Genomic DNA, 57671 nt, shown 5'->3' with positions numbered 1-57671 from the left:
TGATAAAGATGGTAATAATCTTGAAAAAGGTATCTATATTCTAGGTGGTATGGGTTCAGATGATGACAGTGGATTCTATTATGCTAATGCTACAGATGCAGATCAAGGCATTACATGTCATGAAAAAATAACACCTACGCATGATAAAGAAGGAACAGTATGGAGAAACTGGAAAGTTGCAAATGCTTTGCTTAACAGACAGGCAAAATTAACCATGTCAGATAAGCCTACTGGAGGAAAAACAGCCCAACTTGAAGGAGATTCCGCAGATGGTTCCATTTATCGTTTGGATACTTCATCCTTACAAATTAAGACACAAAATGGATCATCTGAAACATTCACAATCAAAGAAGAAGGGCAATTAACATCAACAGATGATGTTAATACCACGTTAGGTCTGTCTATCAGCACTGGACAAAATGGTTGGTTGGAACAGCGAAAAGCTGGTTATATTGTCGGAAGTAGTAATGGGACTGGAAAACAGATTGTTGTGGATGAAGTCAATCAAGGGGAAATGCGTTCTATTAATGGAGGAACGGCAAATCCAATCATACAGGTGGATCTTTCTAATCTTGATGGTATCAGCACAACAGATTCATCAGCACCCCTGCAGGTAACATTTACTATAGATATGATCAAACTACAGCCAGATGGTTCAGAAATTGAAACAGGTAAAATGAATGTGACTTTGGATATCATAAGAGAACAACATCAAGAATATACAGATGTTGCGTTACAATCAGGCAAGAAATATGATCGAGCCGGACAAACATATACCTATAATTCAGCAAGCCCTCAAGTAGGTATCACAATATCAAAAGAGAGTTCTGTAACTTTACAATATGCACGGCAGGGGCAATTAAAAGATATACCTGCTGATCATACATTATCTTTCTCAACAACACTTCCGGAAGGAACAACGATTCTGATGGTAGATAAAAAAGGAACACATGATGAATATTATGAATACACAGTTCCTACTGGCGGTAAATCACAGATCAATCTTAGTAATTTCATCAAAAATGAAACAGCGAATACGCAGTATCAACCTGTAAGAGAGAAAGGACAAAAGGAAAACTTCATCTTTGTCATAGACTTCGCACAAGCAACTACATTTACAGCAGATTCCATCACTGTAACACTCGATGCTGTAAGTAGTTCTGGTAGTTCTGTATACAATGCAACAATGTCAACCGTATTTGCGGTTCATGGTGATAAGAAAGAATATTCATTAAGCAGTGAGAAAGCTTCTGGGACAGTTACTTTAACACCGGATTACCCAATGAATACGACGTTTCAAATAGACTTAAAAACTGCTGTTCAAAATGCAAATGCAGGAATCGATACCACTGGTGATGGGCGACAGATGGGCGTGAAAGTGAAATTGTTTAACAAGGATTTGAACCGTTATATTGATATACCACAGACGTGGAAAATTATTAGTAATGGTGTTCGTTATAGTACATCAGGGGATAGTTTAACAGTCGTACTTGCAGATCAAATGACAGAGGCTACATCAAATATTTATGTATCCATGGATAATCTAAGTAATGTGCCATCTGGCAACTATCGTTTTGATATTGAACTTGTCAGTGGAGCATTGGCAAACTATCCAGGTGATACCTCGGCGAAAACAGTATCGAATGTGCAATATAACTTTAAATTAAAGGATTATCGCTATTCCATTGCTGTAGAAATGCTTACACCTGATGAGCCTATATTCAAAATAGATGAGACAGATAGAACTATCAATGCGTTGATTACTAAGGTGGCTCAAGGTGGTGCGGATACAAGTGAAGTGACTGTAAAACAGGTTGTTTCTAAAAAGAATCCTAATACAAAGGAATACGAGGATTTAAATTTATCTGATGTATTTAATGGAACCTTACAAGAAGAGTTAAGCTGGAAAACGAATAAACAGACATATCAATTAAAAGACGATTTAGAGACAGGAACTTATCGTATCACTTATACGATCAAAACAAAAGTAGAAATCAATGGAACGATAGTTGAAAAAAATGCAGGAACGGAAACAATGAATTTCATTGTAACAAAAGATTAATATAAACAGAGGAAGATGCAGGATGGTAGGCTTATATCATCCTCTGTTTTTTACTAACTTCACTGAGATTTGTTGTTTATAGGAAGAAATTAATAAATTACAAACGATATGTTATATTACATAGGTATAGAGGTGAATATAGTTTCATTATTAGACCATTTGGGATACTTTGGATATGATGGTGAGAGGGAAGAAGTCTATATAAAGAAGTAGAAGATCCATTTATTTAGTCAAATAGGAATCGTCATTAGGATGATGTGAGTAAAACTATGATCAATTTTAAAAGCATTATGGAAGAAAGATAAGGATAAGGTTGAACAGTAAATCATTTGTTTATCCTTAAAGGTACTATAAATTTTTAAAGTATTTTTTGTGATGAATAGAACAATAAAGTAGAACAATTAATATATCCGTATTTTGCTAGATTAGGTTTCTTGTTATGTGATAGTTGAAGTAGATAAATATGAAAAACTCCCTTATAAGTGTGAGGGAGCTTTTGTTTATTCATATAAAACTGTCTAAAAGATATAAAAAAAAGCCTTTTTACAAGGCTGATTTTACAAAATGGTGCGGGCGACAGGACTTGAACCTGCACGCGCAAGGCACTAGATCCTAAGTCTAGCGTGTCTGCCAATTTCACCACGCCCGCATTTGCTTTGATATTATAACATCATATTTTTGACATTGCAACAGTTTTTTTCAAAAAGATGTATTATTGCGATAAAAATTGATACAGAAAATGATAAGATAAAATATCTAATTAGAAAAGCATATCGTTTTAAATAAAATAGGTTATAATTATTTTAGGTGATGGTCATGAAAATATTAATATTAAGTGATACTCATGGAGAACTAGATGCTACAAGAGAAGTAATTCATGAGCATAGCGATGCGGATCTAATGATTGATCTAGGTGATATTGGGTTTGATTTAAAAGAACTGGATGGTTTTGTTATAGTGAAAGGAAATCATGATAAGGCAACAAAGCTTCCAAGAGAAAAAGTCATTGAAGTAATGGGGCATCGCATACTTTGTACGCATGGAGATATGTTTGAAGCTGAGACGATAGAAGAGGTTTTCGCAATGAAAACAGATAAAGACTGTGATATCATGCAACTATGCATGGAAACCTTGTATCGTCATATTGTACGCTATGCGAAAAAGAAGCAATGTGATATCGTATGTTTTGGACATACGCATATACGAATACATGAGATAAGAGATGGTGTCACTCTTGTAAATCCGGGATCTTTATTGTTTGGAATGGATGGGAATGATAAAAGCTATGCCATTATGAAGCTGGAACGATCCTCTATTGAAGTGGAATTTTATGATAGGAAAGGAAAATAAGAAGAATGAATATTGTTTGTGTGAATATAGGAAAAATTAATTATGATGGAAAGTTGGATATCCATTGTATACCAGGTAACGTAACGTGCTATGATGACAGCACTCCCAAGCAACTATTAGAAAGAATTCAGGATGCGGATATTGTTGTAACAAAGGAATATTTGATAACGAAAGAGATGATCGATCAGTTTCCATCAAACGTTAAAATGATTTGTGAAGCAGGAACAGGCTATAATAATATTGATCTATCTGCTTGTAAGGAAAAAGGAATCATGGTTTGCAATACACCTGCGTATTCTACCAAAAGAGTAGCTCATACGGTTATTTTATTGATGTTGATGTTGGCTAGCTCTATGACCAAACAACAAAGAATGCTGTTTGAAAAGGATCATCGTAACTTTGTGGAACATATGATGGTAGATCATATTGAATTGAATGATAAAACGATTGGAATCATAGGAGAGGGAAATATCGGTAAAGAGGTTATTAAGATAGCACAAGTATTGGATATGAAGGTGTTGGTGTATACAAGAACACCAAAAGATAGTCAAGGGGTCACTTATGTTTCTTTAGAAGACTTGTTGAAACAAAGTGATGTCGTGTCTCTCCATTGTCCTTTGACGACAGAAACAAAGCATTTGATAAATACAAATACGCTACGATTGATGAAGCCTACGGCTTTTTTGATCAATACATCAAGAGGTGCATTAGTTGATGAGGAAGCATTGATCATGGCTTTAGAAGCAGATGTAATCGCAGGTGCTGGATTAGATGTGCAAGAAATAGAACCTCCAAGAGAGGATCATCCTTTTTACAACATGGATCGTGTTGTATTGACACCACATATGGGATGGCGTGGTCTAGAAACAAGACAGCGATTATTGCGACTTGTGGGAGAAACCATTCAAGCATTTATGGAAGGAAAAGCCATCCATGTTGTTTCAAAATGATTGAAAAAAAATACATAAGAATTGTGAAAAGATGGTAAAGAAGATAGGAATGGTATGAAAAACTTGATATAATAAAATCAAGAGAAAAGAGAGGGTTTCCTTATGTTATTGAAGATGCTGAAAAAAATGGGTTTTACCAAGGAAGAAGCTAGCTGGATTTTATATGATGTTGGAAATAGTGCTCAGGTATTAACGACCTGTACTGTGATCTTCCCCTTGTTGATTGCGAAAATTACACCAGGAGATAGTAGTGTTTATGTAGGGTGGGCAAATGCAGTTTATGCAATCATTCTTGCGCTGATATCACCTGTATTGGGAACCATGGCAGACTATAAAGATACCAAAATGAAAATGTTTAAGTTTTTCTTGTTTATTGGAATCGCTGGTGGTTTTGGTTTGGCACTTCCATTCATTGATTATAAGATGGCAATCGTTATATTTGTGATCGCAATGTTAGGATATAATGGATCGATCATTTTCTATGATGCGTTTATTGTTGATGTTTGTGACGATGATCGTGTTGATAAAGTATCTGCTGCCGGATATGCATGGGGTTATATTGGTAGTGTATTACCATTCTTGATTTTCATTATTCCTTTTGCAGCGGTAACCTTGTTTGGAGATGCCAATGGGGATTTAGCTCTAGGTAGTTTTACATTAACCTATCGTATGGCATGTGGTATTACCATGGGATTGGCGGTAATATGGTGGTTGATCTATTCAAGACCAATGTTGAAAAATGTAAAACAGACACATTATCATGAACCGGTACCACATGTTGTTAGGGAATCTTTCTCTCATTTATACCATACCTTTCGAGATGTAAAGAAGAATAAAAATATCTTTTTATTCTGTATTTCCTATTTCTTTTATATCGATTGTGTGAATACAGTTATCAAAATGGCAGTATCTTTGGCAACAGAAATGGGAATTGGCGATGTCATGAGTTTGGTGGTTGTTATTTTTATCAATATCATTGCTTGTCCTGCCTCTATTTATTTTGGTAGATTGGTAGGTCGATTCGGATCTAAAAAAATGATTTACTCAGGTATTTTTGGTTATGTTGGTGTTGTTTTAGCGGGAGCTATGATTCAAACATATCCTAGTTTTATCTGGGTGGTTGCGGTATTGGTTGGTTTGTTTCAAGGTGGAATTCAATCAGTATCCAGAAGTTATTTTGCTAAATTAATTCCGGATAAAGCAGATAGCAATGAATTTTTTGGTTTCTTCTCTGTATTCTCTAAATTCTCAGCTATCTTAGGTCCTATTGCAGTATCTGTTATTATCATGATTACAGGGGAAACACGTTATGGAATTCTTGGTTTGATTCCAATGATGTTACTAGGTGCAATCTTCTTGGCTTTTGTAAAAGATCCGGAAAGCGAACAGAAATTCCATAGAAAAAAGAAATAAGTATTGAGATAAAAAAACAAAGACTGGCGTAACTTGCCGGTCTTTTATGCAGTTGTGGGATCTTGTACATATCCGATGAAAAGAGGAATACCATCCTTTGAAGTGATGCTGTATATAAAGGGATGATCAACATTCATGAGAATTGGTTCGGTTGTTTGTGCAATACCGGTCGTATAAAACAATACTTCATAAGATGAAGCTTCTACACCGAATTCATTGATTCAGGAAGCGGTTATCTTAATCAAAAAGATCTTCTAACGTAGGATGTTCAAGATCGTAATGATCATGGATATATCGATAAGGAAGATGATAGGTTTGACATCCTTCTAGATAATATCGATTATCTTCGATAAGCGTTTGCATAGATAGCTCATCGGTGAAACGTTGCTCTATGATGTTGGCATGGGATTGGATGATCTGAAATTGCTGTTTGATATATGCTTCACTCATGACCAATGCAATATAACGGATATCAGTTTGGTAATTTTGGTCAAAATCTTGTTTCCATGTAAATGGAATATAACAACCTTCTATGATGAGATCTTGTTTGTTTTCAATTGCTGTTTTGATGATTTCTTTTATGATTGGCCATAAATAATCAACAAGTAAAGCATCATCTTGTGGTGTTAAGGAAGTTTGTTTACTACGTATCAATCCCATCTTTAAATGATCAAGGGATAAATAGGGGATATGATAGGTTTCCAATAAGGTTTGAGCAAGCTTGGTTTTTCCGGTATGTGTAGCACCGGTAATGATGTATATCATATAATCACCTCTAGTGTCATTGTAACATATAAATGAAAAGATGAAAGCTATGTACGTATGTACGCCTTCATCTTTTTAAGCTTATTGATTTTGTCGAATCAAATTTAAGGTTCCACCAGCCTTGATGGTATCGATATCAAGTTGTGTTAAGTTATGTTCAACTTCAAAGGTAGTGCCTTTGGTAACATTCGTTACAACAATTGGTGTGTTTTCTTTTAAATCATGAAGACCTGTTAGCTTCAATTCATCCATCTCATCGATCGTGTCATAATCGGCTTCGTTAACAAAGGTGAATGGAATGATGCCGAAGTTGACTAAATTGGCACGATGGATTCTGGCAAAGCTTTTTGCGATAACAGCTTTGATACCTAAATACATAGGTGCAAGTGCTGCATGTTCACGTGAACTTCCTTGACCATAATTGCTTCCGGCAATGATGAATCCTCCACCATTAGCAAGACAATCATCATGGAAACTGGCTTTTACATTCATGAAGATAAATTCAGATATTTTCTCAATATTAGAACGATAAGGAAGAACCTTAGCTCCAGCAGGAGCGATATGATCGGTCGTAATATTATCATCGACTTTGATCATGACCTTTTTGTCAATCGTATCATCTAGTGGTGTATTGATTGGTAATGGTTTGATGTTAGGTCCACGTATTACTTCTGTTTCTGCTGCGATTTTTGCATCAGGTTCAATGATCATACTATCATCAATCGTGAAGAATTCAGGATCAGAAGGCACTTCAAAATCAATGGTTCTAGGATCAACAATATATCCGGCTATAGCACTGGCAGCTGCTGTCTCAGGCGATACCAAGCAAACCTTAGCACTTAACGTACCGCTTCTTCCATAAAAGTTACGATTAAAGGTACGTAATGATAATGCGTTGGTAATTGGAGATTGTCCCATACCGATACAAGGTCCACAAGTTGTTTCCAATATTCTAGCACCTGCTGAAATCATGGTAGATAAACCGCCATTGCTGGCAATCATATTCAATACCTGACGAGAACCTGGTGAGATAACCAAAGATACATCAGGATCAACTGTGTTTCCTTTTAAGATATTCGCAACACTCATCATGTCACGATAGCTAGAATTGGTACAGCTTCCGATAGCGACCTGATCGACCTTTAAATTTAAGACTTCACTAATAGGTAATACATTATCAGGCATATGAGGCATTGCAATCATAGGTTCTAATGTATCTAGATCGATTTCAATGGTTTCGTCATAAACCGCATCCTCATCAGCTTTTAATTCTACATAATCTTCTTCTCTATGTTGTTTCTTTAAAAACTCATAGGTTAATTCATCACTAGGGAATACAGAAGTGGTTGCTCCTAACTCTGCCCCCATATTAGTGATCGTAGCACGTTGTGGTATGGTTAGATTTTTTACTCCATCTCCACTATATTCAATGACTTTTCCAACGCCGCCTTTGACACTCATGAGTTGTAATACCTTTAAGATGATATCTTTAGAACTAACTCCTTTTTGTAAGGCACCATGTAGTACGACATTGACAATTTTTGGCATATTCAAATGGAAAGCTCTTCCGGCCATAGCACAGGCAACATCCAAACCACCTGCCCCAATGGCAAGGGATCCGATACCACCTGCAGTAGGTGTATGGGAATCACTTCCTAATAATGTTTTTCCGGGTTTCGCAAAACGTTCAAGATGTACTTGATGACAAATACCATTTCCCGGTTTTGAAAAACGGACACCATGTTTCATGGCGACTGTTTGTAGATATTTATGGTCATCAGCATTTTCAAATCCACTTTGCAATGTATTGTGATCAACGTAGCTGATAGACAACTCCGTTTTCACTTGATCGACACCCATTGCTTCTAATTGCAGATATGCCATGGTTCCAGTTGCATCCTGTGTTAAGGTTTGATCGATGTGAATGGCGATTGCCTCTCCACGCTTCATTTCACCTTCTACAAGGTGTGCTTTGATAATTTTTTCAGTAATCGTTGGCATAAATTCTCTTCCTTTCCTCTATATTACAATATACGCTTTTTATTATAACATGAAAATCTGAAAATATTTCATTGACTTTATGAAAATTATGATATAATATTGAAAGAACACTGAAAGAAGGAGGTACATGCATGAATAAACAGCTGATTTCGTTGTTAAAAAAATCGCAGGAATATACGGATATTCCAAATGATTTATTTCGTAAATATGATGTAAAAAAAGGTCTTCGTAATGAGGATGGCACCGGTGTCCGTGTTGGACTTACTAAAATTGCCGATGTTGTAGGTTATCAATATGTAGAAGAAGTAAAACGGGATGCACAGGGTCAACTGTTCTATCGAGGCATTGAGCTTCGTGATATCATACATGGACGTAACTGGAACCGCCCCTATGGTTATGAGGAGGTTTGTTTTTTAATTTTATTTGGATATCTTCCTAATTTGGATGAACTAAAACAATTTACCACTTTTTTAAAGGATCATTATGAATTACCTGAAGATTTTCTTGAGACAAAATTCCTACGTATGCCAGGAAAAAATCTGATGAACCGTTTACAACAAGCGGTACTTGCTCTATATGATTATGATGTAGCTGCTGATGATATCAGTCCGGAAAATACGTTAGAGCAGGGATTGAATATACTGGCAAAACTACCAAGTATCATTTGTTATGCTTATCAAAGTAAACAACATCATTATTATAAGGAATCCTTAGTCATTCACCAATGTCAAAAAGATATGTCCATTGCAGAGAATATATTATATATGTTAAGAAATGATCATTCTTTTACACATCAGGAGGCATTGGTCTTGGATATGATGTTAATTGTTCATGCCGATCATGGTGGTGGAAATAACTCTACCTTTACCAATGTGGTTATTTCTTCTACAGGAACCGATATCTATTCCAGCATTGTCGGTGCGATCGGATCAATGAAAGGACCAAGACATGGTGGTGCCAATTTAAAGGTTGCGGGTATGATGAAGGCGGTCATTGATGAAATCGGATATTGTGAAAATGATATTGAAATCAAAGCTTTGATTTATCGTATCATGCATAAGCAATTTTATGACTATAGTGGTTTGGTTTACGGAATGGGACATGCCATTTATACCTTATCTGATCCACGTAGTGAGGTTTTACAAGAACATATTGCGAAACTTGCCCAAGAGAAAGGCAAGGTAAAAGAATATGCATTCTATAAACGATTTGAACAATGTGCAAAAGAAGTAATTTTGGATGTAAAGGGAATCAATGTTTCTAGCAATGTTGATTTTTATAGTGGTTTCGTATATCAGATTCTTGGGATTCCTGAGGATATGTATACACCATTGTTTGTTCTTGCCAGAACGGTTGGATGGTTGGCGCATAATATCGAAAACAAACTATATGATGGAAGGATCATGCGTCCTGCGACAAAATACGTCGGAACGAAAAAAGACTATAAAAAAATGGAGGAGAGATAGAAATGAAAACAATTACTGTATTTAAGGGAGATGGCATTGGACCAGAAATCTGTGATGCAACTTTAAAAATATTAGAAGCTGCGAAAGCACCACTTGAATTTGAATGTTTTGAAGTTGGAGAAGCAGAATATGAAAGAAATGGAAAATTAATTCCTGATGAAGCCTATGCTTCTTTTGAAAAAAATAAGATTTTATTGAAAGCACCAATTACCACACCAATTGGGAAAGGATTTAAATCTTTGAATGTTACACTTAGAAATAAATATGATCTTTATGCGAATATTCGTCCAGCAAAAAGCAATACAGCAGTAAAAACGCCATTTCACGATGTCGACATTGTTACTTTTAGAGAAAATACCGAGGATTTGTATGTCGGTGTTGAAGAAATGATAGATGAAAATACTGTCCATGCGACAAAAATCATTACTAGAAAAGCAAGTGAACGCATTATACGTGATGCTTTCCAGTATGCAGTGGACCATGATCGTAAAAAAGTTACCTGTGTACATAAAGCCAATATTTTAAAGATGAGCGATGGTCTTTTCTTGAACATCTTCCATGATATCGCAAAAGAATTTCCTATGATTGAAGCAGATGATAAGATCGTTGATAATGTTTGTATGCAACTTGTTATGCGACCTGAAACTTTCGATGTCATGGTAATGCCTAATTTATACGGTGATATCGTATCAGATCTGACTAGTGGATTGATTGGTGGATTAGGTTTACTTCCTAGCTGTAATCTTGGTGATGAATATGCTATGTTTGAAGCAGTTCATGGAAGTGCACCTGATATAGCCGGCAAACATGTCGCTAATCCTACCGCAATTCTATGGTCTGCATGTATGATGCTAGAATACCTTGGTGAAACAACTTGTGCAAGCAATATTCGTCAGGCAGTTGATGAGGTATTAAAGGAAGCAGAGGTCTTAACACCTGATCTTCATGGTTCATCTACTACAGAAGCTTATTGTGATGCAATCATTGCACATTTAAAATAATCATTATAGTAAAAGCTGTGTCTTCATTTTTTGTAAGACACAGCTTTTTCATTCTCTGATTTGACCATTCCCCAGAATGATATATTTCTTTGTGGTTAAGGCTTTTAATCCCATAGGACCTCTTGCATGTAGCTTTTGAGTGCTAATGCCGATTTCAGCACCAAGACCAAATTCAAATCCATCTGAGAAGCGGGTAGAAGCATTGGCATACACACAAGCACTATCTACTTCTTTTATAAATTGTTTTACAGCGCTGTAATTTTCGGAAACGATGGAATCACTATGATGCGTACTATATGCATTGATATGAGTGATTGCTTCATCTAAACTACTTACCTTTTTGATTGAAATTTCTAAATCAAGATATTCTTTTAAATAATCTTCTTCATTGGCTAAGATACAATCGGTATCTAGTGCACAAATGCTCTCATCAGCATGTATGATGACTTGATGCTTTTTCAGTTCTTGTAGCATCTTCACGATAAACTCATCTGGAATTTGTTCATGAAGCAAAACACTTTCACAGGAATTACAAACCGAAGTACGAGTTGTTTTGGCATTGATAACAATATTCAATGCTTGTTTCAAATCAGCATCTTTATCTACATAGACATGACAATTTCCTGTTCCTGTTTCCAAAACCGGAACGCTGGCATGTTCTACGGTAGCTTTGATTAAGGAAGCACCACCTCTTGGTATCAAAACATCGAGGTAATCCTTCATTCTCATCAGTTCATTACAAGTTTCTCTGGATGTATCTTCTAATAAAGAGATACAGTCAGGATTCATATGTTCTTCAATTAATGCATTGCGCATGAGGCTTACTAAGATCATATTAGAATGGATGATATCTTTACTTCCTCTTAAAATGACTGCATTACCGGCTTTTAGACATAAAATGGCAGCATCTACAGTAACATTTGGTCTTGCTTCATAAATCATACCAACAACACCTAAAGCGACCCTCATCGTACCGATCTGTAATCCACTAGGACTAGTTTTCATATCTTCGATTTCACCGATAGGATCTTCTAAATCTCTGACTTGTCGAACACCGATCACGATTTGTGTCAGACGTTCTTTTGTCAATGCCATACGATCAAGTAATCCCTCATTCATGTGATTCGCTTTTCCTGCTTCAATGTCTTTTTTGTTTTCAATCAGGATTTCTTCCATATGGGTTTCTATTTCTACTGCGATACGTTCTAGTACTGCGTTTTTCTTATTCGTTGAAGCATTCATCATTTCAGTACTTGCTATTTTAACGGCTTTACATAAATCAATCAGTTCCATGTTTTTTCCTCCTTTACGTCAAACAAGGTACCTTTATACTTGTTTTCTAAGATATCATATAAAATGGAGGGGTTTTCTCCATTGGCTATGATCATGGGGATATGGTGTTGTGATGCAAATTGTGCTGCATGAAGCTTTGTGACCATTCCACCGGTTCCTACTTTGCTTCCGGCATCTCCCGCCATTGCTAGGATATGCTCATCAATGTGGTTGACCACAGATAATAGTTTTGCATCTTCGTATTCCGATGGATTTTTATCGTATAAGCCATCAATATCGGATAAAAGAACCAATAAATCAGCATGAACCAGAAAAGCTGTAACTGCGGATAAGGTATCGTTATCACCATAAGCAATCTCATCAACAGCAACGGAATCATTCTCATTCACAACAGGAATGACTCCATATTGAAGTAGTGTTTCCAACGTATTGATTGCATTATAACGAAGCATTTCATTGGTAGTAACGGTTTTGTCTAGCAATAGCTGAGATATGGTTTGTCCAAATTGAGAGAAAAATTTATCATAGATAAACATCAATTCACATTGACCAACACTAGCAGCAGCCTGCTTTTCACGCATCAAGGAAGGGCGATCTTTCATTTTTAACTTACTTGCTCCAGCAGCAACCGCTCCACTACTGACGAGTACAACATCAATTCCTTTATTCTTTATATCGCTGAGTACCATTGCCAAACGATCGATTTTTCTTAAGTTCAATCCATTGTCTCTTGTGATGGTAGAAGAACCAACTTTGACAACGATACGCCTCACTTCTTTCATTTCTTTCATTTTTTTACAACTCCCTTTGCAAATTGTTTCTTCTATTATAGACGAGTTTATACAAACAAGCAATTAAGAAATCATAGAATCATAAAGATTTTATGAAAAATCAGGAAAGATTTAGCACTAAAGTGTTGACAGTGCTAAAATATTGTCATATACTATTAGCAGACTTATTAGAAGAGTGCTAAACGGAGGTAAGATAACATGGCAAGAAAAAAACAATTTAAAGCAGAGTCAAAACGTCTTCTGGATTTAATGATCAATTCCATTTATACACATAAGGAAATCTTCTTACGTGAATTAATTTCCAATGCAAGTGATGCAATCGATAAATTATACTACCGCTCTCTAAGTGAAAACTTAAGTGATGTTGATCAGAATGCATTTAAGATTCATTTAGAGGTTGATAAAGAAAACCGTACGTTAACCATTAGTGATAACGGACAAGGTATGAATAAGGAAGAATTAGAAGAAAACCTTGGTACCATTGCGAAGAGTGGTTCTTTGGCTTTTAAACAAGAGCTAGAGGAAAAGGATGAAAAAGAAGATGCAGTAGATATCATCGGTCAATTTGGTGTTGGTTTCTATTCCGCTTTTATGGTCGCAAGTCGTGTCGATGTGGTATCTAAAAAATATGGTGAAGATACAGCTTATTTATGGAGCAGTGATGCCAGTGATGGTTATACGCTAGAAGAAACAACCAAGGATGAATGTGGTACGACCATTACGTTATATTTAAAAGAGAATACTGAGGATGAAAACTATGATGATTATCTTACTCAGTATGAAATTGAACGTTTGATCAAGAAATATTCAGATTATATCCGTTATCCAATCGAAATGTGGGTAGAGGAACAAAAACGTGTAGAAAGCGAATCTGAGGAAGAAGAAAAAACTGAAGATGTAAAATATGAAACTGTTAAGGAATTAAAGACACTAAACTCAATGATCCCTTTATGGAAGAAAAGTAAAAATGATATTACAAAAGAAGAGTATCATGATTTCTATAAGAGCAAATTCAATGATTACACTGACCCACAAAAGGTCGTACACTTTTCTGTAGAAGGTAATGTTAGCTTTACTGCCTTATTGTTTATCCCTGGTAAAGCACCAATGAATTATTATTCTCAGGATTACAAAAAGGGCCTACAATTATATAGTCGTGGAGTCTTCATCATGGATAATGCAGAAGAATTGATTCCTGAGCATTTCCGTTTTGTGAAAGGCCTGGTAGATTCTCAAGATTTGAACTTGAATATCTCACGTGAAATGCTTCAGCATGATCGCCAGCTAAAAGTAATCGCAAACCGTATTGAAAAGAAGATCAAATCAGAATTGTTGTTGATGTTGAAGAACGAACGTGAAGAATATGAAAAATTCTGGAATACCTTTGGTCTTCAAATTAAGTTTGGTGTATACAATAGCTTTGGTGCTAATAAAGATCTGTTACAGGATTTATTGTTATTCTATTCCAGTAAAGAAGAGAAGCTGATCACATTAGATGAATATATTGCACGCATGGAAGAAGGTCAAGAACATATCTACTTCATGAGTGGAGATAAGATTGAAAAGATCGACGCAATGCCAGCTGTACAAAAAGTGAAAGACAAAGGATATGAAATCCTGTATTTGACAGATAATGTGGATGAATTCGTATTACAGGTATTAGGCGAATTCAAAGAAAAGAAATTCAAGAACCTTTCACAAGGTGATCTAGACTTAGATAGTGAAGAGGAAAAGAAGGAAATTGAGAAGAAGGCAGAAGAAAACAAAGATATGTTAACTTCTTTGAAAGAAGCACTTGGTGAAAAGGTAAAAGAAGTAAAAGTATCAAGTCGTCTTGTAGATGATCCTGTTTGCTTGTCAAGTGATGAAGGTATGTCTTTTGAAATGGAGAAGGTATTAAGTGCAATGCCGGAAGGTAATCCATATGGTATGAAGGCTACCAGAATTTTGGAAATCAATCCAAATCATCCGATCTTTGAAGCATTATCTAAAGTTTATAGTGAAGATAAAGATGCAGTGAAAGAATATGCAGAGTTGCTATATGAACAAGCATTATTGATTGAAGGATTCCCAATCGATAATCCTGCAGAGTTCTCAAAGAAAATTTGTGCATTTATGGTAAAGGCTACTAAATAGTAAAAAAAGAAATACAAGTAGATATCATCGTTGATGAAGAAAGAAAAGTGAGAAATCACTTTTTTTTCTTTCTATATTCTAGTACAATGAACGTACGAGGTGTTAGATGATGATAAAAAATGTAATTTTTGATATCGGAAATGTTCTAATGACATTTGATCCTTATCACTATTATCAAACTGTTTTTGCGGATAAGGAAAGAACCAAACAAATTTGTCAACATATATTTACTCATGAAGCTTGGTTAAAATATGATCAAGGTATTTTATTTATAAAAGATCTTTATCAAATTTATCACAAGGAGTTTTGCGAATATCATTTAGAAATCGATGAAATCCTTTCAAATTGGATGAAGCTGATGCAACCAATCACGACTTCTTTTACCTGTATGAAGCAACTGAAAAACGAAGGATATCATATTTATATCTTATCCAACATCAGTAAGGATAGTGCGGATTATTTAAAGGCAACACAACCTTTTTTCTCTTGGTGTGATGGAGCAGTATTGTCTTATGAAGAAAAGCTATTGAAACCAGATCCACTTATTTATAAATGTTTATTTGAACGATATGATTTAATAGAAGAAGAATGTTTGTTTATTGATGATCGTTTGGAAAATATCAAAACCGCAAAACAATTAGGGATGAAGGGCATTTTATTGGATGATCCTCAAAAGTTAGCAAATTATTTGGAAGAAAGTTTGGAGAAGAAGGTATGTTAAAAGAAAAACAAAGGATCAAAGGAATCATACAAAGCATAGATGAAGATGGTAATGGAGTTTTGTATGTAGGTAAGGATAAGGTCTTGGTTCGTCATGTTTTTATGAAGGAAGAAGTATTGATAAGAGTGACCAAACGAATTCAAAAGGGATACATAGGAGATGTAGTGGAAATTATCAAAAAGGATAAAGCTAGAATTACACCGAAATGTCCTGTTTTTGAGAAATGTGGAAGTTGTCATCTTTTGTATTGTAATGCACAAGGGCAAGCGGAATATAAGAAAAACAAATTAATACAACTTTGTAAACAAGCAAACTTAAACTTAAAAGTGGAGGATATGCTGGTGATGAAAGATCCTTTTCATTATCGAAATAAGATGATCATAGGATTTCAAAGAGATAAAAATCGTAAAATTCAAGCAGGGTTTTATGAAGAGTTTTCTCATCGTATCATTCCTTATCAAAAGTGTTTATTACATCCAACAGTATGTGATGACATTATTTCCACTATCACAGAGTTAATGATCAAATTGCGTATCGAGCCCTATGAAGAGGATAAACGAAAAGGTTTATTACGCCATGTGTTATTACGTTATGGAAAAGTTAGCGGACAGGTGATGGTGGTACTTGTCATGAATCAAAGTGTATTTCCGGCAAGAAAAAATTTTGTGAATGCCTTGTTGAAGAAACATCCGCAGATTACAACGGTTGTTCAAAATGTAAATACCAGAAAAACCAGTGTAGTTTTGGGAGAACAAGAGCGTGTATTATATGGAAAGGGATATATTGAAGATGTATTGTGTGGATTGTCTTATCGTATATCATCTAAGTCTTTTTATCAGATTAACCATGAACAAACAGAAGTGTTATATCAAACAGGTATTCAAATGCTACAGCTTACAGGAAATGAGCGTGTTTTAGATGCTTATTGTGGCATTGGAACGATTGGTATGAGTCTTGCACATAAGGTGAAGCAGGTTTTGGGTGTGGAAATCAATAAGGATGCAGTGGCAGATGCGAAGTTGAATGCAGCGAATAATCATGTACATAATATCAAATTTATATGTGAAGATGCCTCCTCCTATATGAAAAAAGCGGCAGAGCGAAAAGAGCGTTTTGATGTTGTGATCATGGATCCGCCAAGAAGTGGTAGTACCGAGCAGTTTTTATCTGCTTTAATTTCTATGAAACCGAAACAAATTTTATATATCTCATGTAATCCTACGACTCAGATTCGTGATTTATTATATCTTAAGCGTTATGGCTATGAAGGTAGTACGATGCAAGGAGTGGATATGTTTCCTAATACCAATGCGATTGAGACAGTAGTACTTCTTTCTCACAAATCATAGGAAACTTCAATGTGAAGATGGAATTTTGGGAAGAAAGCCTCAACGTCAATGTTTGGTACTGGATATCAGTTCAATGGTGATGAGGGCATACTCGAGAGCTATCAGTTTGACTTAGCGTCGAAGCGAAGATTCAAGGATTTTTTATATCACTACTGAAGATTAAGTTTTATGCTATTTCTCAATGATTATGATTTCTGCAGGAAAAGTGAAGTCATAATTATGAAAGTGTCGGTATAAATGTCGGCATATAATTGATTTTTGACGGTATAATAGGTATGATACGAATTGAGGTGAAGTGAAATGTTAAAATATATTGAATCAGAAAGTTTAGAGCTGAAAGAAAAATATTCGAATACGATATGTAAAGAGATAGTATCGTTTTTGAATGCTTCTGGTGGAATAATTGTTATAGGTGTCAAAGATGATGGAATCATCGTTGGTGTTGAAAAAATTGATGAAACTTTTAAGAAAATATCTGATATTATTACAACACAAATTGAACCGAATCCACAGGATGAAGTAAATTCAGAACTTCGTTTTGAAGATGGAAAAACTCTGATTGTTATTAATGTATCAAAAGGTATCAAGCATATTTATTGTCAAAAGAAATATGGTTTTTCTTCTGCTGGATGTACGATTAGAGTCGGTACAACTTGTCGAGAAATGACACCAGAACAGATTCGTATTTGATATGAAAATAAATTTATTGATTCAGAGTATATGCTTAAAAAACGTTCAACTTTATCTAACTTATCATTTAAGGAATTAAAAATTTACTATAGTGAAAAAGATTATCATTTAGAAGATAAATCATTTGAAACAAACTTAAATTTGAAAAATCAAAATGGAGAATATAATCTTTTAGCTGAGTTATTGGCTGATAGAAATAATATTCCTTTGATATTTGTGAAGTTTAAGGGAAATGATAAAGCAGCAATTTCTGAAAGAAGTGATATGGATACCGATGTATCATTACTTCTTATGAAAAAATTAAAAATAGACTTCAGGCAGAGAACATCTGCATTTCTGATACAACAGTTCGGCCAAGAAAAGATACTTACTTATTTGACTATGACTGTGTTAATGAAGCAGTTTTAAACGCCCTTGTTCATAATGACTGGACAATTACAGAACCACAAATTTCAATGTTTGATAATCGATTGGAAATTTTATCTCATGGTGGTTTACCAAATGGTATGACGAAAAAACAATTCTTTGAAGGAATCAGTAAACCGAGAAATGCCACACTTATGCGTATTTTCTTAAATATGGGTCTTACTGAACATACGGGACATGGAATTCCAACCATTGTGAAAAAGTATGGTGAAGAAGTTTTTGAAATTGAAGATAACTATATTCGTTGTACAATTCCACTTGATAATAAAGTTTTGGACAAAATAAAAATTGAAAATGTCGGTTTGAGTGTCGGTTTAAATGTCGGTTTAAGCAAAACGGAAAAGAAAATAGTTTCATTACTGATAAAAAATCCAGATTATAATTCTAATGAATTGGCTATCGAAATCGGTGTAACCAAAAGAACGATAGAGCGTGCATTCATTTCTTTGCAAAATAAAAAGGTTATAGAAAGAATAGGCTCAAAACGTGATGGACATTGGATTGTAATAAAATGATTTTTCCAGTTGGTTATAAATATAGACTGAGGAAAGTTTACACGATAAAAGAAATAAGGCATTCGTTTTGAATGCGTAACCATCAACTTAAATTAATGGTTTAGGGAATTGGGTAGTTCCCAACAAGCAATTTTGGAAGTTTGGGTTTCCAAAATAAGCTGGAGAAGATAGAAAATCTTAACTAAAGAAGAATGTGGAATTCTAAACGGAAGATGTTTTGTAAAAATTATTAAAAAATGTGATACAACCAAGGTTAAATATAAATCTCATGAAATATTTATGCAGATACACAAGAAAAGGGATCTGTAACCCGAATAGTTAATTTTCTTTGACTATTCGTCACAATCCCTTTTTTATAGATGGCTGTAATAAACGTCGATAGGTGTGATCGATCAGAAAGGCGCCTAATGGAGCTGTGATAAGAATCGACAAAACAGCAACAGTTAAAACGATATTGCCAACAGATAATCCCATTGCAAGTGGCACACCACCGATTGCGGCTTGCACGGTTGCTTTCGGACAATAGCCAATCATACAAAAGAGTCTCTCTTTCTTTGTTAATTTGGTTTTGATCAAGCAAATACTAACGCCGATCATACGGAAGATCAGAACACCGAAAATTAATATAACCGCCATCAAGCCTGCACTTTGTACATAATGTAAGTCTACACTAGCACCAACTAATACAAATAATAAAATTTCCGCAACGACCCATAACTTATTGAATTTTGAAGACAGACGAACAGCAACGACTTCTCGTTTTCTTTGTAAAGCGATTCCCATGGTCATGATGGAAATCAAAGCCGCAAACGGTATATTTGAAAAATGATCTTCAAAGGTTACCAAAAGAAAGGCGATGCTTAATAAAATAACAACCTTGGAGGTATCTCTGATATGTATCTTTTCAAAATAACGAGCTAAGATATTGCCGATAAAATAACCAATCAAGCCACCTATGATGATTGAAATTGGAATATTGAGGAAGCTTATGATAGAAATAGAGTCGCCTTGTGCCAATCCGGTAAAAGCAGAAAACATAACAATGACAAAGACATCATCAACAGATGCTCCTGCCAATATGAGTTGTGGAATGCTTTTATCTACGCCATAACCCTCATCTATGAGTTTTAACATTTTCGGAACGATAACAGCAGGAGAAACAGCCGCCACAACTGCTCCCATGATAGCGGCATCCAACATCGATATTCCTAATAACTTTGGTGCCAATAATACCATACCAAGCATTTCCAAGCAGGCAGGAACAAAGCACATCAATACTGCGGGTCTACCTACTCTTTTTAGATCATTGAGATCTAAGGATAATCCCGCACGAATTAATATAATGATCAAGGCAATTCTTCTTAGATCTGAAGAAATCTGCAAAATGGAAACAGCGATCACATTCAAAAGATAAGGGCCTAATATCATCCCAGTTATCATCATTCCAAGCAAACTTGGCAACTTCCATTTTTGACATAACCAACCTGTAAACATTCCCATCATTAAAATATAGGCAATACTTAATAGCATTTCTATTTCCTCCTTTTCATAAAAAAGCTGATAAGTTCTGCATGAAAAATATGCAGAAGTCATCAGCTGTTTAGCGGTTTTAGTACTTAACTAAGGGAGAACTTCATTCCCAATAGTAAGTATATGGGGAGAAATCAGGTTTGTCAATAGTGAAGATTGAAGAAGATTTTTTTATGTTTCCGATTTTATTATTTATTTTTGGTATAATGGAAATAGAAAGAATTCAGAAGAAAAGGAGATTAAATGTATGATGAGAGATTGTGAAACAACGATTGGAAAATTGATCGATAAACAAAATGTAGCCTTTATAGGCTCTGTGGATCAAGATGGTTTTCCTAATATGAAGGCGATGTTACCACCACGAAAAAGAATTGGAATACATACTTTTTATTTTACGACAAATACCTCTTCTATGAGAGTGGCGCAATATCGAAGAGAATCGAAAGCTTGTATTTATTTTTGTGATAAACGTTTTTTTAGAGGAGTCATGTTGATAGGGCATGCGGAAGTCTTGGAAGATAAAGAAAGTAAAGAAATGATTTGGCGAGAAGGAGATACCATGTATTATCCAAAAGGAGTGGAGGATCCGGATTATTGTGTAATAAAAATCACAGTAACAAAAGGAAGATATTATTCTAATTTTAGTTCTGAAACATTTGATGTGCCACAAGATGCTACAGAATAGGTTTGGATATCTTTCTCGCATATCTTAATGAAAAGCGCTTTTGTATAAAAAAAATACAAAAAAAGTAGGAAAAAGAATGACTTTTTTGCGCATATGAGATACAATTTATACTGTTAATGGGTGGTAACTAGATATCACCTAATACTGGAGGAATATTATGTATAACGATCATGATGAAATGTATGAAGTAGACGACTTAGATGAAGATATCAAACGTAGAGAGGCTTTGATTGAAGAAGCAAAGCAAATCGATCCTGCATCTGACTGGAATGAAGTATTTCGTGAAATTTCAGATTTAAAAAGAAGATGGAAACAGATTCATTATTGGGAATCTGATTATGAAGATAAGTTGGCAGAAGAATTTGACAGCTATATTGATGTATTCTATCAAAAACGAAGAGAAGGTTATCAAAATGCTTCTACCTTGAAGCAAGAATTGATCGATCGTGCCATCGTGGTTGCGACATCCAATGAATGGAATAAGGCAACAGAAGAAATGAATGACCTCATGCAACAATGGAAGGCTGCTGGTTCTGCTGGTAAGGACACAGATGATGCTTTATGGGAAAAATTTAATGAAGCTAGACAAAAGTTCTTTGATCGTAAACATGATCATTGGGAAAATCTAAAGTCTAAGTTTGAAAATGCTCGAGTTGTTAAACAAGAATTGATTCAGAAGGCTGCTGCATTATGTGATTCTACGGAATGGCAGAAAACCAGTGAAGCATATCGTGAATTGATGGAACAATGGAAGGCTGTTGGAAGTGCCGGTAAAGAGCATGAAGATAAATTATGGCAACAATTTAATGATGCACGTCAAAAGTTTTATGATCGAAGAGGTGCATATTATGATGAGCTACATGAAGATCAAGATCAAAAATATGCTCAGAAAAAAGCCTTGGTGGATACAGCAAGAGAATTGACTGAACGAAAAGAATATACTAGAGAACATACTGAGCAAATGAAAAATCTAGGTGTAGAATGGAAAAAAATCGGTTCTTGTGGTAAAGAAAAAGAAGATCAGATTTGGAAAGAATTCCGTACTGTGATGGATCATTATTTTGAAGGATTGAAAGAATTCAATGAACAAAAACATGCACAATGGCGTCAAAGAATGCAAGAAATTCGTAGTCGTAAGCAAGAGATGATCGCAAATCAGAAACGTCAAATCAAACGTATGCAAGATGATATGGTAGGATTGCTTGGTCAAAGAGCCATTGATGAAATGGAAGAAAGCATTGCAGATAAAGAGGATTTTATCGCTCAATTAGAAGAAGAAATCGAAGACATAGATAAAAGACTGGAAAAATAAAGAAATGGATAACGTACCATAGCTTGCATAGCATGGTACGTTTGTAATTTTAAAAGAGGAAACGATCATGATCAAAGAAATAGTAAAAGATGCTTTCTTTCTGTCCCAAAAGTCCAAGGATGCAGAAAAAGAGGATCAACAAGTGATAGAAGATTTATTGGATACCATCAAAGCACATGCAAATCATTGTGTAGGGATGGCAGCTAATATGATTGGCGTACAGAAACGCATTATTGTCATTTATGATGAAAAAGGATATCTTCCTATGGTAAATCCAATGATCATCAAACATTCAAAGGAAACCTATGATACCAAAGAGGGATGTTTATGTCATGAAGGGGAGAAACCAACCAAACGATATGAAAAAATCAAGGTACGATATCTTGATCAAAATTTCAAGATAAAGATAAGAACTTTTACCGGATTTCAAGCACAGATCATCCAACATGAAATGGACCATTGTGAAGGTATTTTAATATAACAGCTTAAAAAAATCACAGACTGATAGCCTTTTTTCGAAAAGGAACGGTCTTTTTTTACGTGAATTTCATTTTTCTTCCTTTTTTAAAATGAAATGTTTTACATCGCATTTTTGGTGTGATAAAATAGCCTTGGTATATACCATAAAAAAGGAAGTGTCAACATGTTCAAGAAAAGGCGCTTAACGGCAAATTTAATGTTTTTATCTATCATTCCTCTCTTGGTTTTTGGCTTGTTCGTGACATTGATCAGTTCGCTTGTGATTTATAAGACTCTAAGTCAAGAGGTAGAGCATGGCTTGAATGTTTTGGTACATGCTACCTATGAGAATTATGAGTTAAGGTATCCAGGAGAATTTAAAGTTGAAAATGGTCATTTGTATAAAGGTAATGCTGATATTGAGGATATGATCGAGGCAATCGATGATATAAAGGCGATGTCAGGTACAGATGCTACGATCTTTATCGGAACAAATCGCTATTTGACAACGATATTAAAAGATGATGGTACTCGTGCTGTTGACACCAAGGCAGCAGATGAGGTAATCGAAACGGTATTGAATCAAGGAAAAGAATATTTTTCCGATCATGTGTTAGTTAATGGAAATAAATACTTCGGTTACTATATGCCATTGCGTAATGCGAAGCAAGAGGTCATAGGGATGCTGTTTGTAGGAAAACCAAGTGTTGATGTCTTGGCTAGTATTGAAAATAATATCTTACTCGTATGTATTGTAGCGCTACTTGTGATGGTAATATCAGTTGGTATTGCTATGTATTATAGTAAAAAAATCATCATTGCGTTAAATAAATTCAAAGAGTATTTAAGAGATACAGCAAATGGGGACCTAACTGCACAAATCGATCCTTGTTTGTTAGAACGAGAAGATGAAATAGGAGAAATGGGGAAGTTTGCTGTTATGTTACAGGAATCCCTTTGTGATCTGGTAGGAAAAGATTCCTTAACGGGTTTACATAATCGCCAAAGCTGTAATGTTGTGTTACAAAGCTTAATGGAAAAAAGTAATCATGAACATACTACCTTTGCTATAGCGATGGGGGATGTAGATTTATTCAAACATATCAATGATACCTATGGACATCAAGCAGGGGATCATGTTTTAAAACAGTTGTCCAATCTCATAAAAGAGCATATGGAACATCAAGGCTTTGTGTTTCGTTGGGGAGGGGAAGAGTTCTTATTGATTTATGAAGATAGCAATAAGGAACAAGCACATGAACAATTGAAACAATTACAAGAATTGATCAAACAAACAGAAATAACTTGGAATCATCAACCGATTTCTATATCCGTGACCTTTGGTGTTACGGATTCCGGCTGTGAAAAAGATATGGAAACGCTGATTCATCATGCAGATACCTATTTATATATTGGAAAAAAAGAAGGAAGAAACTGTATCATACTTGAACATGCTGAGGAAGAATGATGAAGATAAGACAAAGATGTAAACAAAGAAAAAATGAAAAAAGTCATATAAATGATATAAATAGCTTTCTCTTTCGTATTAAGGTATGATATCCTAATATAGGATACCTTATTCATGAAATAAGGTTTTGTTAGATATGTAATGAAATGAAAAAATGTAAAAGTGTTAATTGCCTTTACATAAGTTACAAGGTAACATAATGTAAAATGTGACATAAAAGGAGGTCAGCATATGAAGAAACATGGGAAACTGATCAAAAGAGTGATCCTTACAAGTATCAGTCTGCTGTTATTTATATGTGGTGCCATCTTTTATGTTTCCTCTCTTAAAGTAACCTTGCTTGATGAATTGAAAACAAATCTTTCGCAGACCGCAGACTCTACAGGAAAAATCATTGAGGAAAATGTAAAAAGCGAAATTCACACCATTTCCTCTATTGCGGCAATGTTGGAAAATACGGATAGTGCTGATGTTGCTGTGTTGGTGGCACAACTTACCCATGTATTAAAGGAAACAAAATTTTTACGTTTAGGTGTTGCTGATTTAAACGGAAATTGTTATACTACCGACGATCAATCCTTTGATGTATCCACAAGAGATTATTATCAAGCATCGTTAAAAGGAAAAGCAGTGTTTTCAAAAACATTTCAAGATGTGATAGGAAAAAAAGACATCAATGTATTTTCTTCACCAATCTATCATAATGGTGTAATTACCAATGTGTTATTTGCATCGATCGAAACCGAACAATTATCTGAAAAGCTTTTGATCGAAACCTATGATGATTATGGTTTTAGTGAGGTCATCAATGAAGATGGCGATATCATCATTCAATCCTCGAGTCCAAGTAAGAAACAACAATTGGATAGCATTGCTCAATTAGAATTTTTAGATGGCTTTCAAGTTTCCAATATCAAAGAAAATGAGGAAGGTGTTGCAGAATTCATCACACCGAATGGAGAACATCGCTATCTTGCTTATCATCGTCTTGATATCAATGATTGGTATATCGTATCCATTGTCCCTAGCAGTATTGTGAGTGGTAAGATCAACCATTTTCTTACCATGGCAATGATTACATGGTTTATTTTGGCTTTTATATTTGCAGCGATTCTATTGTATATTTATATCGTTCGCACAAAGGCTGATAAAAAGATGGAAGAACTTGTGTTTTTTGATGATGTAACAAATCATTATAATTATAATCGATTCCGTGTGAAAACACAGAAGGTTTTGGATCATCATCTGGGAAAAGAATATTCGCTCATTGAAATGGATATAAAGGACTTTAAGCTATTCAATGAATTTTATGGCTATCAGGGTGGAGATCATTTGTTAAAAACCATAATGGATGTTTGTGATGCATCCTGTAGCAAAACAGAAGCTTGTTCACGTATTACTGCGGATCGCTTTATATTATTGCTTCATACAAGAAAAGAAAAAGATATCATTCATAGGATGAATCAGATGATTCAAACAATTGAAAAACAGTTATCCTCTAGCTTTCATATGTTTAATCTTACTTATAAAATAGGAATTTATCTCATTGAAGAAAATGATACAGAATTCAGTAAATGTCATGATCGTTGTGCTTATGCGAAAAAACAGATCAATGATACTGCTGAAAGTTTTAGTTTCTTCTCGAAAGATATGTATCAAAATCAATTGAGCGATAAGAAAATGGAAAGCTTGATGGAGGCTGCATTACAACATCAAGAGTTTGAAGTATACCTTCAACCAAAAGTGACCCTTGTCGATCAGAAAATTCATGCAGCGGAGGCATTGGTACGTTGGAATTCACCTGTATATGGTTTGATTCCGCCCGGAAATTTTATACCGTTGTTTGAGCGTAATGGATTCTTAGAACGCTTAGATAAATATATGGTATGCCAAGTATGTAAAATTTTAGAGAAATGGAAGAAAGAACAGCGTGATCCTATCATCATATCAGTCAATCTTTCTAGAGTGTATTTGTTTAAACCGGACTTTGTGGATCGTTTGATTCAAACCGTTGAACAATTTGATGTCGATACATCCAATATTGAATTTGAGATTACAGAAAGTGTCATTTTTGATCGAAGTGAGGAACTGCAAAGTATCATTAAAAAGTTGAAAAGACATGGATTTAGCATCGCTATGGATGATTTCGGAAGTGGCTATTCTTCCTTAAATATGTTAAAGGATATTCCAATTGATGTTATGAAACTAGATCAAGAATTCTTCCGTTATGGCTCTGGCAACATGGAGCGTAGTAAGAAAATTATAGAGAGTGTGATCCTGCTAGCGAAAGGTCTACAAATTCATACCGTGGCAGAAGGTGTAGAACAAAAAAGTGAAGTTGACTTTTTAAAGAATGTTGGTTGTGATGAAATTCAAGGATTTTATTATGCGAAACCTTTGCCGTTACAAGAATTTATCGCTTTTTATGAAACCTTTTCTTCTAGTAAATAACAAGCATACGTGTAAAAAGCATATGTTTGAATAAAGAATCAAAAAAACGTTGATCAAAGATGTTCAGCGTTTTTTTGATTTCCACTTTTTGATGGTTTGAAAAGTCGACAAGGCAAGCATAGGACTTAACCTTATTTCTATGTGATGAATATTTAAAAGTCTATAAAAACTATACAATAAAAGAAAAAGAATTCCATGCATATAGCGTAAATCATTTCTATTGTTTTCTTCCCCTCAATCTAAAAAACTGATATAATAAAACGAGATAAAAGAAAGAAGGTATACGATATGGCGCAAGAGATTCTAGATCAGCTCTTACAAGATGGAATTGATTTTAGAGAGTTGAGTCAACGCATGATGGGGAATGTGCACCTAGCAAAGAAGTTTCTAATTAAATTTTTGGATGATCAAACTTTAACGGAATTAAAACGAAGCTTTGAAGCAAACGATAAAGAGGCTATGTTATTGGCGGTGCATACCTTAAAGGGAGTCAGTGGTAATCTCAGTTTTATCAAATTATATGATGTATGTTCTCAAATGGTTAAGGATTTGAGGGAAAATAAGGATACTGATCTTGAAAAAGAGTATCAACAAATTTGTGAGATACATCAAGTTTTGATCAATGCGATTCAAACATATATCTTGGATGATGATTTTTTATGAGCATAAACAAACAAGAGGTTCGGCAGTTTACAGCCCATATTTTGCATACCTTTTTTGAAGAAAATGATATCGAACCTTTGATTCAAGCTATGGATGAAAATATCCTATGGTTTGGTTCGGGAAAAGATCAAGTGGCAGTCGGTAAGGAAGCGGTTGCGAAATATTTTATTGAAGGGAAAGAAGATTTATCACCTTGTATATTAAGTGAAGAGCATTATGATGTGATGCTGTTGAATGATGAGGATGCCATTTGCCAAGGCTGTAGCTTTATGGATACTCATACACAAGAGCATATTATCATTCATGAGTATCAACGAATCACACTGGTACTTCATAAAGAGGAAGACTGTTTTAAAATCAAACACATGCATCATTCTATCGCTTATGATGGAATGAAGGATGAACGTCTGTTTCCTGTACAATATGGAAAACAACAATATGAATATTTACAACAGGAACTAAAACAACGTGAAAATCAAATCGAACTGATGTTATCGCAACTACCTGGAGGAACAACCATTTGTAAGCTTGATGAATATTTAACTGCAAAATGGATCTCTCAACGTGGTTGTGAGATCATAGGGTTTCATAATGAACGTGAATTTATGGAATACACCAAAGGTCATACTGCAAGTATGATTTATGAAGATGATCTTGCGATGATTCAAAAAGAGCTTCATCAGGGAATTCATGAAAAAAGAAATTTTATGTTTGAATATCGTTTGATCAAGCCAAATGGACATATGATTTGGATGTTAAATATCGGAAAAGTACTGAAAAATGCACAAGGGGAGGATGAATTATATTGCTTTATCAGTGATATCACAGAACGTAAAGAAAAAGAATTGCAATATGAAAAAGCGAATCTTGATAGTAAACGTCAAGCAGCGTTTATGTTGGAATTATTTCATACATTGCCATGTGGGATCATTCAATTTTCCGTAGATGAAAGTCATAAGATTTTGATGACGAATCGATATGCATGGGAGATTTATGGGTATGAAGAGGAAGAATACCATCAAACAATCAAAAGTCCTCTTCAACTTGTATTGGACGAAGATATGGAACATATTCTTTCATTATTAGATAGCATGGAATTAGGTGGCGATTTGATCACTTATGAAAGAAAAGCAAAGCGAAAAAACGGGAAAGAGTTATGGATTTCTGTTTTGATGAAGCGATTACTGAATATGGATGGAATCGATGTCATTCAGGCCATCTTTACTGATATCACAGAAGAAAAGAGAATGCGTCTTGAAATGGAGAAGAGTCATCAGTTGGAAATGAAGTCTCTTCGTACAGCATTAGATATTGCATATCCTACCATCTATAACCTTAACCTTACGCAAAATACTTATACCTTATTACGAAATGAAATAGAACATCGACAACAAGAAGTTGGTAATTTTGATGAAATGTATAAAGAAGTATTGCCGAAAGTACATGCAGATCATGTTTCTGATTTTGTGAAATGTTTTGAACGAAGTCATATGAGAAATCGTCTAGAGTCAAATGAAAAGGAAATTTATTTAGAATATCAACAGTTGGAAGCTGATGGACGTTATCACTGGCGTTCTACTCATGTGATTCATGTAGAAGACCCTTATCAAGAACATCATCTAGCCATCATGCTTGTGAAAAACATGGATGAACAAAAAAGAGAACAGGATCGACAAGAACAATTGTTAAGGGATGCGTTGGCACGTGCCAATGCGGCCAATGATGCGAAAAGCAATTTCTTATCTAGGATGAGTCATGATATTCGTACACCAATGAATGCGATTATTGGTATGGCAACCATTGGACAGATGAAACTTGACGAAAAAGAAAGTGTAAAAAACTGTTTTGAAAAGATAGATGCTTCCAGTCACTATTTATTGGCGTTATTGAATGATATTTTAGATATGTCAAAAATAGAACAAGGAAAAATGAGCATGAATCATGAAGCCTTTCAGCTTATGGATGTGTTACAGGAAATCAATAGCATTCTTGTGCCACAGGTTGAAGCTAAGAATATTCATTATGAAATGCAAATCATAGAACCGATGGAACATGATTTTATCGGAGATGCACTACATTTAAGACAAATCTTAATGAATTTATTAAGCAATGCATTGAAGTTTACGCCTGAACATGGATCCATCATTGTTAAAATACAGGATGATCATCATAGTAATCATCATGCCTATATAAAATTCTCTGTCAAAGATGATGGTATTGGAATTTCTAAAGCATTTCAAGATAAATTATTCCAACCTTTTGAGCAGGAAGAAAATGATACTGCCAGAAACAAGATCGGTAGTGGTTTGGGATTATCGATCGTCTATAATCTAGTTGTATTGATGGGTGGAAGTATTGATGTGATCAGTGAAAAAGGTAAAGGCAGTGAGTTTATTGTAATGCTACCTTTGAAATTGGTTCATGAAGATAAAAAACAAGAAGAAATTCGTCGTAAGAAGGAATTATTGAAAGGCATGAGTGTTCTTATTGTAGATGATGATGAGATCGTAGGCCAACAAGCAAGTATGATCATGGAAAACATCGGTGCAACTTGTTTATGGGTGGATTCAGGATTTAAGGCAGTAGAAGAAGTCAGAAATCGGATCAAAGGCACTATGTTTGATATTGCGATGATTGATTGGAAGATGCCCGGTATGGATGGACTGGAAACTACCAGACAAATTCGTAAGTTGGTAGGACCTGATACCATGATTATCATTATATCAGCGTTTGATTGGAGCAATATTCAAAAGGATGCAATTGCAGCTGGTGCCAATGGATTTATTACAAAACCATTGTTTAAGGATAACATCTGTTCTACGTTAAATGCAGTACGTTCTCAAATAGAACATCAACCATCTTTGAAACAACAATGCCATTTAGGTAAGAAAATCCTCTTGGTAGAGGATAATGAACTGAATATGGAAATCGCCAAAGAGTTATTGGAAACAGTTGGCTTTCAAGTTGATACAGCTGTCAATGGTGCGATATCCGTCGATATGTTGAAACAACATGATGAAGAAGAATATATCGCAGTATTGATGGATATTCGTATGCCAATCATGGATGGTTTGACCGCAACCAAAGCAATCCGAGCTTTACCGGGAAAAAAAGGGAAGATTTCGATTATCGCAATGAGTGCGAATGCCTTTGAAGAAGATAAGAAAAAGGCAAAGGAAGCAGGAATGAATGGATATTTAGTGAAACCTGTACGTCTGGAAGAAATCCTTCGGGAGCTAGATAAAATCGAAGAAGAATAAATAAAGCGAATCTAGGACATTTCTCTCCTATATTCGCTTTTTTAGTTTATTCTTTTGTGATAAGTTCAAGATTGTCTAAATAATCACTTTCAAAAGCAAGCTTTTTCTCAGCATCATTGGTATACTTCTTCACCAATGCGCTTGATTTAATTACCGGTTGAAGGGTTCCTGCACCGGCAACACATCCACCAGGACAAGCCATTCCTTCTAATAGATAGCCATTACGTTTACCGGCCTTTGCCATCATCAGCATCGTACGGCAATTTTTCAAACCTTCTGCGCTATCGATCAAAACTTCAGTATCCGGATGTTCTTTTTGGATACATTGTTTCACTGCATTAGCGACACCACCACTGATTGCAAAGCCTCGTCCATTTGCAGTACCTTCTTCAAATGGATCATCTACAACAGCTTGGGCAAGGTCAATACCTTTTGCTTCAAACATTCCCATAACCTCTTCAAAGGTTAGCACAAAATCGATATCACTTCTCACGCTCTTGCGACTTGCTTCTAGTTTTTTAGCGGCACAAGGACCAATGAAAACGACCTTTGCATCAGGTTTGGTTTTCTTGATCAATCGACCGGTTAATACCATTGGAGTCAATGCCATAGAAATATATGGTTTGAAATCAGGAAATAGTTTTTTTGCCATAACGGACCATGCAGGACAACAACTGGTTGCCATGAAGGGCTGTTCTCCAGGCACTTTACTTAAAAAGTCTTCCGCTTCTTCTACCGTACATAAATCAGCGCCAATCGCTACTTCAACAACATCCGCAAATCCAAGCTCTTTTAAGGCACCTTTTACTTTTTCCGGTGTAACACCGGCTCCGAATTGACCTACAAAGGCAGGAGCTATTGCGGCAATCACTTCTTTACCATCCTTCATTGCATGAATTGTTTGAAAGATCTGTCCTTTATCCACAATGGCACCAAATGGACAATTGACAAGACACATACCACAAGATACACACTTGTCATAATCAATTTCGGCACGCCCAAATTCATCGGAACCGATAGCATCCATCCCACAGCTTCTCGCACAAGGTCGTTCTAGTTTATTGATGGCACCATATGGACAAACATCCTTACAACGTCCACATTTGATACATTTTTCTTGATCTATAAATGATTTTCCGTTTACGATACGAATCGCATCTTTCGGACATACTTCTTTACAAGGATGTGCAAGACAGCCTTGACAAGTATCAGTAACCACAACCTGATTATCAGGACAGGCATTGCAAGCAAATTTGATAATGTTGATCAATGGATCATCATAGTATTTTTCTGCTATGGCACTTTCTTCAATACCATCGGATAATGGGGCATGTTCATCCATTCTACGTAAAGGAAGTCCGATACCTAAACGAAGACGTTCCCCAACGATCGCTCTTTCTAGAAAAATAGAATCACGATACGTTGCACGCTCTCCCGGTAATATCTTATACGGCAATTGTTCGATCTTTGTCGCATAGTCACCGCTTTCATATGCAAGACGGGCAATCTCTGTAAAAACCTTTCTACGAATATCTGTAACAGAACTGTAAATACCTCTCATACTCATTGTGTATCACCTCGCATTCATTATACTGTAAATTGAGCGATTTGTAATTAGAAAAATATAATTTGTGTAAGTTTTCACGAAGTAATCATTGATTAAGATTCCCTGTTTTTGATAAATAATGCTATACTAATGGTAGAGGTTTTATGGAGGTGTATCCTATGGAAATAAAGGAACTGGTTTCACAACAGCGAAATTTTTACAAACGACATCTTAGCAAAGATGTCGGATATCGTAAGATGGCGCTACGTACCTTACGAGATGCCATCAGAAGACATGTAGAGGATATCGAACAGGCACTGTATTTGGATTTACATAAATCACCAAGTGAAAGTTATATGAGTGAGATCGGTATGGTGTTAAGTGAATTGACCTTTCAGTTACGTCATATTGATCAATGGAGCAAACCAAAACGTTGCCATACTCCGCTTGCACAATTTTATGCGACAAGCTATCGTGTACCGCAGCCATATGGAGTTGTACTTGTTATGGCACCATGGAATTATCCTTTTCAGCTTTGTATGGAGCCACTTATTGGCGCTCTTGCTGCTGGCAATACGGTGATTTTAAAACCGAGTGCTTATGCACCGCACATTTCTTCGATCATTCATATCATCATTGAAGAATGTTTTGAACCGCATTATGTTGCGGTCGTAGAAGGTGGTAGAAAAGAAAATACAGAGCTGTTAGAACAACGTTTTGATTATATCTTTTTTACCGGAGGTGTCGAGGTTGGAAAGCAGGTCATGGAAAAAGCAAGTCGCTATCTTACCCCGGTAAGTTTGGAATTAGGTGGTAAAAGTCCATGTATCATAGAAGAAAGTGCGGATTTAAAACTAGCCGCAAAACGCATTGTATTTGGTAAATTTTTAAATGCCGGTCAAACGTGTGTGGCACCGGATTATGTATTGATTCAGCGTTCCTTAAAAAATGATTTTTTATGTTATCTCAAACAAGCCATACAGGTCGGCTATGGTGATCGACCAATCAAACATCCCGATTATCCTTGTATCATCAATGATAAGCATTTTGAACGCTTATGTTCCTTGATGAAGGAAGGCACGATTTGTATCGGCGGTGAAGTTTGTAAAGAAACTAGGCAAATAGAACCTACTGTCATTGATGGTGTAGAAACTCATTTTCGTATCATGCAAGAAGAAATTTTCGGACCACTTCTTCCGATATTGGTCTATGATGAATTAGATGATGTTATTGATTATATCGAATCAAAAGAGCATCCTCTTGCTTTATATCTATTCACAAGCAATCCAAAAGTAGAAAAACGGATTCTAAATGAATGTAGCTTTGGTGGGGGCTGTATCAATGATACGATCATTCATCTTGCCAGTAGCCATATGGGATTTGGCGGTGTAGGACAAAGTGGTATGGGAAGTTATCACGGTTATGATTCCTTTTTGACTTTCTCTCATCAAAGAAGCATTGTCAAAAAAGCACAATGGATGGATCTACCATTTCGATATCCACCTTATAAGAAAACAAAGGATGCCATCATTCGGCTGTTTATGAAATAATATGAAACACAAAAGACTATATATATATTTGACTGCTTGTATCTTCTTCTTATATGGGATACAGATAGTATACAGCAAATCACGACCAAGAACTACGTTGCCCATTCTAGGCTTTCATCATATCGCCCCGGATGCAGAAGCAGAGGCAAATTTCCCTCATAATATGTGGGTCACAAAGCTATCTACCTTTGAAGAAGAAATGAAATATCTTTATGAACAAGGATATCATACGCTGACATTAGATGAGGTATATGCATGGCGAATGGGACATCTGTCTTTACCTGAAAAAAGTGTAGTGATCACCTTTGATGATGGCTTTTTATCCTCCATTCATTATGCTCAACCCATTTTAGAAAAATATGGCTTTCATGGAAGTGTATTTGCGATTGCCTCAAGTATCAAAGAGCATGGTCCTTATGATGCTACCATACGCCAACATGCCTCCTTATCTGATATCAATGCAAGCAGTTTGGAGTTTTATTCCCACACCTATGATCTACATCATAAGGATAAAGGCTTTCGAATAGATCAAATGAAAAAAGCACAACTTGAAGCGGATATTGAAAAAAGTAATCAGTTGGTATCTAGTGAATATCTGGCATACCCTTATGGACATGCGAATGATACACTGATCGAAGTATTGAAACAGAAAGGTACCAAACTTGCCTTTGGATTTAATGAAAATAAAAAAGCATCCATAAAAGATGATCCTTATCGCTTGCCTAGATTTTGTGTAAATCGATATACGACATTAGAGGTGTTTCAAGCAATGTTGGAGGGATCTTAATGGATATAGAAACTTTAGCTTATGAGATCGGTTTAGAAAAGGAAGCGATGATACAAGCGATACAATATCCTTTTACAGAGGAAATGAAACAAACCGCATATGCGTTACGCTTTGAAGCGTCTCGATTTCTTGCATATTGTAAAGCACAAAACCAGTTTCGGATGTTTTCCCTTCGTATGTTTTTAGAATTGGCAGTACAATGTTTTGAGGAATATCAAAAGCGCAACATCAGCAAAAAGATATTTATTGATACCTTTCGTGATATCACGCTTTGGAACGATCATTGTAAAAAACATTATCAAGAGTGGGGAATTGATGAAGTCTGTTGGCTTAGATTTCATGTTTGCCTAGAAGTATTTCGTCTGGGTAGACTGGCGTTTCAGGAAATAAGGCTACATGAGGATATCAGCTCATACCAGTTGTATCGTGGGGAACACGTCATTGAAGTTCATGTTGCGCAAGGAGAGCCTTTAAACATATCAGCTTGTATGGATTCCTTTGCCTTAGCGATGGATTTCTATCAAAAAGAGCATGCCATATTTTGGGGAGAAAGCTGGCTGCTTCATCCTGCATTAAAAACCATGGTATCCCCTCATTCTAATCTATACCAATTCCAAGATATCTTTACTGTTTATGCCGTAGATGAAACAAGTCATCAAGGAGAAGAAAGAGTTTTTGGTTTTGTAGATGAGAATGTAGATGCTTATCCTGAAGATACGAGCTTACAAAGAAAGCTGAAGGCTTACTTGAAACAACATGGAAGCTTTGGTATGGGAAAAGGTATTTATGACCGTTATCGTTAACGGTTTTTTTTCACCTCCTTTCTTCTACCTTATGTAGAAGAAGTCTACCGGTATTGGCGATTGTTAGGAGGAGGTGCGATTTTTATAAAGATGTATATGCAAATTGGGTCTTGAGCATATGCTTGATCCATAGAGTATGATTCCATAAGTCATCATAGGACATATCGGATAAGGTGATAAAAACGACGGAAAGAATGGTTCTGCCCTTTAGATAACACTTCTTTTTTAACTCGTAACATACTACTTTGTTTTGAGAAAGGCGAGAATCATATAAGATCAAAACAAGACTGTTTTGTAAAATCAAAGATTGTCGTTTGTACATGATGTTAAATGTTTCAAATGAAATCTGATCTGTTTGTGAACATAATTCTTCATATAATTGATAGAGGATATCTTCCTCTTGTGATGCTTTCATCTGCTTTTTTATCATAGGGAGAGCAAGCTTTTTTACTGCTTTGAAACGAAGTTCTTTGAGATAGCTTTTTAGTTTTCGAATGTCTTGATCTTGAATCATACTGGAGATTTCTACAAAAGGAATCGCATAGGGAAGATAATCAAAGCTGATAAAAAAATCAACCTTGTCTTTGATCGTTTCAATATCATCTTCCGTTAGAATATAGTCAATATCGATTTGCGGAAGGGCTTGTGAAATACGCTTTTTTCCATAATAAGCAAGTTCTAAAGAACAATTGACGATCAAACCGACATGATAACGATGCCATTGTTCTAATTGATCAAATATAGGTAATAAAAGCATGGTCAAACGGGAAAATTCTCCTTCATAAAGATCCAGTTGTTGTAGGGCACTATCTTCATGAAAGATACGCATGATACTTAAAAACGCAGGCATGGATTCATATTTGACGATTTCATCTTGAATATGTAAGACACGCATATGATTCTTTTTACGAATCATGGCCGTTTGTAGTAAGATGGCAAATAAATTTGCCATTTCTTCTTCATAAGTCATAGGATATTGCATGCTTAGATGTTGAAAGAAGGTTGTGGTAAGCTGTTTACTGGATGAAAGAAGTGGATATTGTTGTAATAGATCCTGATTCCATTGTCGTGCTCCGCTTTCAATCATATCCTCTAAAAATTGCATTTCCACATCACTGATTTCAATATGAAACTCATTTTGTAAAGTCGTTTGTATGGTGGTTTGAAATGTTTTTGACGAATGCGGTAAAGCAAGAATGGGATGTTGATGTTGAATGCGTATGACCATGATACCAAGATAAATCGTGAATTGACGAATGGCATTAGAAGTAAAGCGTTGTTTTAAATATTGTTCATATCGGTGAAGAATCTTATGGAAAAAGGCTTGATTTTCATGTAAGATGGTCTGCTCGATGATAGGCATTGCTTTTCCTGCCATTTGATAAAAATAATATAAAACAAAAAGGCGAATTTGTTGTTCCTCACCAAGGATTTGAAGATGATGATTTCTGGATAAGGATAAATCAAAGGTATCAAGCATGCTTTCCCAGCATAAAAGCTCCTCTTTTAACTGTACTCTATTGGTATATAGCGCATCCGCAAGAGCATCCATGGTATAAAGCTCATTGGAAAACAGTAACAATAGCATCCCATGATAAAAACGATCCAAATCCGGTTTGATTTCCAACACCTTGGATTCAAGAAAATAATGTAGAAACTCTTTTTCATCTTCCTCTAGCTTTATGCGAATACCGTTGCCTCGTTTGGTTTCAATATAAGAGGTGATATGGTGTTCCTTTAAATAGGCATTGATGGTCTTAATATCATTACGTATGGTCTTTTCACTGAATCCTGATAAGTCACATATCGATTGTATGGGTTGATAATGCGGTTGATTTAACATAAATAGAAAAAGTTTTCGCTGTCTTTGGTTCATGATAGGGTCCTCTTTTCTGATGGAAAAATTTTACCATAACAACGGTAATTTTGCTACTTAACAATGAAACAGGCAAGATTATAATGGGGTATGGTAAAAGAAAAAGCTTTGAGGAGGTTCTTACATGGAAGCAGTTTTAAAAGATAAGAAACAAATGCTATACCTACCGTTGATCGTTTTGATGTTTACACAGATAGGGACATCAGGAGACAATGCGGTCTTAAGTGTAGCGACCAATGATCTGATAGCGGCACTTCATGCTAGTATGAATGATATTCAATTAGCGAATATGGTTTATTCTTTATGTGCCGGTGCCTTTATGGTTGCAGGGGGAATGCTAGGTATCATCATCGGTTGGAAAAAGAATTTTAGGATCGGTGTAGTTCTGGCAATGATCGGAGAAATGGTATTGGCGATTTCTACCAACGTTGTAATGTTTACTTGGGGAGGTAGATTGTTGGTAGGATTAGGTGCAAGCTTTATGATTCCATCTGTGCTTGGTTTGATTCCTGGGATTTATCAAGGAAACCAACGAGTGGTTGCATTTGGCGCAATAGGAGCAGCAACAGGAATCGCTGCGGCAGCCGGTCCTATCATTGCAGGCTTTTTATTAGATGCATTTGGCTTTCGTATTGCATTTGGAGCATTGGCTGTTTATTTTATGGTGATCTTGGCCGGATCGAGCTTTATTCCCGATGTGGAAAGATCTGAAAAAAAGTTAAAAATGGATGTGCAAGGAACGATCGTTGCGGCACTTGGACTGTTTTTGTTCTTGATCGGTATCTCTAAGATTTCAGTTTGGGGATTGATTACACCGATTCAAGCACCATTCACGATCTTTGGCATTTCACCATCTTTGCCCCTTGCTGTTTTAGGTATCATTATTTTAGGCTTTTTGATCATGATGGAAAAGCGTATCGAAGAAAAGAACGGTTGTGCTTTGATACCAGCATCCTTCCTGAAATCATCTCAAGTACGTGCCGGCTTGTTCGCAAGTGCTATCGTCTTCTTATATTTAGGTGGTACGGTGATGCTTGTGAATCCATATTTACAAGTGGTAGGTGGTTTCAATGCTGTGCAAACAGGTGTTGCCATGATATGTGTAGGTGCTCCTATGTTTTTGGCATCTATGGGCGTGCCAAAATATGCTTCTCATATTCACCCTAAAACGATTCTGAGGATAGGTTATCTTTTCTTGGCTGTATCAGTTGTACCTATGGCTATATCTTTGCAAGAGCATGGAGTCAATAGCGGTATGTATTTGGGATTGGTCATTGCCGGTGTTGGACAGGGCTTATTGAGTGCACAGGCAAGTAATGTTGTTGCTTTGGCAGTAAATGAGCGAGATGCACAACAATCAGGTGGTATTCAGGCAACCGCAAGAAATGTTGGACAAGCCATTGGTGTGGCTGTTCTAGGTATGGTAATGATCTTTACGATCAATACCAATTTATCTAAATATATGAAAACAGATACCTTGATATCTAATGAGGTAAGAGAACAGGAAGAACAAAAGAATGTAAGCTTTATGTCAGATACAGCTTTTATAGCATCACTTTCTGATATTCCAATGAGTCATGAGGAACAACAAGAATTGATTCATATCAATGCACAGGCAAGAATTCAATCCACACAACATGCATTGTATGTACTTGGTTTGTTATGTCTAGTTTGTATTTTTAGTACAGGTGGAATTCATACGATAAAAAAAGAAGAAGCATCAAAGTAAGGAGATGATCATGATGCAAACATTATTTTTTAACGGCGATATTTTAACAATGAAGGAAGAACAGCTTTATGTAGAAGCTCTGTTGGTAAACAATGGAAAGATACAGGCAACAGGATCCTTACAAGAAATAAGACCTTTGATGGAAGAATCCTGTGTATTAAGGGATTTAAATGGAGCATGTTTAATGCCATCCTTTATCGATGCACATTCTCATATGCTACAATTTGCGAATACTTTAAAATTTATTCCTTTGAAGGACTGCACTTCTATTGCGGATATTCAAGTACAAATTACAAACTACATTCAGGAAAAACAAATACCTGATGGAGAATGGGTCATGGGATTTGGTTATGATCATAATGCATTAAAAGAGCATCGTCATCCCAATCGTGAAGAGCTAGATGAAGTAAGTGGAAAGCATCCTTTGATTTTAGCTCATTCTTCCTTCCATATGGGGGTTTTGAATACACTTGCATTAGAAGCTTATCAATTAGATGATGATTGCAAGGATCCAAAAGGAGGAAGTTATGGACGTGATGATCAAGGACATTTAAATGGCTATCTTGAAGAAGTTGCCTTTATGCGTGGACCAGGAGAGCGTATCATGAGTCTAGATCATATCGATGACTATGCCTATGAGGCACAAAAAATCTATGCAAGTTATGGTATTACCACAGCACAAGAAGGATTTGCTCATGGTAGTGATGTAAACATATATGAGCGATTAGGAAAACATGGCAAACTGTTATTGGATATGGTGGCTTATGTAGATATCGTAGAAGATAGTGAACTGGTTAGAGAGCGAAAAGATCTTGCATCTTATCAAAATCATTTCCGTATTGGTGGCTATAAACTGTTTTTGGATGGATCACCACAAGGAAAAACAGCATGGATGAGCAAGCCATATGAAAATAGTGGAGATTATTGTGGATATCCGATTTATACCGATGAAGTGGTAGATGGCTATGTACAACAGTCTTTGGATGAGCATCGTCAATTATTGGTACACTGTAACGGAGATGCTGCCAGTCAACAAATGCTGAATGGATTTCATCATAGCAAACAAAAGCATACAGATACTAGACCTGTCATGGTACATGCACAAACACTTCGTCCCGATCAACTAGATCAATTGGTAGAAACCGGTGTTATGCCAAGCTTCTTTGTTGCACATGTGTACCATTGGGGAGATGTTCATTTGATCAATTTTGGTAAAGATCGTGCAGAAAATATCTCTTGTACCAATAGTGCCTTACAAAAACATATGACATTCACCTTCCATCAGGATACTCCGGTAATTCTTCCTGATATGTTAGAATCTGTTTGGGTAGCAGTGAATCGAAGAACAAAAGGTGGAGTTATACTTGGTGCACATCAACGTATTCATGTGTTAGAGGCATTGAAGGCAGTAACGATCCATGCGGCATATCAATACTTTGAAGAAGATATCAAGGGAACATTGGAACCGGGGAAACTTGCGGATATGGTAATGTTAGATCACGATCCATTAAAGGTGGAACCTACAGAGATCAAAGCGATTCAAGTGTTGGAAACAAGAAAAGAAGGGGTTGTGATTTATCAAAAAGCATAACGCATTCCATCATTTTTCCTAAGACCAGCGTAATACGCCTAAGGCAGTAAAAAAACCTCGCATATAGTGGATTGAGATGGATAAAAAATCTCATAACCGAAGGAGGAACATTTCATGTATAGTTCAAGATGTAATTGTAATAACAGCTCTTGTAACAGCTGTAGTCGTAATGGGGAACGTATCTTAGTCAATCAGGGATGTGGTTGCAATCAATCACGTAGACGTTGTGCTTGTCAAAACACATATCGTCCAGGATGTGGTTGCGGTAATCATCACAATGATTGCTCAAATCGTCCGGGATGTGGATGCAACAATGGATGTGGCAATCAACAAGGAAACGGATGCCGTCCATGTCCACCAAGACCATGCCCACCAAGACCATGTCCACGCCCAAGCTGTGAAGATCGCTGTCGTGCACAATATCGCCAGTGCATGAGAAACTGCCGTTGTCGTGAAGAGGATGAAAACAGAGGATCATCCTGTGCATATGATTATGATGATTTCGACACAAATGAATAAATGCGAAAAGGTCCTTTTGGACCTTTTCCTTTCGTTAGTTGACAAAATTCGCCATTGCTATCCTGTATCATAAGAGATGAGGTGAAAGCATGATAAAAGAACTACACTGTTTATTACTATTGTTATCCTCTATGATCATGGTACCAATCAAAGATACTATAAAACTAACACAACCAATAGAGAATGAAATAAAACAAACAAGCAAGATCATAAACAAACGAATATTATTGTTATACGCCGGGGATAACCATGCACAATTTACACAAATGACATCGATGATCAAAAAGAAAATGCAATTGTATGCATATGATATCACAAAAGATGAAATACCAGATGCGCAAGATTATGACCTTATTTTACTAGGGGATCATACGACACAGGATCGACCCTCACAAGCAATGATTGATTTTTTAAGCTGGTATGATATGCAAAACAAGCAAGTTTCTGCATATTGGTTATATCAAGACGAAACTTCACGTTATGAAGAAACAATAGCACAGTTGATAAACAATGGACACTATCTTTTAGGTCTTGGAATGCAAGAGAAACAAGCGATGAATCAAGAAACACTCAATGCATTGATCAATGGATGGTTGACCTCAGTTTATTCACCTGTGAATGTACATAAAAAGTTTCTATAGATCATGGTCATATTTTGACATGGACATGGTATAATAACATAACGGAGGTGGTATCAAATGAAAATCGAAACGATCATTTGGGATTGGAACGGTACACTTTTAGATGATATCGATATCAGCATGGAAGCATTAAACCGTTTATTAAAGAAGCAACAGCTTCCCCAAGTATTAGATAAAGAAGAATATCGTAAATATTTCCAATTTCCGGTCATGGAATACTATAAAAAAGTAGGCTTTGATTTTGATCAAACGCCATTTTCTGAATTAGCAAAGGACTATATGGCATATTATCAGCCCCATAGCTTAAGCTGTCATCTACATTTGGATGTTAAAACAACATTAGAACGATTGAAACATCGTGAAGTAAGACAATATTTATTAAGTGCCAGTGATCTTACTTTTTTGAATGAACAATTGGCACAGTATGATATTTCAACGTATTTCAGCGATATCAAAGGCCTGGATAACATTCATGCACATTCAAAAGCACAACTTGCGAAAGATTTTGTAGAGGATGCCCGATTAAATAAAGATACGACCATCTTTGTCGGTGACAGCGTTCATGACAGTGAGGTCGCAACCTATGCGGGATGTCATTGTTTATTGATCGGTGATGGACATGAGCATATAGAAAAACTGCAAAACACAGGGTGCCCAACGGTAGAAACCATGAAACAGGCACAACAATGGTTAATGCAGTTTTGTTAAGTATTGGTCTTTGACGACGCCGAAGAATTCTCTGAAATAAAAATTAGGAGCTAGATCGATATCACTTTTTGCCGGATAAAGCGAACAGGTCAACCCGCTTTCTTCACAAAGATATCGAGCTCGGTACATATGGAAATCATTTGAAATGACACTCACATGGGTGTCATTTTTTAATAGTTTTTTACTGAAAGCAAAATTTTCTGCGGTATTTCTACTTTGATCCTCTTCTATGATCATAGATTCTTTGATACCATGAGCAACAAGATAATTTTTCATGGCACTTGCTTCGCTGACACTTTCATTTGCTCCTTTACCACCACTTACAATGATGGTTGTATTAGGATAGGTCTCATGAAAAGCTAAGGCGGCATCAAGCCGATAACGAAGCAGACGAGATATCTTATCACCATTCAGTTGTGCCCCTAATACGATCAAGGTATTTCCTTGTTCCTTTGATACATGGGTTCCGGTATATAAAAGATTTCCCTCTACTATGCAGAAAAACACGAAACATACAAGACATACGATCGTAACCAGGATACGAGGAAGTCTTGGTAGATAAGAAAGAAGCGTTTTATTGTGTTTTAGTTCCCATGCTCCTATTGCGAATAAGCATATCCCCATACAAAGGAAGGTCCAGGAAAATACGATGTTAAATAAGCCATAAGATAGCGTAAGCAAGGTGAAGTAAAGTAAGAAAAGAATGGATAACGCTAAGATCGCATAAGTTGTTTTCTTTCTATTCATGGTTGTCTCCTTTCCAGAAATCGGCTAATAAATGCATTGCTTGAGAAGGGGAATGCACACGTTGATAATGACGATATTGTGCAGGTAATAGGGTAAGATATCGAGATGAGGTATAACGTTCATCCACAAATAAGATCATACCCTTATCCTCATGAGATCGTATGACACGTCCAGCTGATTGTAATACCTTATTCATGCCGGGAAATTGATAAGCATAAGCAAAGCCCATACGGTTTTCTGAATCAAAATGTTGCATGATCAAATCTTGTTGAGGATTGAGCTGTGCTAACCCGACACCGATGATGATGGCACCGATCAAACGTTCCTGCTTCAGATCAATGCCTTCCGAGAACATGCCACCAATGACACAGAAATAAAGATGAAGCTCGTCACTTTGCTCAAAAGAAGATAGAAATTCTTGTTTCATTGCTTCACTCATATTTTGTGATTGTATACTGGTCTTTACCTTAGGATAGCTTTGGATAAAGGCATCATAGATCTGATGCATATAAGCATAGCTAGGCGCAAAAATGATGTAATTGCCCTCTTTTATGGAAGTGGCGGCATAGATCAAAGAAGTAATGGCAGGCAAGGAAGTAACTCGATCTTGATAACGAGTAGAGATGTGGTCGGCAATCATACAACAACAGTTCTCCTTATGAAAAGGGGAAGGAAGCGACAATCGTTTACAAGATGCTTCTGCACCAAGCAAGGATAGATAATAATCAATTGGAGAAAGCGTTGCGCTGAAAAAAACAGTAGAACGTCCTTTCTTTAAGATTTCACGAAGAGGATGGGATGGATTCATACAAAATTGCTTAACGATACAATCCTTGCCCTCCATAGCTACAAAAAAGACGAAATCCTCATCATAGAAATCAGCGATTTTTCCATAATTGATACTATCAAAATATAATTGCTTCAACTCATCATCGTGCTGTTCCTCATGCTCACTTTGAAAATAAGCATCCAAATGTTCTACCACATCTCCAACTGCCAATATAAGCTCTTCATGATTTTCCTCAAATGCCATGAAGCCACCTTGCTTTTCACATTCTTGGCCAAGTTTTTGAAGCACTTTGATGATCGATTGCAATCTTTGACGCAATATCTTACGCTCCTTGGGAATGTATCGCTTTGCTTCTTGAAAAGATGACTTCATCAAAGAGGCGCTATACATTTCTCTTGCTCGATCTACCAGATTATGCGCTTCATCCACAAGGAATACATAATTACCCTTTTCGGTAAAAAAACGTTTTAGATATACTCTTGGATCAAATACATAATTATAATCACCTACGATGACATCCGCATACAAAGAAGCATCTAAGCTTAACTCAAAGGGGCAAACCATATGCTTTTGGGCAATCGATGAGACGATTTCCTTTTCTATAAAATCATGATCAGATACCAATTCATAAAGAGCATCCTTACAACGATCAAAATATCCTTTGGCATAAGGACAAACCTTAGGATCACAATTTCGTTCCTCTAGAAAACAGATCTTATCCTTAGCGGTAATCCCAACGGTTTTAAAAGAAACACCTTGTTCATAAAGCAGATGAATGGTATCATAAGCAACGGATGCTGTGATGGTCTTCGCACATAGATAAAAAATCTTTTCACATTTTCCTTCACCGATGGCTTTTAATGAAGGAAATAAAGTAGAAATCGTTTTTCCGATGCCGGTGGGCGCTTGAGCAAATAAGGTATCTTTATCTAATATCGTTTTATAAACACCGACAGCAAATTGTCTTTGTCCTTTTCGATATTCAGAAAAAGGAAAACGGAGCAGTTGTAAAGAGGATTTGCTTGTTTCTTCGATGGAACGCTTTAAATGCGCCCATTTGAGATACTCTTTTAAAGTATCCATATAAAAAGTTTCTAGTTCTTGAAAAGGTTTCTCATGAAGGAAACATTTGGTTTTTTTATCCTCAAGTTGATAATAGGTCAATTGTATGGAAATGGTCTTTAATGTATGTTGTTTTGCATAAATATATGCATAAATATAGGCTTGCGCAAAATGGACGAAATGATCTTCACTTATCTCTTCATAAGGAAGATAAGTGGTCTTGATTTCATCTATGATGACGCCTTCCTCTGTGGTAATGATACCATCTGCTCTTCCATCGATCGTAAAACAAAAGTCATCTAATTCTGTTGTGATTTTCAAATAGACCTCTGCGGCATACGTTTGTTTTTGTTGTGATTGTAACATACGATGAATTTGAGAGCCTAGATTGGCACGTTGAGTGGACTGAGATGATGATACAAGATCTCCTCCTAAATAAAGAGATTCTACCAAACTACGTACCGATAACTGTATGGTATACATGCGACACTTCCTTCCGTATATTTATTGTAAACGATTTTTCAAAAAAAACAAAGCACATGCAAGATTTGTAAGATAAAGTTAAGGCTATACTTTTTTCAAGCTTTATGAAATAATGAATGAGGTAAGTATGAGGTGATTAGGATGAGAGAAATCGTGATTCAAAAAAATGATGCAGATCAAAGGGTGGATAAATTTATTATGAAGACAATGAAACAGATGCCCAAAAGTCTGATGTATAAATATATAAGAAATAAAAAAATCAAAGTCAATCGAAAACGATGTGAAATATCCCAGCGATTACAAGAAGGGGATGTGTTACAATGCTTTATTCCGGAAGAGTTTTTTGAATCAAGCCATGATTTACATTTTTTAAAGGTTCCAAGCGAACTGGATGTAATCTATGAAGATACGCAATTACTGATCGTCAATAAACCTGCTGGTTTATTGGCACATAGTGATACCTCCATGATCCAAGATAATCTTGCGGATCGATTATTACATTATTTATACGAGAAACATGAATATGATCCTGAGCAGGAACAAAGCTTCGCTCCGGCACTTTGTCATAGAATTGATCGCAATACACAAGGCATTGTGATATGTGCTAAAACAAGTGAAGCCCTTCGCTATATGAATGAAAAGATTCGAAATAGAGAATTAGACAAACGATATCTATGTTTGGTAGAAGGAAAACTAAAAAAGAAAGAGGATCGTTTGATATTGTATCATAAAAAATTAGATCATAATATCGCCGATATCATCCCATATGAAAAAGAAGGTTATCAGCGAATTGATACAGGTTATCGAGTGATAGAGGAAAAACAAGATGAAAGTGTAGTGGAAGTCGATCTACATACCGGAAAAAGCCATCAGATTCGTGCGGTCATGGCATATTTGAAGCATCCTTTGGTAGGGGATATCAAATACGGTGCAAAAAAAGGAAAGCGAAAATATCAAGCATTATGTGCCTATCAAGTTAGCTTTCATTTTCAAGAAGAAGATGGTGTTTTACAGGCAGTGAACCATAAAACTTTTACGATACCAAACATTGATTGGCTGGATTTAAAAGGTAAATAGTGAAAGGTAAGCGTTTTTTCACAAAAAACACTTGCAAAATCAAGAAAGCGCTGTATAATAATACGGGCTATGATTGAAAGAGAGTGAAGTTATGGAATCTTACAGCTATTTACTAGATGTTGCTTTGATTCTGCTTAGCACAAAATTGTTCGGTCTTTTGACTAGAAAAATTGAAATGCCGCAGGTCGTTGGAGCACTTGTTGCCGGTATCATACTGGGGCCGGCTGTGCTGAATATCGTTCATGAATCTGCATTTACAGATCAGATCGCAGAAATCGGCGTCATCGTATTGATGTTTTCCGCTGGTCTGGAAACGGATATCAGCGAATTGAAAAAAAGTGGAAAAAGCAGTTTTGTGATTGCTTTGATAGGGGTGTTGGTACCTTTGCTTGCAGGTTATTTTTTGGCAAGCTTCTACAACACCGGAGATAATGCCTTCTTACAGAATATGTTTATCGGAGTCATTTTGACAGCTACATCAGTTAGTATCAGTGTGGAAACCTTGAAAGAAATGGGGAAACTAAGTACACCTAGTGGAAATGCGATCCTGGGGGCGGCTTTGATTGATGATATCTTAGGAATCGTTGCTTTGACGATTATTACCGGAATGGCCGATACCAGTGTGAATTTAGGTATCGTATTGTTAAAGATCGTTGCTTTCTTTATCTGCAGTGTACTGATTGGATTTGCGGCTAGAAAGTTAATAGAGAAATGGTTTGATCGTGATGATAAGGTAAGAAGAAGATTTTCTATCATCTCTTTTGCCTTCTGTTTGCTGTTTGCATATTGTGCAGAAGAATTCTTTGGTGTAGCAGATATTACCGGTGCTTTTATTGCGGGACTTATCATCAGTGGTACTAGCAAAGCTAATTATGTTACTATGCGTATTGAAACGTTATCTTATTTATTGATATCACCGGTATTTTTTGCCAGCATTGGGTTAAAAGTAGTATTACCTGAAATGACAAGCAGTATTGTGATTTTCTCTGTCTTATTGATGGTAATTGCCATTTTGACCAAAATTCTAGGATGCGGCTTAGGTGCGAAAATTTGTCATTATGAGAATATACAAAGTCTTAGAATCGGAATCGGAATGATTTCCCGTGGTGAGGTCGCATTGATCGTTGCTAGCAAGGGAATGGCCGTTGGTTTGATGAATTCGGATTTCTTTGGGCCAATTATTATTATGGTCGTATTGACAACCGTTGTAACACCGGTTCTATTGAAGTTTGCGTTCGCCGATCGTGTGAATGATCCTGATGTTTATACAGAGAGCGAATTGGTGGATGAGTATTCTGAAACCGAGGAATTAGAGAAGATGTCACAGCAGATCATCGGTAGCAAGACCAAACGTGAAAACAATGCTTAAAAATCGGTCTGAAACGAGGCTATAATCTAGATATGAAAATGTCATGAAAGCCCTTTATTAAAGGGTTTCGTGGCTTTTTTTTGTGATTTATTAGCCTGCACTAAAAAATGGAATAAAAAGTATGTTTTTCTACTTGCAAGGTGTATATAAAAGGTTTATACTTTTAGCATGGTTTTGGTATGGTCAAAACCAGGAATTGCTGATGTAAGGCAAAGGAGGTATCGTTTTTTGGAGGAGCTAATTAGAAAAATTGTAGAAGCAGATAAACGAGCAAGAAACAATGTAGCTTCAAAAAAGCAAATGAAAAACAACGTCCAGGATCAGATACAGGAAAAGAAAGAAGAAATCAAAGCCAAGTATCAAGAAGAAACCAAGCGTTGTATTTACGAAAAGCGAGCTGAAATGGACAAGGAATTGGCTGTTTCTATGAAGCAGGAGGAAAAGGATTTTGAAGAAGCCCTTCAACAGATGCAAGCGCATTATGAAAAGCATCGAGATGAATGGGTCAACAGAATCGTAACACATTGTCTGGATGCCTAAGGCAGTATCATCAAGGAGGTGAGCCCTTATGAATATGGCAACAGGTGTCATTGTTTCAAAAGCCAAAAGCATGCATGGAAAGCAGCTAAGTGCAGATGACTACAATGAATTGCTGCATAAGCGAAGCGTCTCTGAAATTGCTGGTTATTTGAAAAATGAAACTCAATATGGGGAAGCCTTAAAGGATGTAAGAGAAAACAACATCCATCGTGGTCAACTCGAGAACATTTTGCGAAGGGACATGTTTCGGCAGACAATGAAGCTGTATCGCTATGCTGAAGCGGGGCAGAAGGACTTCTATCAGTTGCATATGCAACAAATAGAAATTGATCTGATCCTGCAATGTATTCGTGTGCTGATATCCAAAGAGTATGAGGATGCGATTGCAGAGCTGCCGGTTTTCTTAAAAGGCTATGTCAGTTATGATCTGATGCGGCTAGGCAATGTTCATACCTTTGATGAATTGCTGAGCGTTTTAAAGAAAACAATGTATTATGATGTATTGCTTCCTTTCAAAGTAGGAAAAGGAAAAGAGGGTGAAATCGCATATACCGCATGTGAAACAGCCCTAAACAAGAAATATTATGAACATGTTTTTGAAGTTATCGATAAGGTGATGAAAGGTAAAACTAGGAAAGAAGCAAGGGAGCTTTATGGAATTGATGTAGAGTTATCTAATCTGACCAAAATTTATCGTTACAAGCGTTATTTCCAATCACGAGAAGATGTCATCCGAGACTCTTTGATCGATGTTCAAGTGCATTTTTCCAAGAAACAAATCGAGGAATTACTCGCAGAACCTCATCTAAAAGGGTTCATGGATAGACTAGCAAAAAGCTGGTATCATTTGGAAATGGATGATGACAAACGTGTTTATATTGAATGGTATATGGATCAATTCCGGTATCGCATGGCGAGAAAGAATATATACTATTCGCAAAGTGCTCCAGTAGTTTATGCTTCCTATTTGTACTTAGAAAAGCTAGAACTGGACAATCTCGTCAACATCATTGAGGGTGTTCGTTATCAAGTAGATAGTGAAGACATTGCAAAGATGCTGATTTATTAGAAAGGAGAATGTGTGATGGCAATCGCAAAGATGAAGCTGATCAACATCACTGGAGATAATGAATATCTCAATGATGTACTTCTGAAATTTGTCGATTTGGATTATTTTCATCCGGAACCAGCAAGTAAATTTGTTGATTCTGTGCACGGTCTGACGACATTAAATGAAGAAAATCCGATTACTGATGTATTGACACATTTCAAAGAGGTTACTTTGGATATGGATTTAGAAGTGCCTACAAGAGAAATGAGAAGCCGTGATTATGATCTGGCGAAAATCACAGCCTATGTGGATGATATCCATAAGAAATATTTAGACGGTGCAATCGTCAAAAAAGATTTAGAAACAGTGATCCAAGAGAACAAGGATGCCTTGATTCAAGTACGCAATATCGAAAGCATTGATTTGAATTTGGATGATTTATTTGAATGCAAATACATTAAGATTAGATTTGGTCGACTGCCTTTGGATAGTGTAGAGAAACTGCAATATTATCGTAACCGCCCATTTGTATTCAAATCCTTTAGCACGGATGACACCTATAGTTGGTGTGTCTATTTGACTACGGAAAAATATGAAGGAGATGTCGATAACATTTTCTCTAGCCTTTACTTTGAACGTATTCGTATTCCTGAATTTGTTCATGGAACTCCAGAGCGTGCCAAAGAAACGTTGCAAGAAGAAATTGACAACGACTATAAACAGCTACAACATGTAAATGAAGTGTTGGCAAAGCTGAAAGACGAATGTTTAGAGCATTTTGCGGAAATCAAAGGAGAATTAGAGTTTTTGAATCACACCTATGAAGCAAGAAAATATGTCGTTGGACTAGGTGAGCGATTCTCCATAACCGGGTTTATCGTAGAGGATGATGTGACAAAATTGAAACAGACATTCTCCGACCTGAAGGAGGTGGAAATCGAAGTGCGCCCAGCCCATAGTGATAAACGACTCGCGCCTCCGACGAAACTGAAGAATGGGTGGTTTGCCAGGCCGTTCTCAATGTTTGTAGAAATGTATGGCACACCAGAATATGAAGGAATTGATCCTACACCATTTGTTGCTGTAACCTATTCTCTGTTATTCGGTATGATGTTTGGAGATGTAGGGCAAGGACTAGTCTTAATACTAGTAGGATATCTTGCGGCAAAATATAAAAAGATGAAGTTAGGAGAGGTTGGTGTCCGTATTGGAATTTCCTCAACGATCTTCGGCTTTATTTGGGGATCCGTTTTCGGAAACGAAACACTATTAAATCCACTGTATCAGACCTTGTTTGGTATGAGTGAAAAACCAATTGAAGTCATGACAAGTGAATTCATTCCAATTCTGCTCGTCTTCTCCGTTGGTATCGGTGCTTTCCTCATTATATTCAGTATGTGTGTAAATATTTATCTGCAAATCAAAAACAAAAATATCGGAGAACTTTGTTTTTCACAAAACGGAATCGCAGGGCTGGTATTCTATGCATCCCTAGTAGGGGGATTGGCATATACCTTATTAAGCTCTCATAATATCTTCTCTATACCATTTGTACTGATTTGTTTGATACTGCCGTTGGTTTTGATTTTCATGAAAGAACCACTGGAACACAAAATGGCTCATAAAGCAATGTTCCCAGAAGGCTTTGGAGCATTCTTTGTAGAGAGTATATTTGAATTATTAGAAGTATGTCTATCCTATATCACGAATACGATTTCCTACCTACGTGTTGGTGGGTTCGTATTATCTCATGCCGGTATGATGATGGCAGTAACGCTGATCATGGGCATGGTTGGGAATGCCGGAGGACTTGTCGTAGGGATTTTCGGAAACATCCTTGTTATGTGTCTAGAAGGTATGATCGTAGGTATTCAGGTACTTCGTCTTGAATTTTATGAAATGTTCTCCCGTTACTTTAATGGAAACGGAATTGCATTTCAATCTTTGAAAGAGTTAAATTAACTAGGAGGAACAAATTATGTTAAGTCCATTTGAATTATTGATGCCACTTGTATTATTAGTATTGATCTCATTGCCACTTGTCAATGTGTTTAAAGGTAAGACAAGCGCAAAAAGCGCAAAGACACGTATCGTATCACATATCTGTCTATTCTTCGCTATTGTATTAGGAACCGTATTTTTCTCTGCAACCAAAGCATATGCCGCTGAAACTGCAGATGTAGCTGATAAAATGGCTGGATCTATTGGTCAAGGATTAGGCTTTATTGCTGCTGCATTATCTACTGGTTTATCTGCACTTGGTGCTGGTATTGCCGTAGCTGCTGCTGCTCCTGCTGCCATTGGTGCTTTCTCAGAAAATAAAGAGAACTTTGGTAAATCTATGATCTTTGTTGCTTTGGGTGAAGGTGTTGCCATTTATGGTTTATTGATCTCAATCTTTATCATCTTTATGAAATTATAAAAAATCAGAAAGGGGATTTCTTATGAAATTTTTCCTGCTCAGCGATAACATTGATACACAGATGGGGATGCGGTTGGCCGGCATTGAAGGTGTCGTCGTTCATGAACGCCAAGAAGTGCTTGAAGAACTGGAAAAAGCCATGCATATGGAAGACGTCGCTATTATACTGATGACTACCAAGCTAATTCAGACTTGCCCTGAGGTCATTTCTGAATTAAAATTAAAATTAAAGAAACCATTGATCGTGGAAATACCTGATCGTCATGGCTCTGCGAAAATAGGAGAGACCATAGACCGTTATGTAAGTGAAGCAATCGGTGTGAAACTATGAGGTGTTTGCTATGTTAGATGAAAAAACGAAGCTTGAACAATATTTTGAAGAAGAAATCGATCGTGTGAGCGGTATTGAAATCAAGCAGATCGAAGACGAGATAGCAGATATTCGTGACAAAGCTCTTCAGGGTTTAGAAGCTGATGCGCAAAGAGAGGCTGGTATCGTTCGTGAACAGGAGTTAAAAGAACTTCAAAGCGAACATGCCATCCGCCTAAGTAAAGCGCATGAGGAAACAAATCGAAAACTGATGGCAAAACGTAAAGAATATAGTGAGCTTGTATTTCATCAAGCAAAAGATGAAATTATGGCATTTACGAAAAAGGATGAATATCGTGATTATCTGAAAAAGAAAGCCAGTGCGTTAGCAGATGGTTCTTTTACGGATGCTGTTTTCTGTATTAGGAAAGAGGATATGGTCTATGCAGATGATATCCAAAAAGCCTATGGAAAAGAGTGTAAGGTGCAAGTGGATGAGGATATGATTCTAGGTGGTCTACGTCTAGAATGTATCAGCTTAGGAATTGTGGTTGATGAAACCTTTGATACTGCACTAGAAGAACAAAAAGACTGGTTCTATACGAATTCCGGATTGTTTATCAAATAATCCAAATGCATAAGAATGCACTAGAGGTGATAATGTGAGTGAAAATGTAATCTATTCCATTAATGGTCCGGTCGTAAAGGTGAAAAATGCGCTAGATTTTTCAATGATGGAAAAAGTGTTTGTTGGAAACAAAAAACTGATGGGAGAAGTTATCAGCATCAGTAAAGATGTGACAACGATCCAGGTATATGAATCCACAACGAGTTTGAAACCAGGGGAACCTGTGGAACCAACAGGCAGTCCTATTTCCGTAACCCTGGGACCAGGAATTTTAAGAAATATTTTTGATGGAATTGAACGTCCATTAAAAGAAATCGCCAAAGAGTCAGGTGCCTTTATCGCAACAGGAAGCAATGTTGCTCCACTTGATGAAGAAGCACTTTGGCAAGTAAGCATAAAAGTTAGAGTGCAAGATCAAGTTACGCCAGGACAAATCTTTGCGACGGTTCCTGAAACAGATTTGATTGAACATCGCTGTATGATTCCACCAACACTACATGGAGAAGTTGTAGAGGTTGTTGAAGATGGAGCCTATAACATCAACCATGAAATTATCAAGGTAAAAGATGAAACTGGAGTGATTCATACCTTGACCCTTTGCCAAAAATGGCCAATCAAACAAGCAAGACCAGTTGCCCAACGTTTACCAATCAGTGTACCATTGATTACCGGACAACGTATTTTTGATACCCTCTTTCCTATTGCCAAAGGAGGCACTGCTGCCATACCCGGAGGATTTGGAACAGGGAAAACAATGACACAACATCAGTTAGCAAAATGGTGCGATGCAGATATCATTGTTTATGTTGGATGTGGTGAACGAGGAAATGAAATGACACAGGTTCTGGAAGAATTTTCAGAATTAATTGACCCTAAAAGTAATCGTCCGTTGACGGATCGTACAGTATTGATCGCCAATACCTCAAATATGCCGGTTGCGGCACGTGAAGCAAGCATATATACAGGACTTACTTTAGCTGAATACTATCGAGATATGGGATATCATGTGGCAATCATGGCAGACTCTACATCACGTTGGGCCGAGGCACTTCGTGAAATTAGTGGACGTTTGGAAGAGATGCCGGCAGAAGAAGGATTCCCTGCATACCTTCCATCACGTATTTCACAATTTTATGAACGAGCAGGCTATATGAAGACATTGAATGATCAAGAAGGAAGTGTTTCCATTATTGGCGCAGTTTCCCCACAAGGAAATGATTTTTCTGAACCAGTTACGCAGAACACCAAACGATTTGTAAGATGTTTTTGGGCCCTAGATAAATCACTTGCCTATGCAAGACATTACTTTGCCATCAATTGGACTGAGAGCTATTCTGAATATGTCGGTGACCTTTCTAAATGGTATAACAAGAATGTAGATATGCGTTTTTTACGCAATCGTCAAGAGATTATGAGTCTGCTTGCTGAAGAAGCTAAATTAATGGAAATTGTAAAATTAATAGGTAGCGATGTGCTACCAGAAGATCAAAAATTGGTCATCGAGATTTGTAAAGTGATTCGAGTGGGCTATTTGCAACAGAATGCGTTCCACAAAGACGATACGTATGTACCACTGGAAAAACAGCTGAAAATGATGGATGTTATTCTATATTTATATAAACGATGCAAAGAAATTGTTTTGGATGGAAAATCTTTAACAGAAATTATAGCATCAGGTATCTTTGAGACAGTCACAAAAATGAAATATGATGTGCCAAACGATCATATTGAACTGCTTGATGATTATATGCCAATGATCGATAAAGCTGTAAATGAAAGTTTGAATGCGTAAAAAGGAGGAGTGCTTATGAGTCTTCAATATTTAGGATTGAGTGAAATCAATGGGCCTTTGATTTTCCTGGACAACGTAGAAAACGCCAGCTATGAGGAAATGGTAGAAATCAAATGTGGTGATGGTTCTACTCGTTTGGGAAGAGTGGTACAGTTGGACGGAAAACGTGCAGCGATTCAGGTATTCGAAGGTACCAATGGATTGAGTTTAAGAAATACAAAGACCAAATTCACGGGAAAACCAATGGAGCTCCCTTTATCAAAGGAACTACTTGGTCGTGTTTTTAACGGAAGTGGAAGACCAATTGATGGATTGGGAGAAATTTATGCAGAGAAGAGTGCAGATATCAATGGACAACCGTTGAACCCTGTTTCTCGTGTTTATCCACGAAACTATATCAATACAGGCATTTCCAGTATTGATGCCTTAACTACTTTGATTCGAGGACAAAAGCTTCCTATTTTCTCAGGATCAGGTATGCCACATAATGACCTTGCAGTGCAATTGGTAAAGCAAGCTAAAATTTCTGATGGAGATGGCAAGAATTTTTGTATCGTATTTGCAGCGATGGGTGTTAAAAATGACGTTGCAGATTATTTCAAACGTTCTTTCGAAGAAGCGGGAGTAATGGAAAAGGTTGTAATGTTCGTCAATTTATCCAATGATCCAATTATTGAACGTACACTGACACCACGATGTGCACTAACCGCAGCAGAATATCTTGCATATGAACATGATATGCATGTTTTGGTAATTCTGACAGATATTACATCTTATTGTGAGGCACTTCGTGAATTTTCTAGTAGTAAAGGTGAAATTCCAGGACGTAAAGGATATCCAGGGTACTTATATTCTGACCTTGCTTCCTTATATGAAAGAGCCGGTATCGTAAAAGGTGCTGGTGGTTCAGTTACCCAAATTCCAATTTTGACGATGCCAAATGATGACATCACACATCCAATTCCAGACCTTACTGGTTACATTACAGAAGGACAAATTGTCTTAGACCGAAATTTAAATCAAATGGGAGTTTATCCTCCTGTTGGAGTATTACCTTCATTATCTCGTCTAATGAAAGATGGTATTGGTGAAGGCTATACAAGGAAAGATCATTCTGATGTCAGCAATCAGTTATTTGCTGCTTATGCAAAGGTTCAAGATGCAAGAAGTCTTGCTAGTGTTATTGGTGAAGACGAATTGAGTGATGTAGATAAACAATACATGTCTTTTGGTACGCTATTTGAGGAACATTTTCTAAATCAAGGAATGGATGTAAATAGAAGCATAGAAGAAACGCTTGATTTAGGATGGGATTTACTCAGTGTCTTACCACGTGGGGAACTGGATCGTGTGGATAATGAAGTATTGGATCAATTCTATAATCATGAGCGTGCAATTCAACGTTTTCAGCTTAAAACTGGTCCAATCATTAAAGAATTAGCAAAGCCAGGTGAATAGTTATGGCGAATAAACAGGTCTTTCCAACAAAAGGAAATCTGATTGCTACAAAGAAATCCAATGATTTAGCACATATGGGCTATGAATTAATGGATCGTAAGCGTAATATCTTAACAAGAGAAATGATGGGCTTATTAGATAGCGTTAAGCTTTTGCGTGATGAAATTACGATCACGTATCAAAAAGCTTATTATGCCCTACAACAAGCAAATATGTCATTAGGGGTTATCAGTGACTTAGTAGAGGCTGTACCTGTGGATACAGGTGTACATGTAAGTTATCGAAGTGTCATGGGTGTAGAAATACCTAAAATTCATTATGATAAACAGCCTTTTGAATTGACTTATGGACTCGAGCACGCTAATTCAAAATTAGATTATGCATATAAGTGTTTTTATAAGGTCAAAGAAATGACTGTGATTTTGGCTGAGGTCGAGAATAGTGTTTATCGTTTAGCGAATGCGATACGTAAAGCACAGAAGCGTGCCAATGCGCTGAAAAACATCGTAATTCCAGGTTTCGAAGATAATATAAAATTTATCAGTGATGCACTGGAAGAAAAGGAAAGAGAAGAATTCTCGAGACAAAAAGTTATCAAAGCAACAAAAGATAAGAAGATCGAACAGGAGCGTGTAGGTTAGCGCTCTTGTTGCTTTTTATAGGTGAAATAAATAAATCACAAAAAAATGAAAAAAAATAAAAAAAAGGGTTGCATTAGTTAAATTAATTTGGTATTATATTAGGGCACTAAGGCAAAGGTGTGAAACAAAATAATGCGCCCATAGCTCAACTGGATAGAGCGTTTGACTACGGATCAAAAGGTTGCGGGTTCGATTCCTACTGGGCGCGCCATTAAAATATCGGGATGTAGCACAGCTTGGTAGTGCACTTGATTTGGGATCAAGGGGTCGCAGGTTCAAATCCTGTCATCCCGACCATGATATTTTTGGCTGGGTAGCTTAGTTGGCTAGAGCATCCGGTTCATACCCGGAAGGTCGCGAGTTCGAGTCTCGCCCCCGCCACCAATTGACTAAATTGGACCCTTAGCTCAGTTGGTCAGAGCATCCGGCTCATAACCGGTGGGTCGTAGGTTCGAGTCCTACAGGGTCCACCAATTTAAAAAACAAATTGGAGGAATACCCAAGTGGTTGAAGGGTCCGGTCTTGAAAACCGGTAGGTCGGGAAACTGGCGCCTGGGTTCGAATCCCAGTTCCTCCGCCAAAAGGTTTAAGGCGTAAAAAAAGAATTGCTTAGTTATCGCGGGGTAGAGCAGCCTGGTAGCTCGTCGGGCTCATAACCCGGAGGTCGTTGGTTCAAATCCTTCCCCCGCAACCAAGTGGTCCCGTAGCTCAGTCGGTAGAGCAACGGACTGAAAATCCGTGTGTCGTTGGTTCAATTCCGACCGGGACCACCATTTGGAAATTAAACTGTCAAA

The 57671-nt window shown here is 36.5% G+C and carries 48 protein-coding genes, 8 tRNA genes and 1 riboswitch (1 of these 57 running past the window's edge); of the genes, 45 read left to right on the top strand and 11 right to left on the bottom strand.

All coding sequences use genetic code 11. The features are described from left to right. Positions 1-2062: the final stretch of a leucine-rich repeat protein gene (locus UGRO018_RS01015; RefSeq protein ID WP_416324581.1), read on the top strand. 5570 nt of this gene lie to the left of the window's left edge; the window shows 2062 of its 7632 coding nt (coding positions 5571-7632); its start codon lies off the left edge, out of view; its stop codon occupies positions 2060-2062. Positions 2063-2627: 565 nt separating this feature from the next. Here UGRO018_RS01015 and UGRO018_RS01010 read toward each other — a convergent pair. Beyond that, a tRNA-Leu gene (locus UGRO018_RS01010) sits at positions 2628-2711 on the bottom strand. 167 nt (positions 2712-2878) lie between these two features. On the opposite strand from UGRO018_RS01010, the gene UGRO018_RS01005 reads away from it, so the two are divergent. The 3 genes from UGRO018_RS01005 to UGRO018_RS00995 all read left to right on the top strand — a co-directional run bounded on the left by UGRO018_RS01005 (position 2879) and on the right by UGRO018_RS00995 (position 5775). After that, the gene (locus UGRO018_RS01005; RefSeq protein ID WP_416324580.1) at positions 2879-3412 is read left to right on the top strand and encodes a metallophosphoesterase family protein; all 534 of its coding nucleotides are present in this window, start codon (positions 2879-2881) and stop codon (positions 3410-3412) included. 5 nt (positions 3413-3417) lie between these two features. Continuing rightward, on the top strand, positions 3418-4362 hold the full coding sequence (locus UGRO018_RS01000; protein ID WP_416324579.1) for an NAD(P)-dependent oxidoreductase: 945 nt from the start codon (positions 3418-3420) through the stop codon (positions 4360-4362). Between the two features lie 102 nt (positions 4363-4464). Continuing rightward, complete coding sequence (locus UGRO018_RS00995) at positions 4465-5775, top strand: MFS transporter (RefSeq protein ID WP_416324578.1); 1311 nt, start codon at positions 4465-4467, stop codon at positions 5773-5775. A gap of 44 nt (positions 5776-5819) precedes the next feature. Here UGRO018_RS00995 and UGRO018_RS00990 read toward each other — a convergent pair whose 3' ends face one another. The 3 genes from UGRO018_RS00990 to UGRO018_RS00980 all read right to left on the bottom strand — a co-directional run bounded on the left by UGRO018_RS00990 (position 5820) and on the right by UGRO018_RS00980 (position 8541). Continuing rightward, positions 5820-5996 (bottom strand): serpin family protein, encoded by a 177-nt coding sequence (locus UGRO018_RS00990; RefSeq protein WP_416324641.1) that lies wholly within the window; start codon positions 5994-5996, stop codon positions 5820-5822. A 16-nt stretch (positions 5997-6012) separates the two neighbouring features. Then, entirely contained in the window at positions 6013-6540 is a 528-nt protein-coding gene (locus tag UGRO018_RS00985) for an adenylate kinase (RefSeq protein ID WP_416324577.1), read from the bottom strand. 81 nt (positions 6541-6621) lie between these two features. Then, the gene (locus UGRO018_RS00980; RefSeq protein ID WP_416324576.1) at positions 6622-8541 is read right to left on the bottom strand and encodes an aconitate hydratase; all 1920 of its coding nucleotides are present in this window, start codon (positions 8539-8541) and stop codon (positions 6622-6624) included. Positions 8542-8672: 131 nt separating this feature from the next. On the opposite strand from UGRO018_RS00980, the gene UGRO018_RS00975 reads away from it, so the two are divergent. Together UGRO018_RS00975 and UGRO018_RS00970 are read left to right on the top strand one after the other, a co-directional pair. Beyond that, positions 8673-10007 carry a citrate synthase gene (locus tag UGRO018_RS00975; RefSeq protein WP_416324575.1) on the top strand — a complete coding sequence of 445 codons (1335 nt, stop codon included), beginning with the start codon at positions 8673-8675 and terminating at the stop codon, positions 10005-10007. A gap of 2 nt (positions 10008-10009) precedes the next feature. Then, on the top strand, positions 10010-11008 hold the full coding sequence (locus UGRO018_RS00970; protein WP_416324574.1) for an isocitrate/isopropylmalate dehydrogenase family protein: 999 nt from the start codon (positions 10010-10012) through the stop codon (positions 11006-11008). Positions 11009-11056: 48 nt separating this feature from the next. Here the strand turns inward: UGRO018_RS00970 and UGRO018_RS00965 are convergent, their stop codons facing one another. Next, complete coding sequence (locus UGRO018_RS00965; RefSeq protein ID WP_416324573.1) at positions 11057-12301, bottom strand: glutamate-5-semialdehyde dehydrogenase; 1245 nt, start codon at positions 12299-12301, stop codon at positions 11057-11059. Next, on the bottom strand, positions 12292-13092 hold the full coding sequence (gene proB, locus UGRO018_RS00960; RefSeq protein ID WP_416324572.1) for a glutamate 5-kinase: 801 nt from the start codon (positions 13090-13092) through the stop codon (positions 12292-12294). The genes UGRO018_RS00965 and proB overlap by 10 nt, the downstream gene beginning before the upstream one ends. A gap of 198 nt (positions 13093-13290) precedes the next feature. Between proB and htpG the strand changes: the two genes are divergently transcribed. The 6 genes from htpG (at position 13291) to UGRO018_RS00930 (ending at position 18929) form a co-directional block, all read left to right on the top strand. After that, positions 13291-15228, top strand: a complete 1938-nt coding sequence (htpG, locus tag UGRO018_RS00955; protein WP_416324571.1) for a molecular chaperone HtpG — start codon at positions 13291-13293, stop codon at positions 15226-15228. Between the two features lie 109 nt (positions 15229-15337). Further along, positions 15338-15949, top strand: a complete 612-nt coding sequence (locus tag UGRO018_RS00950; protein WP_416324570.1) for an HAD family hydrolase — start codon at positions 15338-15340, stop codon at positions 15947-15949. Continuing rightward, positions 15943-17298: a 23S rRNA (uracil(1939)-C(5))-methyltransferase RlmD gene (rlmD, locus tag UGRO018_RS00945; protein ID WP_416324569.1), complete on the top strand. Its 1356-nt coding sequence runs from the start codon at positions 15943-15945 to the stop codon at positions 17296-17298. Before UGRO018_RS00950 ends, rlmD begins: the two co-directional genes overlap by 7 nt. A 300-nt stretch (positions 17299-17598) precedes the next feature. Further along, positions 17599-17988 carry an AlbA family DNA-binding domain-containing protein gene (locus tag UGRO018_RS00940; protein WP_416324568.1) on the top strand — a complete coding sequence of 130 codons (390 nt, stop codon included), beginning with the start codon at positions 17599-17601 and terminating at the stop codon, positions 17986-17988. 30 nt (positions 17989-18018) lie between these two features. Next, the gene (locus tag UGRO018_RS00935) at positions 18019-18396 is read left to right on the top strand and encodes a hypothetical protein (RefSeq protein ID WP_416324567.1); all 378 of its coding nucleotides are present in this window, start codon (positions 18019-18021) and stop codon (positions 18394-18396) included. Further along, positions 18288-18929, top strand: a complete 642-nt coding sequence (locus UGRO018_RS00930; protein ID WP_416324640.1) for an ATP-binding protein — start codon at positions 18288-18290, stop codon at positions 18927-18929. Before UGRO018_RS00935 ends, UGRO018_RS00930 begins: the two co-directional genes overlap by 109 nt. Before the next feature lie 339 nt (positions 18930-19268). Here UGRO018_RS00930 and UGRO018_RS00925 read toward each other — a convergent pair whose 3' ends face one another. Next, positions 19269-20459, bottom strand: coding sequence for a cation:proton antiporter domain-containing protein (locus UGRO018_RS00925; protein WP_416324566.1), 1191 nt, complete (start codon positions 20457-20459; stop codon positions 19269-19271). Between the two features lie 46 nt (positions 20460-20505). Continuing rightward, a riboswitch (Fluoride riboswitch) is annotated at positions 20506-20579 on the bottom strand. 127 nt (positions 20580-20706) lie between these two features. Here UGRO018_RS00925 and UGRO018_RS00920 point away from each other — a divergent pair. The 7 genes from UGRO018_RS00920 to UGRO018_RS00890 all read left to right on the top strand — a co-directional run bounded on the left by UGRO018_RS00920 (position 20707) and on the right by UGRO018_RS00890 (position 30757). Further along, a complete protein-coding gene (locus UGRO018_RS00920) occupies positions 20707-21144 on the top strand; it encodes a pyridoxamine 5'-phosphate oxidase family protein (RefSeq protein WP_463667540.1) in 438 nt (145 codons plus the stop codon). Between the two features lie 157 nt (positions 21145-21301). Beyond that, positions 21302-22456 carry a DUF349 domain-containing protein gene (locus UGRO018_RS00915; protein WP_416324565.1) on the top strand — a complete coding sequence of 385 codons (1155 nt, stop codon included), beginning with the start codon at positions 21302-21304 and terminating at the stop codon, positions 22454-22456. Between the two features lie 67 nt (positions 22457-22523). Further along, entirely contained in the window at positions 22524-22937 is a 414-nt protein-coding gene (locus UGRO018_RS00910; RefSeq protein ID WP_416324564.1) for a peptide deformylase, read from the top strand. A gap of 162 nt (positions 22938-23099) precedes the next feature. Then, positions 23100-24383 (top strand): diguanylate cyclase domain-containing protein, encoded by a 1284-nt coding sequence (locus tag UGRO018_RS00905; protein WP_416324563.1) that lies wholly within the window; start codon positions 23100-23102, stop codon positions 24381-24383. 231 nt (positions 24384-24614) lie between these two features. After that, positions 24615-26834, top strand: a complete 2220-nt coding sequence (locus UGRO018_RS00900) for a bifunctional diguanylate cyclase/phosphodiesterase (protein WP_416324562.1) — start codon at positions 24615-24617, stop codon at positions 26832-26834. 288 nt (positions 26835-27122) lie between these two features. After that, positions 27123-27497, top strand: coding sequence for an Hpt domain-containing protein (locus UGRO018_RS00895; protein WP_416324561.1), 375 nt, complete (start codon positions 27123-27125; stop codon positions 27495-27497). Further along, entirely contained in the window at positions 27494-30757 is a 3264-nt protein-coding gene (locus tag UGRO018_RS00890; protein WP_416324560.1) for a response regulator, read from the top strand. The genes UGRO018_RS00895 and UGRO018_RS00890 overlap by 4 nt, the downstream gene beginning before the upstream one ends. 46 nt (positions 30758-30803) lie before the next feature. Here the strand turns inward: UGRO018_RS00890 and UGRO018_RS00885 are convergent, their stop codons facing one another. Next, the gene (locus tag UGRO018_RS00885) at positions 30804-32318 is read right to left on the bottom strand and encodes a 4Fe-4S dicluster domain-containing protein (protein WP_416324638.1); all 1515 of its coding nucleotides are present in this window, start codon (positions 32316-32318) and stop codon (positions 30804-30806) included. Between the two features lie 164 nt (positions 32319-32482). On the opposite strand from UGRO018_RS00885, the gene UGRO018_RS00880 reads away from it, so the two are divergent. The 3 genes from UGRO018_RS00880 to UGRO018_RS00870 are packed head-to-tail and all read left to right on the top strand — an operon-like array spanning position 32483 to position 35443. Beyond that, positions 32483-33853, top strand: coding sequence for an aldehyde dehydrogenase (locus tag UGRO018_RS00880; RefSeq protein WP_416324559.1), 1371 nt, complete (start codon positions 32483-32485; stop codon positions 33851-33853). Position 33854: 1 nt separating this feature from the next. Next, on the top strand, positions 33855-34640 hold the full coding sequence (locus tag UGRO018_RS00875) for a polysaccharide deacetylase family protein (RefSeq protein ID WP_416324558.1): 786 nt from the start codon (positions 33855-33857) through the stop codon (positions 34638-34640). Next, positions 34640-35443, top strand: coding sequence for an acyltransferase domain-containing protein (locus tag UGRO018_RS00870; protein ID WP_416324557.1), 804 nt, complete (start codon positions 34640-34642; stop codon positions 35441-35443). The genes UGRO018_RS00875 and UGRO018_RS00870 overlap by 1 nt, the downstream gene beginning before the upstream one ends. A gap of 82 nt (positions 35444-35525) precedes the next feature. Here UGRO018_RS00870 and UGRO018_RS00865 read toward each other — a convergent pair whose 3' ends face one another. Then, positions 35526-37319: a BglG family transcription antiterminator gene (locus UGRO018_RS00865; protein WP_416324556.1), complete on the bottom strand. Its 1794-nt coding sequence runs from the start codon at positions 37317-37319 to the stop codon at positions 35526-35528. A gap of 124 nt (positions 37320-37443) precedes the next feature. On the opposite strand from UGRO018_RS00865, the gene UGRO018_RS00860 reads away from it, so the two are divergent. The 5 genes from UGRO018_RS00860 (at position 37444) to UGRO018_RS00840 (ending at position 42507) form a co-directional block, all read left to right on the top strand. Beyond that, complete coding sequence (locus tag UGRO018_RS00860) at positions 37444-39048, top strand: MFS transporter (RefSeq protein ID WP_416324555.1); 1605 nt, start codon at positions 37444-37446, stop codon at positions 39046-39048. A gap of 13 nt (positions 39049-39061) precedes the next feature. After that, positions 39062-40639, top strand: a complete 1578-nt coding sequence (locus UGRO018_RS00855) for an amidohydrolase (RefSeq protein WP_416324554.1) — start codon at positions 39062-39064, stop codon at positions 40637-40639. A gap of 114 nt (positions 40640-40753) precedes the next feature. Continuing rightward, entirely contained in the window at positions 40754-41158 is a 405-nt protein-coding gene (locus tag UGRO018_RS00850; RefSeq protein ID WP_416324553.1) for a hypothetical protein, read from the top strand. Between the two features lie 89 nt (positions 41159-41247). Further along, the gene (locus tag UGRO018_RS00845; protein WP_416324552.1) at positions 41248-41799 is read left to right on the top strand and encodes a hypothetical protein; all 552 of its coding nucleotides are present in this window, start codon (positions 41248-41250) and stop codon (positions 41797-41799) included. A gap of 57 nt (positions 41800-41856) precedes the next feature. Further along, positions 41857-42507: an HAD family hydrolase gene (locus UGRO018_RS00840; RefSeq protein ID WP_416324551.1), complete on the top strand. Its 651-nt coding sequence runs from the start codon at positions 41857-41859 to the stop codon at positions 42505-42507. Here the strand turns inward: UGRO018_RS00840 and UGRO018_RS00835 are convergent. Together UGRO018_RS00835 and UGRO018_RS00830 are read right to left on the bottom strand one after the other, a co-directional pair. After that, complete coding sequence (locus UGRO018_RS00835) at positions 42490-43254, bottom strand: YdcF family protein (protein ID WP_416324550.1); 765 nt, start codon at positions 43252-43254, stop codon at positions 42490-42492. The two genes, UGRO018_RS00840 and UGRO018_RS00835, sit on opposite strands and share 18 nt — an antisense overlap. Next, positions 43247-45589: an ATP-dependent DNA helicase gene (locus UGRO018_RS00830; protein ID WP_416324549.1), complete on the bottom strand. Its 2343-nt coding sequence runs from the start codon at positions 45587-45589 to the stop codon at positions 43247-43249. The genes UGRO018_RS00835 and UGRO018_RS00830 overlap by 8 nt, the downstream gene beginning before the upstream one ends. 141 nt (positions 45590-45730) lie before the next feature. Here UGRO018_RS00830 and UGRO018_RS00825 point away from each other — a divergent pair, with 141 nt between their 5' ends. The 18 genes from UGRO018_RS00825 (at position 45731) to UGRO018_RS00740 (ending at position 57650) form a co-directional block, all read left to right on the top strand. Continuing rightward, complete coding sequence (locus tag UGRO018_RS00825) at positions 45731-46666, top strand: RluA family pseudouridine synthase (RefSeq protein ID WP_416324548.1); 936 nt, start codon at positions 45731-45733, stop codon at positions 46664-46666. A gap of 91 nt (positions 46667-46757) precedes the next feature. After that, positions 46758-48035 carry a cation:proton antiporter gene (locus UGRO018_RS00820; RefSeq protein ID WP_416324547.1) on the top strand — a complete coding sequence of 426 codons (1278 nt, stop codon included), beginning with the start codon at positions 46758-46760 and terminating at the stop codon, positions 48033-48035. 228 nt (positions 48036-48263) lie between these two features. Further along, on the top strand, positions 48264-48575 hold the full coding sequence (locus tag UGRO018_RS00815) for a stress protein (protein WP_416324546.1): 312 nt from the start codon (positions 48264-48266) through the stop codon (positions 48573-48575). Positions 48576-48603: 28 nt separating this feature from the next. Then, positions 48604-49644, top strand: coding sequence for a V-type ATPase subunit (locus UGRO018_RS00810; RefSeq protein WP_416324545.1), 1041 nt, complete (start codon positions 48604-48606; stop codon positions 49642-49644). Positions 49645-49659: 15 nt separating this feature from the next. Beyond that, entirely contained in the window at positions 49660-51588 is a 1929-nt protein-coding gene (locus UGRO018_RS00805; RefSeq protein ID WP_416324544.1) for a V-type ATP synthase subunit I, read from the top strand. A gap of 16 nt (positions 51589-51604) precedes the next feature. Continuing rightward, positions 51605-52048, top strand: a complete 444-nt coding sequence (locus UGRO018_RS00800; protein ID WP_416324543.1) for an ATP synthase subunit C — start codon at positions 51605-51607, stop codon at positions 52046-52048. 22 nt (positions 52049-52070) lie between these two features. Next, entirely contained in the window at positions 52071-52379 is a 309-nt protein-coding gene (locus UGRO018_RS00795) for a V-type ATP synthase subunit F (protein ID WP_416324542.1), read from the top strand. Between the two features lie 10 nt (positions 52380-52389). Next, complete coding sequence (locus UGRO018_RS00790) at positions 52390-52986, top strand: V-type ATP synthase subunit E (RefSeq protein ID WP_416324541.1); 597 nt, start codon at positions 52390-52392, stop codon at positions 52984-52986. A 34-nt stretch (positions 52987-53020) separates the two neighbouring features. Beyond that, entirely contained in the window at positions 53021-54778 is a 1758-nt protein-coding gene (locus UGRO018_RS00785; RefSeq protein ID WP_416324540.1) for a V-type ATP synthase subunit A, read from the top strand. Between the two features lie 15 nt (positions 54779-54793). Next, positions 54794-56236 (top strand): V-type ATP synthase subunit B, encoded by a 1443-nt coding sequence (locus tag UGRO018_RS00780; RefSeq protein ID WP_416324539.1) that lies wholly within the window; start codon positions 54794-54796, stop codon positions 56234-56236. Positions 56237-56238: 2 nt separating this feature from the next. Continuing rightward, a complete protein-coding gene (locus tag UGRO018_RS00775) occupies positions 56239-56877 on the top strand; it encodes a V-type ATP synthase subunit D (RefSeq protein WP_416324538.1) in 639 nt (212 codons plus the stop codon). Between the two features lie 134 nt (positions 56878-57011). Beyond that, positions 57012-57088, top strand: a tRNA-Arg gene (locus UGRO018_RS00770). Positions 57089-57097: 9 nt separating this feature from the next. Then, positions 57098-57174: transfer RNA gene (locus tag UGRO018_RS00765), tRNA-Pro, on the top strand. Between the two features lie 10 nt (positions 57175-57184). Then, positions 57185-57261: transfer RNA gene (locus UGRO018_RS00760), tRNA-Met, on the top strand. Between the two features lie 12 nt (positions 57262-57273). Further along, positions 57274-57350 (top strand) — tRNA-Ile (locus UGRO018_RS00755). A gap of 16 nt (positions 57351-57366) precedes the next feature. Next, positions 57367-57457: transfer RNA gene (locus UGRO018_RS00750), tRNA-Ser, on the top strand. Between the two features lie 37 nt (positions 57458-57494). After that, a tRNA-Met gene (locus UGRO018_RS00745) sits at positions 57495-57571 on the top strand. Positions 57572-57574: 3 nt separating this feature from the next. After that, positions 57575-57650 (top strand) — tRNA-Phe (locus UGRO018_RS00740). The last annotated feature ends 21 nt before the right edge of the window (positions 57651-57671 follow it).

It is taken from the genome of Hoskinsella mucinilytica (genome assembly GCF_045223415.1).
In the GTDB taxonomy this organism is placed as follows: domain Bacteria; phylum Bacillota_I; class Bacilli_A; order Erysipelotrichales; family Erysipelotrichaceae; genus Hoskinsella; species Hoskinsella mucinilytica.
Note: the sequence above shows the minus strand (reverse complement) of the source record. Positions and strands in the feature narration are given on the sequence as shown.

What these genes read in the sequence shown, in the direction of transcription:
- UGRO018_RS00780 (WP_416324539.1), top strand. Translation starts at nt 54,794, where the DNA reads ATGAGTCTTCAATATTTAGGATTGAGTGAAATCAATGGGCCTTTGATT.
- UGRO018_RS00805 (WP_416324544.1), top strand. Translation starts at nt 49,660, where the DNA reads ATGGCAATCGCAAAGATGAAGCTGATCAACATCACTGGAGATAATGAA.
- UGRO018_RS01005 (WP_416324580.1), top strand. Translation starts at nt 2,879, where the DNA reads ATGAAAATATTAATATTAAGTGATACTCATGGAGAACTAGATGCTACA.
- UGRO018_RS00875 (WP_416324558.1), top strand. Translation starts at nt 33,855, where the DNA reads ATGAAACACAAAAGACTATATATATATTTGACTGCTTGTATCTTCTTC.
- UGRO018_RS00775 (WP_416324538.1), top strand. Translation starts at nt 56,239, where the DNA reads ATGGCGAATAAACAGGTCTTTCCAACAAAAGGAAATCTGATTGCTACA.
- UGRO018_RS00855 (WP_416324554.1), top strand. Translation starts at nt 39,062, where the DNA reads ATGCAAACATTATTTTTTAACGGCGATATTTTAACAATGAAGGAAGAA.
- UGRO018_RS00935 (WP_416324567.1), top strand. Translation starts at nt 18,019, where the DNA reads ATGCTTAAAAAACGTTCAACTTTATCTAACTTATCATTTAAGGAATTA.
- UGRO018_RS00800 (WP_416324543.1), top strand. Translation starts at nt 51,605, where the DNA reads ATGTTAAGTCCATTTGAATTATTGATGCCACTTGTATTATTAGTATTG.
- UGRO018_RS00900 (WP_416324562.1), top strand. Translation starts at nt 24,615, where the DNA reads ATGAAGAAACATGGGAAACTGATCAAAAGAGTGATCCTTACAAGTATC.
- UGRO018_RS00910 (WP_416324564.1), top strand. Translation starts at nt 22,524, where the DNA reads ATGATCAAAGAAATAGTAAAAGATGCTTTCTTTCTGTCCCAAAAGTCC.
- UGRO018_RS00890 (WP_416324560.1), top strand. Translation starts at nt 27,494, where the DNA reads ATGAGCATAAACAAACAAGAGGTTCGGCAGTTTACAGCCCATATTTTG.
- UGRO018_RS00885 (WP_416324638.1), bottom strand. Translation starts at nt 32,318, where the DNA reads ATGAGAGGTATTTACAGTTCTGTTACAGATATTCGTAGAAAGGTTTTT.
- UGRO018_RS00825 (WP_416324548.1), top strand. Translation starts at nt 45,731, where the DNA reads ATGAGAGAAATCGTGATTCAAAAAAATGATGCAGATCAAAGGGTGGAT.
- UGRO018_RS00835 (WP_416324550.1), bottom strand. Translation starts at nt 43,254, where the DNA reads ATGAATAGAAAGAAAACAACTTATGCGATCTTAGCGTTATCCATTCTT.
- UGRO018_RS00895 (WP_416324561.1), top strand. Translation starts at nt 27,123, where the DNA reads ATGGCGCAAGAGATTCTAGATCAGCTCTTACAAGATGGAATTGATTTT.
- UGRO018_RS00970 (WP_416324574.1), top strand. Translation starts at nt 10,010, where the DNA reads ATGAAAACAATTACTGTATTTAAGGGAGATGGCATTGGACCAGAAATC.
- UGRO018_RS00950 (WP_416324570.1), top strand. Translation starts at nt 15,338, where the DNA reads ATGATAAAAAATGTAATTTTTGATATCGGAAATGTTCTAATGACATTT.
- UGRO018_RS00870 (WP_416324557.1), top strand. Translation starts at nt 34,640, where the DNA reads ATGGATATAGAAACTTTAGCTTATGAGATCGGTTTAGAAAAGGAAGCG.
- UGRO018_RS00820 (WP_416324547.1), top strand. Translation starts at nt 46,758, where the DNA reads ATGGAATCTTACAGCTATTTACTAGATGTTGCTTTGATTCTGCTTAGC.
- proB (WP_416324572.1), bottom strand. Translation starts at nt 13,092, where the DNA reads ATGAAAGAAATGAAAGAAGTGAGGCGTATCGTTGTCAAAGTTGGTTCT.
- UGRO018_RS00845 (WP_416324552.1), top strand. Translation starts at nt 41,248, where the DNA reads ATGATAAAAGAACTACACTGTTTATTACTATTGTTATCCTCTATGATC.
- UGRO018_RS00905 (WP_416324563.1), top strand. Translation starts at nt 23,100, where the DNA reads ATGTTCAAGAAAAGGCGCTTAACGGCAAATTTAATGTTTTTATCTATC.
- UGRO018_RS00925 (WP_416324566.1), bottom strand. Translation starts at nt 20,459, where the DNA reads ATGCTATTAAGTATTGCCTATATTTTAATGATGGGAATGTTTACAGGT.
- UGRO018_RS00965 (WP_416324573.1), bottom strand. Translation starts at nt 12,301, where the DNA reads ATGGAACTGATTGATTTATGTAAAGCCGTTAAAATAGCAAGTACTGAA.
- UGRO018_RS00995 (WP_416324578.1), top strand. Translation starts at nt 4,465, where the DNA reads ATGTTATTGAAGATGCTGAAAAAAATGGGTTTTACCAAGGAAGAAGCT.
- rlmD (WP_416324569.1), top strand. Translation starts at nt 15,943, where the DNA reads ATGTTAAAAGAAAAACAAAGGATCAAAGGAATCATACAAAGCATAGAT.
- UGRO018_RS00865 (WP_416324556.1), bottom strand. Translation starts at nt 37,319, where the DNA reads ATGAACCAAAGACAGCGAAAACTTTTTCTATTTATGTTAAATCAACCG.
- UGRO018_RS00980 (WP_416324576.1), bottom strand. Translation starts at nt 8,541, where the DNA reads ATGCCAACGATTACTGAAAAAATTATCAAAGCACACCTTGTAGAAGGT.
- UGRO018_RS00860 (WP_416324555.1), top strand. Translation starts at nt 37,444, where the DNA reads ATGGAAGCAGTTTTAAAAGATAAGAAACAAATGCTATACCTACCGTTG.
- UGRO018_RS00850 (WP_416324553.1), top strand. Translation starts at nt 40,754, where the DNA reads ATGTATAGTTCAAGATGTAATTGTAATAACAGCTCTTGTAACAGCTGT.
- UGRO018_RS00840 (WP_416324551.1), top strand. Translation starts at nt 41,857, where the DNA reads ATGAAAATCGAAACGATCATTTGGGATTGGAACGGTACACTTTTAGAT.
- UGRO018_RS00880 (WP_416324559.1), top strand. Translation starts at nt 32,483, where the DNA reads ATGGAAATAAAGGAACTGGTTTCACAACAGCGAAATTTTTACAAACGA.
- htpG (WP_416324571.1), top strand. Translation starts at nt 13,291, where the DNA reads ATGGCAAGAAAAAAACAATTTAAAGCAGAGTCAAAACGTCTTCTGGAT.
- UGRO018_RS00810 (WP_416324545.1), top strand. Translation starts at nt 48,604, where the DNA reads ATGAATATGGCAACAGGTGTCATTGTTTCAAAAGCCAAAAGCATGCAT.
- UGRO018_RS00915 (WP_416324565.1), top strand. Translation starts at nt 21,302, where the DNA reads ATGTATAACGATCATGATGAAATGTATGAAGTAGACGACTTAGATGAA.
- UGRO018_RS01000 (WP_416324579.1), top strand. Translation starts at nt 3,418, where the DNA reads ATGAATATTGTTTGTGTGAATATAGGAAAAATTAATTATGATGGAAAG.
- UGRO018_RS00790 (WP_416324541.1), top strand. Translation starts at nt 52,390, where the DNA reads ATGTTAGATGAAAAAACGAAGCTTGAACAATATTTTGAAGAAGAAATC.
- UGRO018_RS00795 (WP_416324542.1), top strand. Translation starts at nt 52,071, where the DNA reads ATGAAATTTTTCCTGCTCAGCGATAACATTGATACACAGATGGGGATG.
- UGRO018_RS00975 (WP_416324575.1), top strand. Translation starts at nt 8,673, where the DNA reads ATGAATAAACAGCTGATTTCGTTGTTAAAAAAATCGCAGGAATATACG.
- UGRO018_RS00940 (WP_416324568.1), top strand. Translation starts at nt 17,599, where the DNA reads ATGTTAAAATATATTGAATCAGAAAGTTTAGAGCTGAAAGAAAAATAT.
- UGRO018_RS00830 (WP_416324549.1), bottom strand. Translation starts at nt 45,589, where the DNA reads ATGTATACCATACAGTTATCGGTACGTAGTTTGGTAGAATCTCTTTAT.
- UGRO018_RS00985 (WP_416324577.1), bottom strand. Translation starts at nt 6,540, where the DNA reads ATGATATACATCATTACCGGTGCTACACATACCGGAAAAACCAAGCTT.
- UGRO018_RS00920 (WP_463667540.1), top strand. Translation starts at nt 20,707, where the DNA reads ATGATGAGAGATTGTGAAACAACGATTGGAAAATTGATCGATAAACAA.